Source organism: Microbacterium sp. (assembly GCF_044340635.1).
Lineage (GTDB): Bacteria > Actinomycetota > Actinomycetes > Actinomycetales > Microbacteriaceae > Microbacterium.
This window is the reverse complement of record NZ_JBIITF010000017.1, coordinates 1-54,826: the sequence shown is the minus strand read 5'-3', so window position 1 is coordinate 54,826 and position 54,826 is coordinate 1. Positions and strand designations below refer to the sequence as shown.

Annotated in this window: 63 protein-coding genes (1 of these 63 cut by a window edge); 19 read left to right on the top strand and 44 right to left on the bottom strand. The window is 67.1% G+C overall.

Features of this window, described 5'->3' with window-relative positions:
* Nucleotides 1–891, top strand: the 3' portion of a protein-coding gene (locus ACIQ0W_RS13610; protein WP_396643249.1) for a hypothetical protein. The gene continues 300 nt to the left of window position 1, outside the view; the window shows 891 of its 1,191 coding nt (coding positions 301–1,191); its start codon lies beyond the left edge, outside the window; its stop codon occupies nt 889–891.
* Here ACIQ0W_RS13610 and ACIQ0W_RS13605 read toward each other — a convergent pair.
* The 3 genes from ACIQ0W_RS13605 to ACIQ0W_RS13595 form a co-directional block, all read right to left on the bottom strand.
* Nucleotides 832–1,008 (bottom strand): hypothetical protein, encoded by a 177-nt coding sequence (locus ACIQ0W_RS13605; RefSeq protein ID WP_396643269.1) that lies wholly within the window; start codon nt 1,006–1,008, stop codon nt 832–834. The two genes, ACIQ0W_RS13610 and ACIQ0W_RS13605, sit on opposite strands and share 60 nt — an antisense overlap.
* Before the next feature lie 352 nt (nt 1,009–1,360).
* Nucleotides 1,361–2,254, bottom strand: coding sequence for a glycosyltransferase family 2 protein (locus tag ACIQ0W_RS13600; protein WP_396643248.1), 894 nt, complete (start codon nt 2,252–2,254; stop codon nt 1,361–1,363).
* Between the two features lie 25 nt (nt 2,255–2,279).
* Nucleotides 2,280–2,807: a serine O-acetyltransferase gene (locus ACIQ0W_RS13595; protein ID WP_396643247.1), complete on the bottom strand. Its 528-nt coding sequence runs from the start codon at nt 2,805–2,807 to the stop codon at nt 2,280–2,282.
* Nucleotides 2,808–3,332: 525 nt separating this feature from the next.
* Between ACIQ0W_RS13595 and ACIQ0W_RS13590 the strand changes: the two genes are divergently transcribed.
* From ACIQ0W_RS13590 to ACIQ0W_RS13580, 3 genes are all read left to right on the top strand, one after another.
* A complete protein-coding gene (locus ACIQ0W_RS13590; protein ID WP_396643246.1) occupies nt 3,333–5,093 on the top strand; it encodes a DUF4012 domain-containing protein in 1,761 nt (586 codons plus the stop codon).
* A 102-nt stretch (nt 5,094–5,195) separates the two neighbouring features.
* Nucleotides 5,196–5,780 carry a hypothetical protein gene (locus tag ACIQ0W_RS13585; protein WP_396643245.1) on the top strand — a complete coding sequence of 195 codons (585 nt, stop codon included), beginning with the start codon at nt 5,196–5,198 and terminating at the stop codon, nt 5,778–5,780.
* 108 nt (nt 5,781–5,888) lie between these two features.
* Nucleotides 5,889–7,199, top strand: a complete 1,311-nt coding sequence (locus ACIQ0W_RS13580; protein ID WP_396643244.1) for a UDP-glucose dehydrogenase family protein — start codon at nt 5,889–5,891, stop codon at nt 7,197–7,199.
* Here the strand turns inward: ACIQ0W_RS13580 and ACIQ0W_RS13575 are convergent.
* The gene (locus ACIQ0W_RS13575) at nt 7,178–7,654 is read right to left on the bottom strand and encodes a VanZ family protein (RefSeq protein ID WP_396643243.1); all 477 of its coding nucleotides are present in this window, start codon (nt 7,652–7,654) and stop codon (nt 7,178–7,180) included. The two genes, ACIQ0W_RS13580 and ACIQ0W_RS13575, sit on opposite strands and share 22 nt — an antisense overlap.
* A 671-nt stretch (nt 7,655–8,325) precedes the next feature.
* On the opposite strand from ACIQ0W_RS13575, the gene ACIQ0W_RS13570 reads away from it, so the two are divergent.
* From ACIQ0W_RS13570 to ACIQ0W_RS13560, 3 genes are all read left to right on the top strand, one after another.
* Nucleotides 8,326–9,636, top strand: a complete 1,311-nt coding sequence (locus ACIQ0W_RS13570) for a DUF222 domain-containing protein (protein WP_396643242.1) — start codon at nt 8,326–8,328, stop codon at nt 9,634–9,636.
* A gap of 223 nt (nt 9,637–9,859) precedes the next feature.
* Nucleotides 9,860–10,264, top strand: coding sequence for a VOC family protein (locus ACIQ0W_RS13565; protein ID WP_396643241.1), 405 nt, complete (start codon nt 9,860–9,862; stop codon nt 10,262–10,264).
* The gene (locus ACIQ0W_RS13560; protein ID WP_396643240.1) at nt 10,261–10,560 is read left to right on the top strand and encodes a winged helix-turn-helix transcriptional regulator; all 300 of its coding nucleotides are present in this window, start codon (nt 10,261–10,263) and stop codon (nt 10,558–10,560) included. Before ACIQ0W_RS13565 ends, ACIQ0W_RS13560 begins: the two co-directional genes overlap by 4 nt.
* Nucleotides 10,561–10,753: 193 nt before the next feature.
* On the opposite strand, the gene ACIQ0W_RS13555 is transcribed toward ACIQ0W_RS13560, so the two are convergent.
* Nucleotides 10,754–11,527: an endonuclease/exonuclease/phosphatase family protein gene (locus ACIQ0W_RS13555; RefSeq protein ID WP_396643239.1), complete on the bottom strand. Its 774-nt coding sequence runs from the start codon at nt 11,525–11,527 to the stop codon at nt 10,754–10,756.
* A gap of 106 nt (nt 11,528–11,633) precedes the next feature.
* The gene (gene truA, locus ACIQ0W_RS13550) at nt 11,634–12,503 is read right to left on the bottom strand and encodes a tRNA pseudouridine(38-40) synthase TruA (RefSeq protein WP_396643238.1); all 870 of its coding nucleotides are present in this window, start codon (nt 12,501–12,503) and stop codon (nt 11,634–11,636) included.
* 194 nt (nt 12,504–12,697) lie between these two features.
* On the opposite strand from truA, the gene ACIQ0W_RS13545 reads away from it, so the two are divergent.
* The 3 genes from ACIQ0W_RS13545 (at nt 12,698) to ACIQ0W_RS13535 (ending at nt 17,061) form a co-directional block, all read left to right on the top strand.
* Nucleotides 12,698–14,818, top strand: coding sequence for an acyltransferase family protein (locus tag ACIQ0W_RS13545; RefSeq protein WP_396643237.1), 2,121 nt, complete (start codon nt 12,698–12,700; stop codon nt 14,816–14,818).
* Nucleotides 14,819–14,827: 9 nt separating this feature from the next.
* Complete coding sequence (locus tag ACIQ0W_RS13540; RefSeq protein ID WP_396643236.1) at nt 14,828–15,838, top strand: glycoside hydrolase family 6 protein; 1,011 nt, start codon at nt 14,828–14,830, stop codon at nt 15,836–15,838.
* 137 nt (nt 15,839–15,975) lie between these two features.
* A complete protein-coding gene (locus ACIQ0W_RS13535; RefSeq protein WP_396643235.1) occupies nt 15,976–17,061 on the top strand; it encodes a response regulator transcription factor in 1,086 nt (361 codons plus the stop codon).
* A gap of 46 nt (nt 17,062–17,107) precedes the next feature.
* On the opposite strand, the gene ACIQ0W_RS13530 is transcribed toward ACIQ0W_RS13535, so the two are convergent.
* Nucleotides 17,108–18,592, bottom strand: a complete 1,485-nt coding sequence (locus tag ACIQ0W_RS13530; RefSeq protein WP_396643234.1) for a glycosyltransferase family 2 protein — start codon at nt 18,590–18,592, stop codon at nt 17,108–17,110.
* 214 nt (nt 18,593–18,806) lie between these two features.
* Nucleotides 18,807–19,412, bottom strand: coding sequence for a hypothetical protein (locus ACIQ0W_RS13525; protein ID WP_396643233.1), 606 nt, complete (start codon nt 19,410–19,412; stop codon nt 18,807–18,809).
* 163 nt (nt 19,413–19,575) lie between these two features.
* Here ACIQ0W_RS13525 and ACIQ0W_RS13520 point away from each other — a divergent pair, with 163 nt between their 5' ends.
* Both ACIQ0W_RS13520 and ACIQ0W_RS13515 read left to right on the top strand, forming a co-directional pair.
* Nucleotides 19,576–20,166, top strand: coding sequence for a low molecular weight phosphatase family protein (locus tag ACIQ0W_RS13520; protein ID WP_396643232.1), 591 nt, complete (start codon nt 19,576–19,578; stop codon nt 20,164–20,166).
* 223 nt (nt 20,167–20,389) lie between these two features.
* Nucleotides 20,390–21,607, top strand: a complete 1,218-nt coding sequence (locus tag ACIQ0W_RS13515; RefSeq protein WP_396643231.1) for a hypothetical protein — start codon at nt 20,390–20,392, stop codon at nt 21,605–21,607.
* A 68-nt stretch (nt 21,608–21,675) separates the two neighbouring features.
* Here the strand turns inward: ACIQ0W_RS13515 and ACIQ0W_RS13510 are convergent, their stop codons facing one another.
* The gene (locus ACIQ0W_RS13510; protein ID WP_396643230.1) at nt 21,676–21,879 is read right to left on the bottom strand and encodes a hypothetical protein; all 204 of its coding nucleotides are present in this window, start codon (nt 21,877–21,879) and stop codon (nt 21,676–21,678) included.
* 50 nt (nt 21,880–21,929) lie between these two features.
* Nucleotides 21,930–23,822 (bottom strand): DUF4012 domain-containing protein, encoded by a 1,893-nt coding sequence (locus tag ACIQ0W_RS13505; RefSeq protein ID WP_396643229.1) that lies wholly within the window; start codon nt 23,820–23,822, stop codon nt 21,930–21,932.
* 213 nt (nt 23,823–24,035) lie between these two features.
* Here ACIQ0W_RS13505 and ACIQ0W_RS13500 point away from each other — a divergent pair, with 213 nt between their 5' ends.
* Entirely contained in the window at nt 24,036–25,631 is a 1,596-nt protein-coding gene (locus ACIQ0W_RS13500) for a DUF4038 domain-containing protein (RefSeq protein WP_396643228.1), read from the top strand.
* 28 nt (nt 25,632–25,659) lie between these two features.
* Here ACIQ0W_RS13500 and ACIQ0W_RS13495 read toward each other — a convergent pair whose 3' ends face one another.
* Genes ACIQ0W_RS13495 through ACIQ0W_RS13485 form a run of 3 tightly spaced genes read right to left on the bottom strand, consistent with a single transcriptional unit; the run spans nt 25,660 to nt 29,010 of the window.
* Nucleotides 25,660–26,769 (bottom strand): glycosyltransferase, encoded by a 1,110-nt coding sequence (locus ACIQ0W_RS13495; protein ID WP_396643227.1) that lies wholly within the window; start codon nt 26,767–26,769, stop codon nt 25,660–25,662.
* Nucleotides 26,770–26,782: 13 nt separating this feature from the next.
* On the bottom strand, nt 26,783–27,865 hold the full coding sequence (locus tag ACIQ0W_RS13490; protein ID WP_396643226.1) for a hypothetical protein: 1,083 nt from the start codon (nt 27,863–27,865) through the stop codon (nt 26,783–26,785).
* A complete protein-coding gene (locus ACIQ0W_RS13485; protein ID WP_396643225.1) occupies nt 27,862–29,010 on the bottom strand; it encodes a glycosyltransferase in 1,149 nt (382 codons plus the stop codon). Before ACIQ0W_RS13485 ends, ACIQ0W_RS13490 begins: the two co-directional genes overlap by 4 nt.
* A gap of 311 nt (nt 29,011–29,321) precedes the next feature.
* Between ACIQ0W_RS13485 and ACIQ0W_RS13480 the strand changes: the two genes are divergently transcribed.
* The 6 genes from ACIQ0W_RS13480 (at nt 29,322) to ACIQ0W_RS13455 (ending at nt 36,234) form a co-directional block, all read left to right on the top strand.
* Nucleotides 29,322–30,890 (top strand): polysaccharide biosynthesis tyrosine autokinase, encoded by a 1,569-nt coding sequence (locus ACIQ0W_RS13480; RefSeq protein ID WP_396643224.1) that lies wholly within the window; start codon nt 29,322–29,324, stop codon nt 30,888–30,890.
* 63 nt (nt 30,891–30,953) lie between these two features.
* The gene (locus ACIQ0W_RS13475) at nt 30,954–32,432 is read left to right on the top strand and encodes a sugar transferase (RefSeq protein ID WP_396643222.1); all 1,479 of its coding nucleotides are present in this window, start codon (nt 30,954–30,956) and stop codon (nt 32,430–32,432) included.
* A gap of 85 nt (nt 32,433–32,517) precedes the next feature.
* Nucleotides 32,518–33,339 (top strand): sugar phosphate nucleotidyltransferase, encoded by an 822-nt coding sequence (locus tag ACIQ0W_RS13470; protein WP_396643221.1) that lies wholly within the window; start codon nt 32,518–32,520, stop codon nt 33,337–33,339.
* Entirely contained in the window at nt 33,330–34,367 is a 1,038-nt protein-coding gene (locus ACIQ0W_RS13465; protein WP_396643220.1) for an NAD-dependent epimerase/dehydratase family protein, read from the top strand. The genes ACIQ0W_RS13470 and ACIQ0W_RS13465 overlap by 10 nt, the downstream gene beginning before the upstream one ends.
* Nucleotides 34,364–34,936 (top strand): dTDP-4-dehydrorhamnose 3,5-epimerase family protein, encoded by a 573-nt coding sequence (locus tag ACIQ0W_RS13460; RefSeq protein ID WP_396643219.1) that lies wholly within the window; start codon nt 34,364–34,366, stop codon nt 34,934–34,936. The genes ACIQ0W_RS13465 and ACIQ0W_RS13460 overlap by 4 nt, the downstream gene beginning before the upstream one ends.
* Nucleotides 34,933–36,234: an NAD(P)H-dependent oxidoreductase gene (locus tag ACIQ0W_RS13455; RefSeq protein ID WP_396643218.1), complete on the top strand. Its 1,302-nt coding sequence runs from the start codon at nt 34,933–34,935 to the stop codon at nt 36,232–36,234. The genes ACIQ0W_RS13460 and ACIQ0W_RS13455 overlap by 4 nt, the downstream gene beginning before the upstream one ends.
* Nucleotides 36,235–36,279: 45 nt before the next feature.
* On the opposite strand, the gene ACIQ0W_RS13450 is transcribed toward ACIQ0W_RS13455, so the two are convergent.
* From ACIQ0W_RS13450 to rpsJ, 31 genes are all read right to left on the bottom strand, one after another.
* A complete protein-coding gene (locus tag ACIQ0W_RS13450; protein ID WP_396643217.1) occupies nt 36,280–37,380 on the bottom strand; it encodes a hypothetical protein in 1,101 nt (366 codons plus the stop codon).
* Between the two features lie 237 nt (nt 37,381–37,617).
* The gene (rplQ, locus tag ACIQ0W_RS13445) at nt 37,618–38,184 is read right to left on the bottom strand and encodes a 50S ribosomal protein L17 (RefSeq protein ID WP_396643216.1); all 567 of its coding nucleotides are present in this window, start codon (nt 38,182–38,184) and stop codon (nt 37,618–37,620) included.
* Between the two features lie 40 nt (nt 38,185–38,224).
* Complete coding sequence (locus tag ACIQ0W_RS13440) at nt 38,225–39,214, bottom strand: DNA-directed RNA polymerase subunit alpha (protein ID WP_100809913.1); 990 nt, start codon at nt 39,212–39,214, stop codon at nt 38,225–38,227.
* A 176-nt stretch (nt 39,215–39,390) separates the two neighbouring features.
* Nucleotides 39,391–39,789 carry a 30S ribosomal protein S11 gene (rpsK, locus tag ACIQ0W_RS13435; protein WP_036299990.1) on the bottom strand — a complete coding sequence of 133 codons (399 nt, stop codon included), beginning with the start codon at nt 39,787–39,789 and terminating at the stop codon, nt 39,391–39,393.
* A 47-nt stretch (nt 39,790–39,836) separates the two neighbouring features.
* A complete protein-coding gene (rpsM, locus tag ACIQ0W_RS13430) occupies nt 39,837–40,217 on the bottom strand; it encodes a 30S ribosomal protein S13 (RefSeq protein ID WP_396643215.1) in 381 nt (126 codons plus the stop codon).
* Nucleotides 40,218–40,380: 163 nt separating this feature from the next.
* Nucleotides 40,381–40,497: a 50S ribosomal protein L36 gene (rpmJ, locus tag ACIQ0W_RS13425; protein ID WP_036299987.1), complete on the bottom strand. Its 117-nt coding sequence runs from the start codon at nt 40,495–40,497 to the stop codon at nt 40,381–40,383.
* 68 nt (nt 40,498–40,565) lie between these two features.
* On the bottom strand, nt 40,566–40,787 hold the full coding sequence (gene infA / locus ACIQ0W_RS13420) for a translation initiation factor IF-1 (protein ID WP_017201569.1): 222 nt from the start codon (nt 40,785–40,787) through the stop codon (nt 40,566–40,568).
* Between the two features lie 174 nt (nt 40,788–40,961).
* Complete coding sequence (locus ACIQ0W_RS13415; RefSeq protein WP_396643214.1) at nt 40,962–41,642, bottom strand: DsbA family protein; 681 nt, start codon at nt 41,640–41,642, stop codon at nt 40,962–40,964.
* 20 nt (nt 41,643–41,662) lie between these two features.
* Nucleotides 41,663–42,493 carry a type I methionyl aminopeptidase gene (gene map, locus ACIQ0W_RS13410; RefSeq protein ID WP_396643213.1) on the bottom strand — a complete coding sequence of 277 codons (831 nt, stop codon included), beginning with the start codon at nt 42,491–42,493 and terminating at the stop codon, nt 41,663–41,665.
* Nucleotides 42,494–42,514: 21 nt separating this feature from the next.
* Nucleotides 42,515–43,138, bottom strand: a complete 624-nt coding sequence (locus ACIQ0W_RS13405; RefSeq protein WP_396643212.1) for an adenylate kinase — start codon at nt 43,136–43,138, stop codon at nt 42,515–42,517.
* Nucleotides 43,135–44,457 carry a preprotein translocase subunit SecY gene (gene secY, locus ACIQ0W_RS13400; protein WP_396643211.1) on the bottom strand — a complete coding sequence of 441 codons (1,323 nt, stop codon included), beginning with the start codon at nt 44,455–44,457 and terminating at the stop codon, nt 43,135–43,137. The genes ACIQ0W_RS13405 and secY overlap by 4 nt, the downstream gene beginning before the upstream one ends.
* Before the next feature lie 180 nt (nt 44,458–44,637).
* Nucleotides 44,638–45,300, bottom strand: a complete 663-nt coding sequence (gene rplO / locus ACIQ0W_RS13395) for a 50S ribosomal protein L15 (protein ID WP_396643210.1) — start codon at nt 45,298–45,300, stop codon at nt 44,638–44,640.
* Nucleotides 45,300–45,485, bottom strand: a complete 186-nt coding sequence (gene rpmD, locus ACIQ0W_RS13390) for a 50S ribosomal protein L30 (RefSeq protein WP_036299980.1) — start codon at nt 45,483–45,485, stop codon at nt 45,300–45,302. The genes rplO and rpmD overlap by 1 nt, the downstream gene beginning before the upstream one ends.
* Nucleotides 45,485–46,198 carry a 30S ribosomal protein S5 gene (gene rpsE, locus ACIQ0W_RS13385; RefSeq protein ID WP_396643209.1) on the bottom strand — a complete coding sequence of 238 codons (714 nt, stop codon included), beginning with the start codon at nt 46,196–46,198 and terminating at the stop codon, nt 45,485–45,487. Before rpsE ends, rpmD begins: the two co-directional genes overlap by 1 nt.
* On the bottom strand, nt 46,195–46,554 hold the full coding sequence (rplR, locus tag ACIQ0W_RS13380; RefSeq protein WP_036299976.1) for a 50S ribosomal protein L18: 360 nt from the start codon (nt 46,552–46,554) through the stop codon (nt 46,195–46,197). Before rplR ends, rpsE begins: the two co-directional genes overlap by 4 nt.
* Nucleotides 46,555–46,556: 2 nt before the next feature.
* Nucleotides 46,557–47,093, bottom strand: coding sequence for a 50S ribosomal protein L6 (rplF, locus tag ACIQ0W_RS13375; protein WP_396643208.1), 537 nt, complete (start codon nt 47,091–47,093; stop codon nt 46,557–46,559).
* A gap of 6 nt (nt 47,094–47,099) precedes the next feature.
* Nucleotides 47,100–47,498, bottom strand: a complete 399-nt coding sequence (gene rpsH, locus ACIQ0W_RS13370) for a 30S ribosomal protein S8 (protein WP_036299974.1) — start codon at nt 47,496–47,498, stop codon at nt 47,100–47,102.
* Between the two features lie 74 nt (nt 47,499–47,572).
* A complete protein-coding gene (gene rplE, locus ACIQ0W_RS13365) occupies nt 47,573–48,154 on the bottom strand; it encodes a 50S ribosomal protein L5 (protein ID WP_396643207.1) in 582 nt (193 codons plus the stop codon).
* The gene (gene rplX / locus ACIQ0W_RS13360) at nt 48,154–48,513 is read right to left on the bottom strand and encodes a 50S ribosomal protein L24 (RefSeq protein WP_396643206.1); all 360 of its coding nucleotides are present in this window, start codon (nt 48,511–48,513) and stop codon (nt 48,154–48,156) included. Before rplX ends, rplE begins: the two co-directional genes overlap by 1 nt.
* A gap of 2 nt (nt 48,514–48,515) precedes the next feature.
* Nucleotides 48,516–48,884, bottom strand: coding sequence for a 50S ribosomal protein L14 (gene rplN, locus ACIQ0W_RS13355; RefSeq protein ID WP_036299968.1), 369 nt, complete (start codon nt 48,882–48,884; stop codon nt 48,516–48,518).
* Nucleotides 48,881–49,147 carry a 30S ribosomal protein S17 gene (gene rpsQ, locus ACIQ0W_RS13350; RefSeq protein ID WP_036300008.1) on the bottom strand — a complete coding sequence of 89 codons (267 nt, stop codon included), beginning with the start codon at nt 49,145–49,147 and terminating at the stop codon, nt 48,881–48,883. The genes rplN and rpsQ overlap by 4 nt, the downstream gene beginning before the upstream one ends.
* Nucleotides 49,148–49,341: 194 nt before the next feature.
* On the bottom strand, nt 49,342–49,656 hold the full coding sequence (gene rpmC, locus ACIQ0W_RS13345) for a 50S ribosomal protein L29 (protein ID WP_396643205.1): 315 nt from the start codon (nt 49,654–49,656) through the stop codon (nt 49,342–49,344).
* Nucleotides 49,656–50,075 carry a 50S ribosomal protein L16 gene (rplP, locus tag ACIQ0W_RS13340; RefSeq protein ID WP_036299964.1) on the bottom strand — a complete coding sequence of 140 codons (420 nt, stop codon included), beginning with the start codon at nt 50,073–50,075 and terminating at the stop codon, nt 49,656–49,658. The genes rpmC and rplP overlap by 1 nt, the downstream gene beginning before the upstream one ends.
* Entirely contained in the window at nt 50,075–50,836 is a 762-nt protein-coding gene (rpsC, locus tag ACIQ0W_RS13335) for a 30S ribosomal protein S3 (RefSeq protein ID WP_036299961.1), read from the bottom strand. The genes rplP and rpsC overlap by 1 nt, the downstream gene beginning before the upstream one ends.
* Nucleotides 50,836–51,234: a 50S ribosomal protein L22 gene (gene rplV, locus ACIQ0W_RS13330; protein WP_396643204.1), complete on the bottom strand. Its 399-nt coding sequence runs from the start codon at nt 51,232–51,234 to the stop codon at nt 50,836–50,838. Before rplV ends, rpsC begins: the two co-directional genes overlap by 1 nt.
* 22 nt (nt 51,235–51,256) lie before the next feature.
* On the bottom strand, nt 51,257–51,538 hold the full coding sequence (rpsS, locus tag ACIQ0W_RS13325; RefSeq protein ID WP_100809903.1) for a 30S ribosomal protein S19: 282 nt from the start codon (nt 51,536–51,538) through the stop codon (nt 51,257–51,259).
* A 13-nt stretch (nt 51,539–51,551) separates the two neighbouring features.
* Complete coding sequence (rplB, locus tag ACIQ0W_RS13320) at nt 51,552–52,391, bottom strand: 50S ribosomal protein L2 (RefSeq protein WP_036299955.1); 840 nt, start codon at nt 52,389–52,391, stop codon at nt 51,552–51,554.
* A gap of 24 nt (nt 52,392–52,415) precedes the next feature.
* On the bottom strand, nt 52,416–52,715 hold the full coding sequence (gene rplW, locus ACIQ0W_RS13315) for a 50S ribosomal protein L23 (protein ID WP_396643203.1): 300 nt from the start codon (nt 52,713–52,715) through the stop codon (nt 52,416–52,418).
* A complete protein-coding gene (gene rplD / locus ACIQ0W_RS13310) occupies nt 52,712–53,374 on the bottom strand; it encodes a 50S ribosomal protein L4 (protein WP_396643202.1) in 663 nt (220 codons plus the stop codon). The genes rplW and rplD overlap by 4 nt, the downstream gene beginning before the upstream one ends.
* A 5-nt stretch (nt 53,375–53,379) precedes the next feature.
* Entirely contained in the window at nt 53,380–54,039 is a 660-nt protein-coding gene (rplC, locus tag ACIQ0W_RS13305) for a 50S ribosomal protein L3 (RefSeq protein WP_100809900.1), read from the bottom strand.
* An 8-nt stretch (nt 54,040–54,047) separates the two neighbouring features.
* The gene (gene rpsJ / locus ACIQ0W_RS13300) at nt 54,048–54,356 is read right to left on the bottom strand and encodes a 30S ribosomal protein S10 (protein ID WP_036299948.1); all 309 of its coding nucleotides are present in this window, start codon (nt 54,354–54,356) and stop codon (nt 54,048–54,050) included.
* Nucleotides 54,357–54,826: the final 470 nt, after the last annotated feature.

Below are 54,826 nucleotides of genomic sequence, written 5' to 3'. Positions count from 1 at the left end.
GATCTATTGGCCGCCGTCCTGCCGCTCGCACTTCTCAACGGCTCCGACCCAGTTCGGTACGTACGAATGTCGCGGAGCGGGCATCTGTCGTGGCTGGCCTTGCCGGGGCTGGATCTCGCCAGAGCGGGAATCGCGGTAACGTTCTGGTGCCTCGCTGTGCTGGACGCACCTTCCGCGATACTTGTTCTGGCTGCCACGTCAGCGGGCGCGCTGGGCTTCCTCGCTCGCTGGCGCAGCGCATCTCTTGTCGGGGTAGTCCAGTATGTGCGTTCTCGCGGGCGCTTCGAGGCTTTGATGGGAGCGCAATTCGTCGTCGCGATCGTGATCGGCCAACTGCTTCCGATCCTCGCCCTCGCGGCTTTCGGGCCGGCCGCGTTCGGACAACTTCGCCTCGCCCAGACGTACGTTTCACCAGCAAACACAGTCGCTGGCGCTCTTCAACCGACATTGATTGGCTCGCTTTCGCGAGCGTCGGCACAGAAAGCTAGCGGTCTGGCAAAGTCCATGGGACTAATGATCGGCGTGGGTCTCGCGGCCCTGGTGGGTGCACTCACGTTCGCCATGTTGATGTCACGAGCAGAGATCTCAAGCTCCTTCCAACCGCTGCTCGTCCCGGTCGCGATCAGTGCATTGGCGGCGATCCTGGGACAACCTGGTGGTGCGTTGATACGCGTCCGCCGCCAGGGTGGCATCAGCTTCATCGGGCAGGTGATCGGCGCAGTCGTCGGCCTGATCGCTTGCGTAGCGGCAGCCGCAATTTCGCTTCAGGCGTTTGCATGGGGGCTCACGATTTACTCAAGTGCGACGGTACTGTCGACCTATCTACTCCTTCTAGCTAGTTCTTTCCGAAATCGCCCGGGCAGGCGACCCAACGACGGTGGAACCGTCTGACACGTCCCGCAACACGAGGCTCTGAGCCCCGATGCGCGCACCATTTCCCACGGATATGGCGCCCAGGAGTACCGCGTGGGCACCGACAAGCACGTCATCGCCGAGGACGGGGTACATGCCGTGGTCTGGGCCATGCAAAACATCACGTCGACCCAACACCACCCCGCTCATAAGGGTTGCATTCTTCCCAATTTCTGTGCTGGCACCGATGACAACGCCCACTGGGTGTTGCAGCAAAAGCCCAGCGCCGATGCGAGCGCGGGGATCAATATCGGCTCCGTGCAAAAGGTGATTCACCCGGCCTACGCACCTCCCCAAGACCGGCGACAATCTGTATGCCCCCGAGGCAATCCGATGCAGGAACGCCGCAGCGAATGGTGGATGGAGGAGCGCCGACTTGACAATGTGAAAACACGAACTCTTCTGGTTGGAACTCCGCTCGAAATCCTTCCGGACTACGGTGAGGAACTCACCCACGCTCATAAGAAGTCCGCTCCCGATGGGCCGCATAGAGGCGTGAACGCAGGTGGACTACGGCTGCCGATTCCACGTTCCCGTTAGCGTCCAGCACCCGAATAGCCGAAGCCGCGTACGGTCGCTTCCTATACCAAACCGTCGAGACAAGCTTCGCAACCTTGTGCGTCACGTCAGCCAACCGCCTCACGGGTTTCTTGCCATAAATTCCCAACTGGTGCTTGCGCCGGACGATCTGGTGTTCGCTACTGTCACGAGCGTCGCCAGTCCTTCGTTCGGCTGAAACCTGTGCATCGTGTATGCGCATGCCAGCTATCAGAATTGGCAGATGAACGATCTTTCGACCGGATCGCATGATGCCTAAGTAGAGATCCCAATCCATGATGTACCTCAGGCGAACGTCCCACGGGGCAGGCGGAAGCGCCGAGCGTCGAAAGACGGTAGCAGTCGACGCGATCACACAGCCGCGGGACGCCAGTATGGGGAACCAGGTTGGATAGCCGAACAAGGGCTTGATGAAGACGCCGTGCTCGTCAACCAAGACCGTGTCCCCATGAACGACATCAACCTCGGGGTGCTCGTCAAGATAGGCAATCGCCGCATCTAAACCTCCAGGAATGTAGAAATCATCCGCATTCAGCCAGGCGATGTACTCACCATCCGCCATTTCTAGGGCATGATTCAGTGCGTCGCTCTGCCCCTTATCCGGCTCACTACGCCACTTCACAGACGACGAATTCGCAGAAAGCAACTCCACTGTTCCATCTGTTGACGCACCGTCCGATATAACGTGTTCGCGAACGACGGCGTGTCCGTCGCGAACGGAGCGCATCGCCGCGTCGAGGAAACGCGCGTAGTTGAAGGATGGCGTAATAACGGAAAGCTTCACGAAACCTCTCTCAGTTCAGCCTGCTTTATGTTCCGACGGGACTGACAATGCGGGCTGGCACGCCGACAGCGACAGCGCCAGCAGGAACATCCGAGAGTACTACCGCACCAGCCCCGATCCTGGCCCCCGTGCCCACAGAGATTCCCCCCAGGATTACAGCAGACGCGCCAACTTCCACGCCATCACCAATCGACGGGCACGCACCGTCGGCAACCAAAGCCCCGATCGTCACGCCCTGGCGCAAGATCACGTCGTCACCGATGATCGACCCATCATTGATCACGAGCCCGTAGCCGTGGTAAATGGTTAGGCGCTGGCCCACTCTGGTCTTCCATGGGATTTCGATACCCAGACACCACTCGGAGACGAATCTGTAGAGCACTCCGATCGGGATTGCGAACGCTCTCGGACGCCGATCTCGGGGTTCGCGTGCTCGCTGGGCCATCCGGAAGAGGACCATCAGCAACTGCACGCGCGGGTTTCTCCGGTTCACGGTCATATCGGCGAAGACCGGGGACTTCGTCGACATACCCATCGTGGCGTCGTGCATCATGCTTCCCTCGCCCCCGTAAGGCACTCAACTAGCCAACGATATGCCGCCAGCTACAGCGCCTAGTCTTCGCATCGAATATCGACGGTGGAACTGACGTGGAACGGTGATGGTCCGCATCTGACTCCTGTTAGCTGCTGCGTGTCTCGCGCCTATGCAAGTCTGGCTGAAGCACGGGCAGGATTCCAACACCATAGCTAGCCCAGCGTCGCTACATCGGCGAGACCAGCTGGCAGGCGCGACGGGCCACGCGACACCCGAGAAGTCCCGGCGTGCACTTACGCCAGCGCGTGCGGGGAATGGCCCCGGCTCCCGCACGGACCGTACTCGACCTGGGCGCGATGGCATCCTGACGGTCGATGTGTGGCGTGCATACTGCCGCGCGGCCGGTGGACACCATCGGCTGACCCCGGTGCGGGTTCGGAGAGATTCAGAATCATTGCCCCGACCGCGAAGGCCATGTTCGTCCCAGGCGCCACCGCCCCTTAAGCGCGGCTGGCGCGGATTAGCAACACGTAGGGTATTCGCGTGAGCTCTCCCGCCAGGCGCCCTTCGCGCGTCGTAGGTCGTGCGTTCATGGTGTCACTCGCGGTCGTTGCCGTCGCGGGACTTGCCGCAGCCGCATGGATAGGTGTCAGAGCCCTCGCCGCGGAGGGCGAACTTCGTAGCGCGCAGGCGTCGGTCTCGGAGCTTCGTCAGATTCTCGCGACGGACCCGGCCGGCGCGGCAGACTCCCTCGAGGCCCTCGCCCAAACCACTTCCCGAGCGCGCGCCCTGACCAGCGACATCATTTGGCAGGCAGCAGAATCGTTGCCCTGGGTTGGGCCCCAGCTTGCCGCGGTGTCAACCGTCACGCGTTCGCTCGACAACGTCGTTCAAGACTCTCTTCCGCTGGTCGAATCTGCCGGTGTCGCGAACATGACTCGATTCACCCCCGTCGACGGCGCGGTCGACACCGCCGCCCTCACGAACCTGCAGGCACCGGCGATCGCGGCCGCGAGCTCGGCACAGGATGCTGCCCGCGCCGTGGACGGGATCGATCGCAACGCACTCCTAACTCCGCTGGTGGCGCCCGTGGAAGAAGCGGCCGGCGCGCTCGAGCAGATGTCTGGCCTCACCGATGCGTTCGCTCGGACAAGCCAGATCCTGCCCGCGGTTCTAGGCGCTGACGGCCCCCGCAGCTACCTGATCATGATGCAGAACAACGCGGAATGGCGCTCACTCGGGGGTATCCCTGGTGCGGCAATGGTGCTGAAGACCGACGCCGGACGCATGGAAATCGTCGAACAAGTCACGGCGGGCGATCTGACAAATCGGGCGGTCGCCGACATTCCTCTAGACCCCGAGGTCGAAAGCCTCTTCGGGGTACGACCCGGGCGATGGTTCCAGAACACGACACAGGTCCCCGACTTCGCCGTGGCCGGCCCGCTGGCGGCTGGCTTCTGGGAGAGGGCGACCGGCGAAGCCGTCGACGGAGTAATCAGCGTCGATCCTGTCGTCCTGTCCTACGTTCTGGGAGCAACGGGCCCCATCACGCTGTCGACCGGTGACACCCTCGATTCGGGCAACGCGGTTTCGTTCCTCGTCAACGAGGTCTACCTGAAGTATCCGATCGCCGAAACGGACGCTATTTTTGCGGAAGCCGCCGCGTCCGTCTTCCAGGCACTCGTTTCGGGCGGAGCAGATCCAGCGCGCATCTTGCCCGCACTAGTGCAGGGAATCGAAGAACGACGCGTTCTGCTGTGGAGTGCCGATCCCGCTGAGCAAGACCTGCTTGCCGGCACGCCGATCGCCGGTGGCCTGCCGATCAGTGATGAAGAAACGGCGCAGTTCGGCGTCTACGTCAACGAGGGCGGCGGAGCAAAGATCGACTACTACCTGGCGTTGGGAGCCGATGCGCAGAGATGCGCCGATGGGCGCGTGAACCTGCGGGTGACGATCCATAGCGATGCACCGCAAGACGTCGAGGACTACCCCGCATACATTCATGCGGACGGCAATTTCGGCGTGGATCCGCGCCTTGCGCGCACGATCTCATATGTCTACCTGCCTGCGGGCGCGACGGTCGTGTCGGCAGAACCGACTGTCGGCGGGCTGGGCGGACAGCGCGATCACGGCGGGCTGCGAGTGGTCACATGGGAGTCAGATCTCGCTCCGGGTGAGACCGCCACCCTCGATGTGATCGTCGATCTGCCCGGCACACAAGGTCTCGATGTGGTCACAACGCCGACAATTAACACGTTGGACATACCCAGCGTTAGCGATTTCTGTGACCTTGCTGAATACTAGACGTACGGCTGGGGCCAAGGATCGTCATCGGGGAGGGGTGACGGTCAGCGTGTTCCATTGCGCGCTTGGCTGAGGCAGACACAACCGAACGGAGTCCAGCGCATGATCTCACGCACGAAGAAGGTGCTCTCAGCCCTCGCATTGGCGGGCGCCCTCGCAATGGGCGTGGCTGCACCGGCCTACGCCGAAAACTATCCCCCGGTCACCCCGGCACCCGAGGCGAACATCGTCATCACGGGTACCGTCACGCCGGGCGCGACCATCACCGTCACGTTCCCCGCGGCAGTCTTCGCGAACGCCGAGACCGTGACCTTCATCCTGACCGGAGAGAGCGCCTCGGGCGCATCGCTGGCCAACATGGTGAAGTTCGCCGTTGAGACCGCCAACCTCGGCAGCCGTACCGCCGCGGCCGACGGATCCGTCAACGCTCGCGTCGTTCTGCCGAGCAACGCATCGGGCACCTACACGCTGACCGGAACCTCTGCCTCGCAGCCCGGTGGCGTCTCAGCTGCAATCCGCGTCTCCGCTGCTGGCGGCGACAGCGGTGGCGATGCCATCGCTGAGACCGGCACCGACAGCACTCTCCTGCTGACCGCATGGATCGGTGGCGGCGTGCTCGTGCTCGCCGGTGGCTCGATCCTGGTCGCCCGTACGGTGCGTCGCAACCGCGAAGGCGTCCACAGCTAATATCACGTTGTACTCGAAAGGCCTCGTGCACTCAGTGCCGGGGCCTTTCGTTTGCCCGGCCCCTAAGTTTGAGATAACTCGTTCGTCCCTTCCTTCGCAAGGAGAAGCATGCGCCTGTCAGTCATCGGCTGCGGATACCTCGGAGCCGTTCACGCGGCAGCCATGGCATCCATCGGTCACGAAGTCATCGGCATTGATGTCGACGCGGCCAAGATCGAATCGCTCTCGCGCGGCGAGGCCCCCTTCTTCGAACCCGGACTCACCGAGATCCTCGTCGCGGGAATCGCATCCGGGAATCTGAGGTTCACGACCGATATCTCCGAGGCTCACGGCGCGGCCGTGCACTTCGTGGGCGTCGGGACACCGCAGCGCAAGGATGGCTACGCGGCCGACATGACCTACGTCGACGCGGCCTTCGACGCTCTGCTGCCCCACCTCTCCCCCGGTGACGTCGTCGCCGGAAAGTCGACGGTGCCCGTGGGAACCGCTGCTCGCCTCGCCGAGGTCGTGTCGCCGAGCGGTGCCACCCTCGTGTGGAACCCGGAGTTCCTGCGCGAGGGATGGGCCGTGCAAGACACGGTTGACCCCGACCGCCTGGTCGTCGGCGTTCCGACGGACGACTCGGGCTCGCGCGCTGCCGATGTTCTGCGCGAGGTGTACCACCCGGCCGTCGCCAAGGGCACACCCTTTCTCGTGACCGACTACGCCACCGCAGAACTGGTCAAGGTCGCCGCCAACGCGTTCTTGGCCACCAAGATCTCGTTCATCAACGCCATGGCCGAGATCGCAGAGGTCACCGGAGCTGACGTGACGCAGCTCGCCGACGCGATCGGGCATGACGTGCGTATCGGGCGCCGCTTCTTGGGCGCCGGCATCGGGTTCGGTGGAGGTTGCCTGCCCAAAGACATCCGTGCATTCTCGGCTCGAGCCGAAGAACTCGGGCGCGGTGAGTCCGTCGCCTTCTTGCGCGAGATCGACGCCATCAACATGCGTCGCCGCGATCGAGCCGTCGACCTCGTCGTCGCGGCGCTCGACGGCTCGGTGTTCAAGAAGAACGTGACCGTGCTGGGTGCCGCCTTCAAGCCGCACAGCGACGACGTGCGCGACTCCCCCGCTCTGGACGTCGCCGTGCGCCTGCGCGGACTCGGCGCATGGGTCACCGTGACCGACCCGGAGGCGATCGCAAACGCCGAGCGGCTGCATCCGCAACTCAACTTCGTCGCCGACCGCGATGAAGCCCTGCGCGGCGCCGACGCGGTGGTGGTCGTAACCGAGTGGGACGAGTACCGACGCGAGCTCGCGCCGGCGCATGCCTCATCCTTGGTCGCCGGAAAGGTGATCGTCGACGGGCGCAACTGCCTCGACGCCGCCGCCTGGCGCGCCGACGGGTGGACCTATTACGGGATGGGCCGACCCTGACGCCTTTTGGCGACGTGCGCGGCGAGGTGCACGATGAGGACGCCGAGCGCGGCACCTGACGTGTTGGCCAGGACATCCATGGCGCTCGATGTGCGATCTGTCGCGAGCGTCTGAAGCAGCTCGGCGGTGAGTGATGTCGCGGCGGCCGCGGCGATGATGAGCCAGAAGCGCGTTGTCGGGAACAGGATGCTGAGTAGCGCGCCGAAGGGGACGAACAACGCAATGTTCGCCGTGAACTCGATGCGCGGGTAGGTGAGCCACGGCACGGCGCGCGTGATGGCCCGGAGGAACTCACTGGCCGGGTCGTCGACGTGCGTCGGCCACAGCGCGATCGTGGCTAGAGCTAGGCCGTAGACGACCAGGGCTATCCAGGTGGTGCGGGTGACCCAGGCGGGCCTGGCCTGTCCGGCCGGCGCCGACGAAGGCGTCGGTGCGGGGGTCGGCGCGGGCTGCATGGGTCTCCGGGTCTGGGTTGGGTTTGGCTGGGTTGGTCGGGCTGGATCTGGACGGGTCTGGGGACTGGGTCGGGACTGATCTGGACGGGGCGGGGCTGGGCGGGGCGGGACTGGGCGAATCGAGAGCGGGTCGAACGCCGGTGCAGCCCGAATATTCGTTGGAGACTACCGGATGGGGGCTGTGCGATAGCCCTCGACGGTGGTGCCGGGGTTGCGGCCGTGCGGCGTCGCGGGGGCACTGCTCCTGGGGCGGTGCTGGCTGTGGTGCGCTCTGGAGGCTGCCGCGGGATCGCGAGCGATCCCTTGCCGTCGAGGGCGGTGGGTTGCGTTGGTGGACGGTGGTGCGGTTGTTGTCGATGCGGTGGGCGGGTCGAGTTGGGCGGTGCGGGCTGTTGTCGACGCGAGAGGGCGGGTCGGTTTGGGAGGGCGCGGTTCGGTGAGGTGGTTCAGCCGGTGCGGTTTGGCGCGAGGTGGTTTGGTGCGACTGGCGGTGGGTGGGTGCGCTGCGAGACGGTTTGCTTCGTGCAGCGCGCCGCGGACCGTGTGGGGCAGGCGTATGGCCTTTCCGAGGCATCCTCTCGCTTCTTTATTCGTCTTTTTGTTCTAATGAGTTATCCACAGACCCGTGATATCGCGGGCCCAATGTCGGCGCTCACTCGTACTATTAGTACATGCATTCGAACCAGCAACGGGCGCAGGTGGACGACATCGACGTCGTCTCTGCCGACCTTGCCGATGAGTACGATGCTGCTTTGGCCATGATCGCCGCCGGCGAAGCACAAGCGCTGCGAGTGTTGGCGCGAGCCGCAGACGTTGCGTTCGATCGGGCGGAAGCGCTACCTCGAGCGAGCGCCCGTGAGTCCGAACTGCCGCTGCGCGCCATCGCAGCCGAGCTCGCCGTGCGTGCGAACCAGTCCGACCGGACAGTCCAGCGCAAGATGGACGAGGCCCACACCATCACGACCAAGTTCGCGGCGACGCTCGAGGCGTTGTCGGAAGGCCGCGTGGCGATGGGCCATGTGCGCGTGATCCTCGACCACGGGTCGAAGATCGAAGATCCGTCCGTCCGTGCGGCCTTCGAAGCCGAGGCGATCGTGAGGGCCGAGTCCACCACGGCAGGTCGGCTGAATGCGTCCTTGGCGCGTTTGGTCGAAGAGGTGCAGCCCCGCACGTTCGCCGATCGGCACAAGGCCGCCCGCGAGGGGCGGGGAGTGTGGGTACGCGACGAGGCTGACGGAATGGCCGAGTTGGTTCTTCGCGGTCCCGCGGTGCCGGTGCACGGCATGCACGACATGCTCACGCAGATGGCACGCAAGGTCACCGACACGGCCTCGGCTGCGGCCGCCGACGGGGCTGAGCCCGACCCGCGAACGATGAGTCAGATTCGGGCCGACCTGCTGGCAGAGATCGTGCTGACCCATCGCATCGACCCGGCTACGGGCGAGGGGGTGTCGGACGGGTACGGCGGACTCGCGTCGATCCGTGCCGTTGTGAACGTGACGGTTCCCGCCCTCGCGTTGGCCGGCGTCACCGCAGACCCGGCAGAACTCGTCGGACGAGCCCCGGTCGACATCGATACGGCCCGTATCTTGGCCCTCTCGGCACCCGGGTGGGAACGAGTGCTCGCTGACCCCATCACCGGAGGGGTGTTGGCGGTTGATCGCTACACGAGATCTGCCGATTTGACCCGATACCTGCGGGTTCGAGACCCACACTGCCGATTCCCGGGGTGTCGAATGCCCGCGCATCGATGCGATGTCGATCACGGGCGGGACTATGCCCTCGGGGGCGAGACGTCGCACTGCAATCTCGCGTGTTTCTGCCGAAGGCACCACGTATTGAAGGGCGAGACGCCGTGGATGGTCAGGCATCTGCCCGGCGGAGTGCTCGAGTGGACGTCACCCGGCGGCAAGGTCTATATCGACATACCGCCACCGGTCTTGGTGGGATTCGTGCCTGATCTGGAGCCGCCACCGTTCTGAGTGGTGTGCGTCGGCGGGGTGCAGTGCGGTGGGGTGTGCGTCGGTGGGGTGCAGTGCGGCGCGTCGGGGTGTGCGTCGGCGGGGTGCGGTGCGGTGCAGTGGGGTGCGCGGGTGCGTGTTCGGACACTCCGACAGTTGGTCATGGGCACAGCCACGAACACCCGATCGCGGGAACGTTTGGTTGGGTCTTGACGTCTCACTTGTATTTTGCAAGTATGCCCGCATGAGCCTCTTCATCACCTGCCCGGTCGAGAGCGTCGACCGGGCCACCGCCTTCTACTCGGCCCTCGGCTGGACTCTGAACGCCGAGATGTCGGATCACAACGTCTCGTGCTTCGCGATCGCGCCCGAACAGTACGTCATGCTCGGCAGTCGCGAGATGTATGCGAGCGTCGGAGGCACCGAAGACCTGATTGGTACACCCGACACGCCATCGAAGGTCACGGTCTCGTTCGACCTCGCGAGCCGCGAGGAGGTCGACAAGCTTGTCGAGCGCGCGGGAGCCGCGGGCGGACGGATCGGCGACACCGACGACTACCCCTTCATGTACCAACGCCAGTTCGACGACCCCGACGGCTACCACTACTCACCGTTCTGGATGAAGCCGGACACCGATCCGAGCACGTGAGCGACCTTTCCGCAGCCCTCGAGATCGTCGGCGCGCGGTGGGCCCTGCTCATCGTGGAGCGACTACTCGACGGGCCACAGCGATATGGCGATCTGCAGCGCGACCTCGGAGTGCCGACGAACATCCTGGCGACCCGCCTGCGCGAACTCGAGGCGGCCGGCGTTCTATCCCGCCTGCCCCTGCGGCACAATACGCGCGCATACGCACTGACCGATCGGGGCCTCGCCCTGCGCGACGCGATCGTGGCGCTCGGGAATTGGGGGTCCGACGAGGTCTCGATGCGGCGCGGATCGTGATCCAGGCGGAACCATCCGACCGGCGCGCGCCCTTAGCTACTGCGACTTCTCGTCCTAGGTGGAGCCCGGTGCCGTGAACGACTCGATCGAGCTGATGCTCTCACCGAAGTCGAACGGGCCACCCACCCGTGCGGCGGAAGAGAGAAGCACGCGCGGCATGCGGCGGTTCATGACGCGAGTGGCGTCAGAAAATTCAGGCGCTTGCCGCGGGCGCGAGGGGCTCGTCGGGCGTCGGGGTGCCCGGCATGGCGTCCAGGGTCGCGCCGTGCGGCGTTTCGGTGATCGTTTCCGTCATCGCGGCTATCGCTTTGGCCGTCACGAGGATCGGCTTGTGGTCGGAGAGGCCCTGCGGGAGGGTCTGCACCTTGTCGATCTCGAAGCCGACCGAAGTGGCGAAGTCGTAATGACCACGGAAGAAGCGATAGCGCGTGTAGGTGCGGGCGTCACTGAGGTTCAGCTCGTAGCCCTGGTCGCGGATCCGCTGGCCGAGGTTCTCTTTGAAGACGGGGTAGTTGTAGTCGCCCACCATGAGGGTCGGCAGGCCCGGGCCGAGTGCGTCGAGTTCATCCAGAGCGGTGCGGATCTGGTGGCGACGCAGCGAGTTCAGGGCGGTCAACGGTGCTGCGTGAAAGGACGCGACGATCATCTCGTGGCCGGCGTCGATGTCGTGCAGACGAACGCCGAGCAGGCGCTCTTCGGCGGGCTTCAGCACACGGTCGTGCAGCGACTTCTTGAGGCTCATCGCCCGCACGGCCTCGGCGCGGTAGGTGTTCGCGCGGAAGTACACCGCGAGTCCCAGGCGGTTCCGGCTCGTCGCATCCGCGAGCTTGAGGCCATGGATGGTGTCGGGGATGTCGGTCGAGTCGCACTCCTGGAGGCAGAGCACATCCGGGTCGTAGCGCTCGGCGAGCGCCGCGAGCTCGGTGGCCGCACGGTGCTTCCGCAAGTTATAAGAAATGACCTTCATACCGCCAACCAGGATAGGGGCGGGACGTTACCGACGGGTGACGCCTTGACCGACGCTCTGGGGTTCTTTGACAACTCCCAGGTGGACAGGTGCGCTCGTCACTCCGTCACTCCTCGTCGCGGCGAGCGCGGGTGGCGTCGGCGCGCGACGCGAGCTGATCGTCGGCGGGGTAGCCCACCTCCATCAGGGTGAGACCGCGGGCCGCGAGCACCGGAAAGGCGCTGGTGCGCTCGTGGGCATCGCGGAGGATCGCGACGTCCTCGACGCTCAGGCGGCCGCGTCCCACCGCGACGCAGGCGCCGACCAGGGCGCGCACCATGCTGTGGCAGAACGCATCCGCGCGGACATTCGCGATCAGCACGCCGTTCTCGTCGCGCCGCCAATCGAACTCGAGCAGCGTCCGGATGGTCGTCGCTCCCTCGCGGGGGCGGCAGTAGGCGGCGAAATCGTGCAGTCCGATCAGTGACCGGGCCGCGGCATCCATCGCCGCCACATCGAGACGGGCGTTGACGTTCGTCGTACGGGCACGCTCGAGCGGGTCGTAGCCCGCCGTCGAATCAGCGACCCGGTACGCGTAACGACGCCACACGGCCGAGAAGCGGGCATCGAAACCCTCCGGCGCCTCGCGGATGCTCCGCACCGTGAGGTCCGGGTATTTGCCGAGCACGCCACGCACGCGCTGCGCCAGCAGATCGAGCGGTGAGCCGGACTTCGGACGCGACCGACCCAGGGCATCGAGCAGCTGCGCGTCGAGATCGAGATGCGCGACCTGGCCGGACGCGTGCACACCGGCATCCGTGCGGCCCGCGACGACGAGGCGAGGGGTGGGCGCACCTGTCGGGCTGGTCGTGTACGCGGTGCCGAGCACCAGGGCCAGGGCATCCTCGAGTGTCCCCTGAACCGTGCGGAGCCTCGTCTGCCGGGCCCAGCCATGAAAATGGGTTCCGTCGTAGGCGATGTCGAGGCGGATCCGCACCCGATCAGCCTATTGCCGCGCCGTTCGGTGAGAGAGCGGATGGATCGGCCGGGCGATCCGCCTCGCCGTGTCGGCGACCCCGGCGTAAACTTGGCAAGCGTCGGCACCGCCCCCCTCGACCGCCCCGCTCTCACCACCGGGGCGCCCGTCACACTCCCCCGGACCCCGTGTGATGCGCCGACCACCCCGCACCCATGACTCGCGATATCTCCCCCGCTCCCGGCCACGCCCCGGCCCCCGCTCACGTTCCCGCCCCCGCCTTCACCCCTGGCCCCGGCGGCGCACGCTATGCGGGCCTCGATGGACTGCGCGCGATCGCGGTGGCACTCGTGGTGGTTTATCACCTGTTCCCCGCGTGGTGGCTGCCGCAGGGGTTCATCGGCGTCGACGTCTTCTTCGTCATCAGCGGGTTCCTGATCACCTCGTTGCTGCTGCACGAGGCCGCGGCATCCGACTCCCTGGGTCGGGGGCGACGGATCTCGCTGGTCGGGTTCTGGCGACGCCGCGCCCGCCGCCTGCTGCCGGCTCTCGTGACCCTCATCGTGGTGTGCGGGCTCTGGGCGTGGACGATCGGCGGCGACGTCCTCGTCGGCTTCGGACGACAGGTGCTCGGCGCCCTGACCTTCAGCTTCAACTGGATCTCGATCTCGGCGGGCAGCGGATACTTCGACGCGGGCACTCCCGAGCTGTTCCGCAACCTCTGGTCCCTCGCGGTCGAAGAGCAGTTCTACGTGCTCTGGCCCCTGCTCTTCCCGCTCCTGCTGCTGATCCCCTCCCGTGTCGTCCGCGCGGGAGTCGCCGTCGTCGCCGCGGCGGGCTCGGCCCTCTGGATGGCCGTGCTCGTGTCCAACGCCCTGGCCGGCTCCTCCAGCGGCGCCGGCGTGACGCGGGCGTACTTCGGCACCGACTCGCACGGCTTCGGCATCCTGCTCGGCGTCGCCCTCGCGTTCGTCGCGGGGCAGGCGCTTCGCGCACCGACCGCCTGGATGCTGCGCGCCGGCGTGCGCCGTGGCGTCACCGCCCTCGGCGCACTCGCCGTCGTGGGGATCGTCGCGGTCGCCACCGTGTCGCCCGCGCCCGACACGGCGACATTCCCGGGCGCCCTTCTCGTCGCGTGCCTGCTGACGGTGGTCGCGATCACCGCGGGAGCATGGCCGGGGTCCGTCCTGGGACGCGCACTCGACCTTGCGCCGCTCCGCTTCGTCGGGGTGCGCTCGTACGGCATCTACCTGTGGCACTGGCCCGTGCTCGTCCTTCTCATGGCGGGCCTCTCGATCGCCCCCGGCACCGAGGTGCCGCTCGCGGTGGGGGTCTGGGCGCTCGCCATCACGCTCCTCGCCGCGACCGTCTCGTACCGGTTCATCGAGACCCCCGTCCGGCGGAACGGGTTCCGCGCCTCGTTCACGGCACTCCGCGCGCGCCTGTCCGGAGCACCGGCGGGTCGCTTCGCCGCGCTCGCGGCCGTGACCGCGTTCGTGATCGCCGCCGGCGCCACGACCAGCGCGATCGCGATTGCGCCGGAGGAGACGTCGGGCGCGACTGCGGTCGAAGCGGGACAGCAGGCTCTCGACTCGGCAGACGCGCCGTCAGCGTCACGATCAGCGTCGCCGTCACCGACGTCGTCACCCACCGCGGCCCCGGTCGAGCCGCCGCTCGCCGTGCAGACGGGCGATGAGCCCGTGCCCGGCCCGCGACCGACCCCCGTGACCGGCGACCAGGTCAGCGCCATCGGCGACTCCGTGATGCTCGCGTCGGCACCCGGACTGATGGAGCGCCTGCCGGGAATCCAGATCGACGCATCCGTCTCGCGTTCCCTGAACGCCGGTGTCGGCATCACCGAAGCCCAGGCCGCCGCGGGCCAGCTTCGGCCCTACGTCGTGGTCGCGCTCGGCACGAACGGTCCGATCAGCGCCGAAGCGCTCGCCCGCCTCGAACGGGCGATCGGGCCCGACCGGCACCTCGTGCTCGTGAACGCCTTCGCACCGCGCGACTGGATCGCCGGGGTCAATTCCGAGCTCGCGACCTTCGATGCCGCCCAGGCCAACGTGGTCGTCGCCGACTGGGCGGGTGCCGCCGCGGCACACCAGGACCTGCTCGCGGGCGACCGCATCCACCCCGGCCCCACGGGCGGGCGGCTGTTCGCCGAGACCGTGGCGACGGCGGTGCAGGGCGTGGAGGATGCCCGGGCCCAGGCCGCGTTCGACAGGTCGGTCCGCGCCTCGGCGCTCGCGTCGCGCCTGGTCGACGGTGCGGGCGATACCGACGGCGATGCCGGCGGAGGCCGTGGTGTCTCGGCGGACCTGCCGGAGCGATAGATTCGAGCGGTGAAGTCCTCTCGCCGACGCCGCTCGATCGTCGTGACACTCGTCGTGGTCCTCGCCCTCATCATCGCCGGCGGGGCCGCCTGGGCGCTGCTACGGGGCGGTGACGTCGCGGCCGAAGAAGAACACATCCGCGTGGCGGTCTTCACCGACACCGTGGCCGCCCGAGAGGCCGCGCGCACCCCCGAGGGTTCCCCGGAGCAGGCCGCCGCGGCATACCTCGCGGAGCAGCCCACCGCGTTCTGGCTGGTGCCCGAACGCGACCCGATCGGTGCGGTCGGGCCCCGCGTCACCTCGCTCGCTCAGGAAGCGTCCGACCAGGGCGCCACCTCCACGATCGTCGTCTACGGCCTGCCGGGTCGCGACTGCGGCAACTTCTCGGCGGGTGGACTCTCCGAAGCCGACTACGCGACGTGGACAGCAGAGATCGGCGCAGCGGTCGAGGCATCCGGCATCCAGACGATCATCATGCTCGAACCGGACTCGATCGCGCTCGCCCAGGAATGCGGCAACCTCGCCGAACGGGCACCGCAGCTGCAGGGCGCCGTCACGAACCTGGCGGCCGAGAACGCCGACATCTATATCGACGGCGGCCACTCGACCTGGCACTCCCCCGACGTCATGGCGGGATTCATCCGCGAGATGGGCGTCATCGACCAGGTCCGAGGATTCGCGACGAACGTCTCGAATTACAACACCGATGCGGACGAGGTCGCCTACGCACGCCGGCTGTCGGGGCTGCTCGGCGGTGCGCACGCCGTCATCGATTCCGCACGCAACGGCGTCGGATCGACCGGCGAGTGGTGCAACCCGCCCGACCGGCGCGTGGGATCCGCCCCGGGCACCGTGCACGACGACGTCGTGGATACGAACCTGTGGATCAAGGTGCCGGGCGAGAGCGACGGCACGTGCAACGGCGGACCGGAGGCGGGTGCCTGGTGGCCGCAATCCGCGATCGTCCTGACCACCGATGTGATCGCCGCGTGGCAAGAGCAACAGCAAGATGACCAATAAGGCGACGAGTCGCCCGCTCGATTGATCCGACAACACCCGAGCGCCGCGCGGGCGGCGAAGAACAGAACCCCGCGTATGCGAGAATTCGACAGGATCCGCACGTCCACAATCCGCGTGCCAGCAGAGGGAGCGACCGCATGGCCGATGCCGATGAGCTGCGCACCGCCGTCATCGTCGAGGACGACCCCGACGTTCGACACCTGATCGCCAGCGTCTTCGAGTCGGCCGGATTCTCCGTCGTCTCCGTAGGCAACGGCCTCGACGGCGTCCGGGCCGCCCTGGCCTACCGGCCCCTCATCACCACGCTCGACGTCAGCATGCCCGGGATCGACGGATTCGAGGCGGCCCGCCGCATCCGCGCGGGCGGTAGCCCGACCTTCATCATAATGGTCAGCGCGATGGCGGAGGAGTCCGACGTCATCCAGGGGCTCGGCGCCGGCGCAGACGACTACATCGTCAAGCCGTTCCGGCCCCGCGAGTTCCGGGCACGCATCGACGCCTTCCTGCGACGTCCAGCGCGTACCGAAGCTCCGGGCGCCCCCGCGCCGCGCCAGCAAGAGAGCGCCGGGCCGTCCTTCCCGCGCATCAACACCACGAGCATCCCGGTTCAGGCGCCCGCTTCGCAGCCGTCCGTCCAGCAGGCACCCCCCGCCGATCCCCCCATCTACCGCGGGCCGGGTGCGCGTGCATTCGAGCAGGCGCCGCCCCCGCGTCAGCCCCGTCAGCCCCCCGCGCAGCAGTGGGAGAGGTACGACGAGCCCGTCCAGGCGATGCGCGTGGTGCCGCCCGAAGACTACGACGATCTGGACGAAGAGTACGACGAGGTCATCGAAGGCGAGATCGACGGGCCCAGCTCCGCGGTCGAACGCCGCGACCCGCACATCGGATGGATGCACCACCGCGACCTGTTCCTCGACCCCGAGACGCGCCGGGTCGAGATCGGCAATCAGCCGGTCGACCTCACCCAGACCGAGTTCGAACTGCTGTTGACGATCATGTCGTCACGCCGCCGCATCCGCAGCAAGGCGGACCTGACGCTGGTGCTGCGCGGTGAGTCCTACGTCACGTCGTACTACGTCGGCGACGCAGACAAGCGCGCCGTGCAAGCTCACGTCGACAGCCTGCGCCGCAAGCTCGGCGAGATGAGCTCGCCGGTCCCCCGCTATCTCGAAGCCGTGCGGGACGTCGGGTATCGCATGACCCCCGACACCGAAGGCGCGTAGCAGCGCTACGGCTGCCGTTCCTCCCGCGCGGGTGCGCGGGAGACGATCAGACCTTGAAGCCGTGCTGACGGCGCAGCAGGCGCATGAACATGCTCAGGGTCTGGATGACGGTGATGACACCCAGCACCGGCCAGCCGACCGCGAGGATGCCCGACTGCAGCTCGATCGGGATCAGATGCCACGCGACGACGATCGCCGCGACGATCCCGATCGCCAGAAACAGCGGCGTCCAGTGTCCGATGCCCGCGCCGCGCTCGGCCTTGGCCTGCATGGCCCAGTTGTCGACCTTCTTGCGTGAGAGGAAGCGCGTCCACGAGCGGAGGAAGTGGGCGATGCGGATCCACATGTACAGCTCAGCCGGCACGATGAGCCCGGCGAACAGCACATCATGTCGATCCTTGTTCTTCATGGACAGCGCCATGCGCAGGTTGAGCGCCACCGACATGGCGATGGGAATCAGCCAGAGGGGCGAGAAGATGAACGCGTTGATCGAGAGCGAACCGGCGAGCAGCGTGACGAAGCCGACGCGCACGAACAGGTTCACGAGCATGCTGAACTGCTCGAGCCAGCGCACGCGCAGGTTCGGGTGGAACGGCTGGCCCTTCGTGTCACCGCGCTGACCCGGCCACATGAGCTCGATCGCGCCGTAGTTCCACTTGACCTGCTGGGCGTCGAGACCGCGGAGGGTGGTCATGCCGCCCACGTCGGCGCGGGCGTACGGGCTGATCTTGGTGAGGTATCCGGCGCTCTTGATCTGCAGCGACAGCAGCGAGTCCTCGACCTCGCTGTCCTTCACCCAGGGTGTGGACTGGTGGTTCTCGCGCATGACATCGCGCAGAGCCTTAGTGGAGAAGATCGAGAACTGCCCTCCCAGCACCGCCATATTGCGGCCGCGAAGGAGGTTGTGCAGGTTGAAGGCCGCGAACTGCGAACGCTGGCCGGTGATGAGGAAGCGCGCGAAACCCTTGAACGGGTTGTCGTCGATCGAGTAGATCGCCGAGATACCGCCGATGCGGGTGTCGCTCGTGATCTCGGTCTCGAGGAACTCCACGGCGCGGCGGTCGGCGACCGTGTCGCCGTCGACGCCGAGCAGGAAGTCGTAGCCCTCGACGAGCGCGAAGCCGTAGTTGAGGGCACCGACCTTCTTGTCGGGGTTCTTGCCGATGTCGTGGACGAAGACCTCGGTGAACTGCTCGCCGAGCTCCGTCGTGATCTCGTGCGGGCCCGCGAACTCCGAGGCGATCGCGACCGTCTTGTCGTTGGAGTTGTTCACGACGAGGTGGATCACATCCGGCACGCGCGACTGCTCGAGGAGCCCCCGCAGCACGTCGGCGATCGATTCCTCTTCGTTGTACGCCGGGATGATGCATCCGATGGTCGCCCGCTGCGTGCTCAGGTCCTGCAGCGACGCCGCGAAGTCCTGCGGGAACGCGCTCTCGGGCTCGATGATCTCGGGCTCGGGCTCGGGCCGAGAGGCGGAAGGCCGCGAATACGGCATGACCTTCTGGCCGACGGACGGGGAAATCGACATAAGGACCTCGTGTTTCGGCGGGGAAGCCGGGGGAGAAATACGGGGGGTGCTGTTCGATTATGGGCGCAGCCACTCAGGGGGACCTCAGGACGGGCTTGGCGGCGCCCCAGGATCTACCTAAGAGAGAAATGACGGCAGGATGAGAGTGCTCTCACCTGCGAATGCTACTACGCGGGAGTCCAATTCTGGACGGTGTTCATCAAAGTGGCGTCTTTCACGGGGCCGGTTGGCCTGCTATCGCGACGGTGAGGGTGTCGGAGGCGCTCTGTTTGGCGTACTCGGTGGACGTGGGTGTCGTCTGCACGAGGAAGTCGTAGGTGAACTGCAGGGTGACGAGCGTGGCCTCGGCGGGCACCGGCCCGACGTTGAAGGTCTGCGAGTAGCTGTACGGGTCGAGAACGAGGTACCCGGGCGCCACCGTGGACTGATCGGTCTGGGGTGAGAGCGGGTCGAGGGCCGAGTCCAGCGTCCCCGGAACGGCGACCATCGTCGCGCGCTGGAGGTACACCTTCTGCCCGTCATTGGGCGTGACGGTGGTGATCAGGCTGATGCTCACCGGTTTGACGGCACCGGCAGTCCAATCGGCCATGTTGAGCGTGGACCAGTAGTTGATCGACACGCTCACAGGGCCCGCAGAGAGAGCGCGCGCGGTCGATCCGCTCGAGAGGTCGTTGGGCACCGGAGCCGGAACGGTGGTGCTCGATGGCGAAGGCGACGCCCCGGGCGTCGCCCACGGGAGGGCGTCGCAGCCGCTGAGCGTGGCTGCCAGGAGGAGCGCCGCGGAAACGGTCGCCCAGGTACGGCGCTTAGACAAGCTCACTCCTACCTTGACCCGACAATCGCTGAGGCGCGTCCATCTTTGCATAGTCCACCCGTCCCATCCCGCCGCGCGGCCGCGTCAGCCGATGTGGATCGCAGCGCGGGTATCCTCGCTGCATGCCTCCACACGCGCAATGCTCGCGCGCGGCCGCTCGGTGCGCCGCGTGAGCGGCATCCTTTTCGTGTGCACCGGAAACATCTGCCGCTCCCCCATCGCGCAGTACGTGCTCGGTACCCGGCTGGCCGATCTCGACGGCGTCGAGCTGCGAAGTGCGGGCACCCATCCTCCCGTCGGACGTCCGATGACGCCCGAGGCCGTGATCCTCGCGCGGGAGTTCGGGGCCCGAGGCGGGCACTCCGAAAACCACCGCGCAACCTTTCTGACGACTGCCCAGATCGAAACGAGCGACCTCGTCCTGACCGCGAAGCGGCGCCACCGCCGTTTCGCGGTCGAGCTCGCCCCCCGGCGCCTGCGGCAGACGTTCACCGTGCGGGAGTTCGCCCGGATAGCGGGGTCCATGCCCGAAGCGGCACTGTCGGCGGCCGCGGTGGGGCCATCTCCGCACGAGCGGCTGCAGGGTCTCGTCGCCGCGATCGCGGCGCACCGTGCTGTCGCTCCCCCACCGCCGGCTCCGGAGGACGACGACGTCGTCGACCCCTACGGCAAGGACGATGAGACCTATCGGCTCTGTGCACGCCAGCTGATGCCGGCCCTGGACGTCGTGGAACGGGTCGTCCGCCTTGCGCACCTCTAGCGGGCGAAGAGGGCTCATGCAAGACACCGGCGCCGATTTGAGTCGGGATGGACTTTCGGTCAGGGTGGAGATCCGTGGTGCCCGCTCTCCCGTGCGGCCCGACCGCAACGGCGACACGGAGGTGGGCACGTGGAAGACGTCGTGGCACGCGCGGACCTGAGAGGTTGATCGTGCGCTCGTATCCCGCAGATCCGCGGATGCAGGGGCCCGTCCCCTGATGTCCGTGCGCCGCATCCTCTACCTGGTCTCGTTTCTGCTGATCCCCGCGATCAGTGCGGTGACCCCGCTGATCGCCATACCCGCCATCACCAGCACGGCGGGTGTGCGTGGATGGGAGGCCTACGCACTGGGGCTGTCGGTCGGCACCGCCGCCTGCGTGATCGTGGAGTTGGGCTGGCCGCTCACCGGGCCCCAGCGCGTGGCCACCGAGGCCCCGCAGGAGCGCTGGGCGACCCTCGTGTCGTCTGTGCGAACACGTCTGCTGATACTGCTCGTACTCGGGCCCGCCGCGGTCCTCGTCGCCATCGCACTGACGCGTATCACCGGCGCGGCATACACCATCACCGCGGCGCTCATGGCTCTGGCAAGCGCCGCGACAGGCCTGTCGGGAAACTGGTACTTCACCGGCGTCGGCCGGCCCCTGCGGATCCTCACCTCCGATGCACTCCCCCGCGCTGCGCTGGTCACGGCGGGCTCGGTGGCGGTCGTCTACGGGGCGCCGCTACAGGTGATCCCCGGGGCCTTCCTCGTCGCTGTCCTGTTCAGCCCGCTGGCGAGCCTGTTCCTCGCCCGTCATGAGCGCGTGGGCAAGGCACGGTTCACGCTCCGCGACGATCTCCGGGTGATGCGTGGGCAGATGCCCGCCATGAGCGGCAGGTCCATCGCCGCGCTCTATGTCGCGCTTCCCATCACGCTCGTCGGCATCTTCGCCCCGGCCGCTCTCGCTGCCTTCGCCGCGGCAGAACGGCTCATGCGGATGGGGCTCACCGTGCTGCAGGCCGTGCCGAACGCGCTACAGAACTGGCTCGGCTCCGCCCAGACCGAGGCCGAGGTGCGCCGACGTGTCGGCGCCGTCATCAAGCTCAACCTCGCCCTCGGCGTCGTCTCGGCCGTCGGATTCGCCCTCCTGGCCCCGTGGGTCTCGACGATCCTCTTCACCGGCGCGGTCACCATCGACCCCCTGCTCGCCGCCGCAGCGGGGGGCGTCATCGCCCTCGTTTCGCTCAACCGTGCCCTCGGCCCGCTCGGGCTCGTCCGCTACGACCTGGTACACGCGGTCACGGTCTCAGCCGTAGCGGCCGCGATCGTGGGCGTTCCCGCGATCTGCATCTTCGCCGTGCTCTGGGGCGCGGTGGGCGCGACGATCGGCGAGATCGTCGCCGAGGCCACGGCGGCCGTGGTGCAGACCGCGTACCTCGTGCGAGCGATGCGCCGCACCTGACTGTGTATGTGCGTGCGTGCGGGGTGTGCGTGCGGGCGGGACTGCAGCCGGATGAAGAGCGCCGTGTCTCAGGGATCGACGGCCGGAGCCACATCACCCGGGTCGGCGACCGACGGCCCAGCGACCCAGGCACCAACGGATGCCGTGAGGCTGCCGTAGAGCAGCGCGTCCTCGTCGCCGCGGCGCACGACACGCCCGACCACCAGGGCGACGACGAGCGCGAGTATCACCCAGGCTGCCACGACCGCAATGGTGATCCACGCGATAGGCACGGCCACCATCCTCGGTTTCCCGCGGTCCGAAGTGGACGCGCGAGCCCACCTTATCCACCGATGCCGCAGGTTTCTCGTAACATTCCTGAGGATTTTCTCACCTCGGTCGCGGCCGCCGGCGTGGCATCGAGGACGGGGGCGGCCTCGGGGCCGCCCGCCGACGCGAAGACGACGGTTCGGACCGCGTCCTCCCCGGGCGCCAGATCGGCGATCCAGGCGACGCGCGGGCGGCCGCTCTCATCGACCACCACGGTGTCCGGCGCGCCGCCGGTCCAGGAACTCACCGTCGACCCGACGGGACCCACCGCCACGATCTGGGTCGAGATCACGCCCTCGGGGACATTGATCCCGCCGCCGGTGATGTACCAGGGCAGCCCGGGCACGATCGCGGGATCGACGGTGTTCGTGAGACGTGCACGCACCTGGTCGAGGCGGCTCGCGTCGTCGCAGACCGCCCACACCACGTCGGCCGACGCCTCGAGGTAGTAGTCCATCTTGGCGCTGGTGCGATCGTTCAGGTACAGGCCGAGAGCGGAGCGCGGCTCATCGTCCGGACCCGTCGTCCCCGTGGTCCCGGTGGTTGCCAGAGCATCGAGCGCCTCCTGCACGGGCTCGACCGCACTCCATCCGAGCACCCTCCCCTCCTGAGCGGCACGAACGAGCGCACCACCGACGGCGACGGGATCGAGCTCGCCGCCCAGAGCCGCATCGAGGACGCGGGCCGCGACATCGGCGAAGAACACATCCTGGTCACGGGGTTCCGGGTAGCGGATGTATGCCTCGTTCATCAGCAGATCCGAGGCGTTCGCGCCGCTCAGGATCTCGCCGTCCGCGATCGTCACGGGCCCGATCGCGTCCAGCAGGTACCCGAGGGCGACGACATCCACCGCGACCACCCCGCTCGGCGTGAACCCGTGGTGCAGCTGGGTGAGGGCGCCGGCGAACAGGGCGGCGCGCGAGAAGTCCTCGGTGGCCGTGGTGTCCTGAATCAGGCGCGCGGGGCGATCCCCGTAGAGGGCCAGCTCTGTATCGGTGAGGGCGAGAACGGGCTGACGGGGCGCCGGTGAGTAGTCCCGCGTCGAATAGATGTCGCCCCGCGAGATGACGCCGCCGTCGACCCGGAAGGCGGCCGCGGCGCCCGGAAGCCCACCCGACGCGCGCAGTTCGGCCGGGGTGAGGAACATCACCAGGTAGTCGCGGGGACCCTCAGACCCGAGCAGGACGGATGCCTCGGCGGCGAGCGCCCGAGCGGGCCCGAATGCGGCCGCAGCGGCGGTAGCGAGGTCGGAGAGTCTGGTCGCGGCCTCGGCCGTCGCGGGAAGAACGCCGTCGAGGTCGGTGTCGTCGAGTTCCGCCAGACGCGCCGCCGAAGCGTCCACGAGCACCCCCGCCTCGTCGAGGGCCGCCACCAGGCGGGCCAGCGACGCCAGATCGACGGTCTGCGCGCGAACGAGTGTGTCGCGCTCCGCGGCCAGCGTGTCGACGAGCCCCATGGCGGCCCCGGCGAGCAGGGCATCCGTCTCCTGTGCCAGCACGCGAAGGGCGCGCAGGTTGTCGCCGAGCAGCGGGATCGCCTCGGCCGCCATCCAGACGGGGTCGCCCACGAGAGCCTCCGCGCGCCGCGCCTCGGCGGCGAGTTCCGGAACCCGGGGGGCGAGCGAAGCCAGGGTGGCCCACGCGGCGCCGTCGGCGTCCGCCTCCGCGTCCTCCCCGCCGTCGGCGTCCGCCTCCGCGTCCTCCCCCTTCGCATCGTCGGAGAGGGCGTCCACGGACTGCTCGATGCCGCTCAGCGCACCGGCGGTCAGAGCGGCACGGATGCCGACCCAGGCGGTCGCGCCCAGAACGAGTACGGCGACGACGACCAGCAACAGCGGAAGCGGACGGCGCCAGCGCGGGCGCACAACACTCGCGGCATCCGTGTTCCCCGACGCATCCAGACTCATGCCATCCCCCGACCCCCGAGCGGTCCCCCGCTCACCCCACCCGCGACGCCCCCAGAGCGGCCCGGTGCACCCCGGAGACGCGGTTCGGCGTTTCCCAGGTGTGAACTAACTGTAACGCTTGGTGAGACTCTGTACCCGGCACCCGTAGCCTGCTTAGCATGGGGAGTGCGGTCACCCTGGGGGACGACCGCGAATCGACGAGGGGGGTCCTTTATGGTGTCGGGAAGCAACTGGAGCGGATCGGTGACGCCGCCGGCCGACGACGGCGGGGACCTAGCCGCGAGCGGGCAGCGCAAGAGCGTCGACGCCGGCGCGAAGGGTCCGCTGATCAACCCGGGCAGCGCCATCCGACGCAGGCACGGGGTCAGCCGCCGCGAGGTGATGCGCATGGGCCTGCTCGGTTTGGGTGGACTCGCCGTCGGCGGGCTGGGTGGCTTCGCCCTGGGCCGGTCCACGGCGCCCATGGTCGAGGCGCCGCATCCGATCGTCGCGCCCGTCAGCACGACGCCACTCGCCGCGCCGAGCTTTCCGATCACGGTCGCGCCCGACGCGCGCACGTTCGTCGACGCCGCGGGTCAGCCGTACTTCTATCTGGCCGACACACCCTGGAACGCGATCAGCCGCATGACGCGCGAATCGTTCACGACACTGGCGACGGCACGGCGCGACAGCGGGTTCACCGGGTTGCAGATCTCCGTGCTGGACTTCGACACCCGGGCAGAGAACGCGTACGGTCACGCCCCGTTCGGCGCACGCGGGGCTCTCGATGACCCGGTGCTGGCCGAAGCGGGCGGCGAGGATTACTGGACACACGTCGCCTGGTGCATCGACACCTGTGCCGAGATGGGGCTGCTCGCCTGCCTGATTCCGTCGTGGTACGGCGGATGGGGCGACTCGTGGCGTGGTTACCTGACGGAAGAGAACGCCGCGGCCTACGGGGCTTTCCTCGCCGAGAGGTTCGGCGACCGGACCAACGTCTGGTGGCTGCTGGGCGGGGACAACGAACCCATCGCCGAGAACAACGCCGCGTCCGGCGTACCGGGCAACCTCGACCGCGGGCCGGTGATCGCAGAGACGATCGCGATGGGCCGCGCGCTCCGTGCCGGGGCGAGCACGACACAGCTGATGTCCTACCACACGGCCCGACGGATGACCGTCGAGGAGTACTTCGGCGGCGAGGAGTGGTACGACATCTCGGCCGCCTACAGCGCCGAGGATTCCGCGCCCTTCGTCGCGGCGGAGTACGCCCGAGCCACGGTGCGTCCCGTCGTCCTGTGGGAGTCGTACTACGAAGACCGCGACACGGAGCCGTTCCTCGATCGCCGCGAGGTGCGCGCCCAGGCGTACCAGGCTCTCATGGCGGGAGCCGCGGGCATCGTGTACGGCCATTCGCTCGTCTTCTCCGTGGCAGACGGATGGATCGAAGCCCTCGCCTCGGAATCGTCCAGCGACATGGGGGTTCTCTCGGCGATCATCGCGGAGTATGCCAGCGAACCCCTGACGCCGGTCTCCGAGGCGGCGGGCACGCTCGGGCTCTTCCCCGACGGCTACGGCACCCCCGGCACCACGTCCTTCGTGGGGGCGGTGACGCTCCCGGGCGGACGCGGCGCGCTGGCCTACTTCACTGAGCCTCGATCCACCGTCGCGATCGACACGACCGCGCTCGATCCGAGCGCCGGATTCTCGATCAGCTGGATCAATCCCGAATCCGGCGAGGAGTTCTTCGTCGCCGATGGGCGCGCGGGCGACGACGTGACGATCGGGTGGCCGTCGACGTGGAGCGATGCCCTGCTCGTCCTGCGCGCCTGAGCGCGGAGTCTCCGGCCGGCGGGTCGCGTCAGCCCGCGGCCGGAGCCGGCGCGGGAGACTTCTCCGCGAGGCGCGCGTAGAGCTCCAGTGACGCCACGCCCAGATCCGCGTCCGAGAGGCGCGTGCGTTGGACCTCGTGCGCCCGGTCGCGCATCTTCTCACGCGCGACGCGATCGCCGATCAGCAGACCGACGGCGGCGACCAACTCGGGGATGTCTTGGCACAGCATCCCCGTCTCGCCGTCCACGATCACATCGCGGTTCCCGACGATGTCGGTGGCCACCGAGGGCAATCCCATCGCCTGCGCCTCCATCAGCGAGATGGGCATCCCCTCCCAGCGGGTCGGGAAGAGGAACACGTCGGATGCCCGAAGCTGCGCGACCACGTCGTGGTGCGCCAGCCAGCCCGTGATGCGGACCGGGGCGTCTCCGATCCACTGCTCACGTTCCTCCGCGCTGCCGTCGCCGATCCAGACGAACTCGGCACGGTCACCGAGCGAGCGGGCGATTTCGGCGAAACGGTCGGGCGCCTTCTGCCGCATGAGCCGCCCCGAAGAGACAACCACGGGGCGATCCGTGCCGCTGCCGTCGGCCCGCGGCAGGTGGTCGACGGGGATGCCGTTTCGCAGCACCGCGCACTTCTCGGCGCCGAGCCGGTCGCGTGCCACCTCGGCCTCGGAGTCGGAGACCAGCACGAGACCGTCGCAGCGAGGCTTCAGCAGTCGCTCCATCAGAAGCGCGGCGCGGTTGCTCATGGCCGACGACTCGCCACGCAGAAAGGCCCAGCCGTGCGGCGAGTAGGCGATGACGCCCGCTCGCCGGCGGACGGCCGGGGAGAGCCGGCCGGCCAACCCGGCGAACGTCGAGTGCAGGTGCACGACGTCGACGCCCCCGCGCGTGTGCGTCTGGAGCGCCCGGGCGAGGTCGGGGATCGTCGCGGCACGACCGCGATAGGCCACCTCCACGCGACGCACGTCGGGACGGAATCGTGTGACGAGCTCGGCATCATTCGGGACGGTTGGCTTGCGCGAGTACACGACCGTGACGTCCTGCCCCAGGTCGGCCTGTTTGTTGGCAAGGGCCGCGACGGCGGCGAGCACTCCCCCGACGAGCGTCTCGGTCGCGTGGATGATCTTCATGTCGACGACCTCCTCAGAGCTCGACGCGCCAGCGACGCGCTGTGGCGGCGAAGAGCGCCAGGAACATCGGCAACTGTGGCGTGATGTGCCGCAGGTACGACCCGTAGTCGGGTTCGAAAGCCGTCTGCACTATCAGGAACGCGAGCAGGAAGGCGAGCGGCAGCACCCCCGCGTTGCGGTGCCCGACGACGAAGCGGGTCCGGGTCACGACCAGTGCCCAGCATCCGGCCATGAAAACGCCGGCCGCCAGCTGGACGATGTCACCGGAGAAGACCATCCAGACGGGAAAGGCGATCCACGCCATCATCAGCACGGCGTTCAGCCATTGGGTGGGCAGCGCCGAACCCGCGATCAGATCATCGAGCTGCGTCGAGCGGTCGTAGTCCAGCGAATTGTTGATGTCGGTGCGGAAGAACGTCAAGGGGCTCCCGAGCACCACGTCGAACACCACGACCAGCACCGCGAAGCCGACCAGGATGACAGGAAGGAGCAGCCACGCCGATTTCAGCCAGGGAATGAGGAACCGGAACGCGAGGTAGAGCACGACCACGAGGAACCAGTACGGCCGCACGTATGCGGCGTAGAGGAGCGCGAGTGCCACCCACGCGATCTCGAGCTTCCACGAGCGGCGTGCGAGCAGGAGCAGGATCGCCAGCGGCAGGACGAAGAATTCCTTGGAGTACTGCGACAGATAGACGCCGCCGAGGACCAGCGAGCCGGCGGTCAGACCGATCGCGGCGAACGACATCATGGGGATGCGCTTCCACCCCGTCGCGATGACGACCGCGACGGCGAAGACCAGGTATGACAGGACCGGGAAAGCATCCGGTATGGCCCCCAGGCCCGTGACCTGATACAGCCATCCCGTCGTCCCGTAAGAACTCGGGCCGTCCGATTGCAGCTCCCCCGAGATGAAGCGCTTGATGATGAACTCATCGAGGAAGAGCTTCGGGGGGAGGAACGAGTGGCTCCGCCACGCGATGATGGCCCCGGCGACGAGGGCGGCGCAGACCACCCAGTACTTGACAGCATCGAGGGGCGCGCCGCTGCGTACCTCGCGGTGGTAGCGCCGGGTGCGGTCGGTCAGCAGGCTCATGCGGCGCTGCTCCCCGGCCCGGCCGCCAGCGATTCGGCGGCGGGCGCCTCCTCCGCGGAAACGGACGCGGTTGCCGGGCTCGCTCCGGCGACGCCGAGCACGATGCGGGTGAGTTCATCCGCCCGGGCGGCCCAGTCGTAGCGCGCGGCGCCCGCGTGACCCCGCCGCGCGATCTCTCCGCGAAGCACGGGATCGGCGTGCAGGCGTGCGACCGCGTCGGCGAGAGCGCCGGGATCGTCGGGCGGAATGAGGACCGAGCCCCCGATGTCGACCGCGAGTTCGGTCTGACCCGGGACACGCGTGACGATGCTCGGGGTACCGGCGGCGGCGGACTCGATGATCTTGAACGGCGACACGCCCGTGGCGCTCGCCGCGACGTCGTGGCGCGTCGCGAGGGTGATCTCGGCGCGGGCAGCGGCGGCCGCGACATCGGCCTTGCTGCGTCGGCCCAGGTAGGTGACGCGCGGGTCCGTCGATGCGCGCACCGCGTCCGCCATCTGGCCGTCGCCGATCACGTGCAACCCGAGGTCCGCGGGCCAGCGCGGATCGGCGAGAGCGTCGAGGATCGTGTCGATGCCCTGCCAGCTCGCCATGTTTCCGAAGAAGAGGACATGTGCGGGCTCGTCCGGCCCCTCCTCAGCGGCACGCTCGCGCTCCTCATCGAACACGGCGACGTCCGCTCCGTTCGGGATGACCGTGACCCGTTCCCGACCGTCCGCGCGAATTGTGCCCACCCACTCCGCCAACCCGACGCTCGGGGTCACGACATGCGTCGCGGTGCGAATCGATGCCAGGCACAGGCGCGTGAGCCACTCCGCTCTGCGGGTCCACGGGTTCGAGTCGTGCATGTCGGCGAGGTTGCCCTGCACGAACAGCACGAGCGGCAGACCCCGACGGGTCCAGCGCCCGGACACGAGCGCGATGAAAGGGCTCCAGCGCGCGAGCAGGACGCCGCGGGCGGGCACGAGTCTCGCGCGCGTCACGACGGACGCGATCCGCGCGATCTTCTGCATGAAGCCCGGCATCCAGGTCGGACCGCCGCCCTCGTGCGTCACAGGACGCACCAGGAAGCGCGGATCGGCCAGCCTCTGCACGGTGCCGCGCAGCTGCGCGCCGGCGGCGGTCGAGTCCGACGTGAGTTCCACCCACACCAAAGTCAGCGGAATAACATCCGCCTCGGCCCCGCTCCGAATCGTCCCCAACGATCGCATAGCTCATCCCCCGTCATGAGTTTGCGTAGGGGGCCCATGCTAGCCGCGATTCACCCCCGTTCCACAAGGGGCGAGGGGAAAAAGAATGTTACGGCAGCAACAATTTCCGGTTTCCGGGGTAGTGGGCTTCGATTCCAGCGGCTATACATGAGTAATAGCGACGTGTTCCGCTTCATGCGGAACGAGCAACTGCGGGGGGCTCTGTCTACGTCGCGAAGACGATTCAACTGTTCTGGGGGAACAACGTGGGGACACGGGATTATGCGCGGATCTTCCGCCGTTCTTGGCTTCTGATCGCGCTGGTAACGGTGCTGGGCATCGTGAGCGGGTGGGCTTTGGCCGCCAGCACAACACCGACGTACTCGGCCACGAGCGCGGCCTTCGTGGCGAGCGAGACCGGCGGCTCGCTCAACGACCTGACGCAGGGCAACGCCTTCACCGAGCGCCGCGTCAACACCTACGCGAACCTGGTGACCGAGCCGATCGTCACGGAATCGGTCATCGAGGACTTCAACCTCGACATGAGCCCGAGCGCATTCGCGAGCAAGGTCTCGGTCTCGATTCCCGTCGACACGACGATGCTCGAGGTGACCGTGACAGACACGTCGCCGAGCGTCGCGTCGAGCATCGCGAACGCGCTCATCACCAGCCTCTCGACGGTCGTCGCGAATATCGAGACCACCGCCGTCACGGGGGCGCAGCTGGATGCGAACGGCAATCCGATCCTCGACGCCTCGGGAAACCCCGCCGCGGCAACGCCCCCGGTGAAGATCACCCAGGTGCGGTTCGCAGAGGTTCCGAGCTCGCCCATCAGCCCGAACCTGCCCCTCAACCTCGTCATCGGCCTCATCGCCGGTCTCGCTCTCGGCGTGCTCGCCGCGATCCTCCGCGACCTCATCGACACGCGGATCCGCTCGGTGGAGGATGTCGAGGCCGTCACGTCCGCGCCGATCGTGGGCGCGATTCCGCAGGCCACGAAGCGGGGCGGAGCCCTCATCGCAGAAGATGACCCGGGAAGCCCCGCCGCGGAATCATTCCGCATCCTGCGAACGAACCTGCAGTTCCTCGACATCGCCGGGCCGGCGACCTTCGTCATCACCTCGCCGGGCAGCGGCGAGGGCAAGTCGACGGTGGCCACAAACCTCGCGACGTCCATCGCCGCGAACGGCGTGCGCGTACTGATCGTCGAGGCCGATCTCCGACGGCCCGGGGTGCATCGTAACTTCGGTATCGAGGGCGGCGCCGGGCTCACCGACATCCTGATCGGTCGCGTCGAGCTGGCGGATGTGGTCCAGTCGGGCGGCTCCCCGAACCTCAGCATCCTGGCCGCCGGCCGCATCCCGCCCAACCCGAGCGAGCTGCTCGGGTCGCAGCAGATGCGCGAGCTCATGAAGCAGCTGGAGGAGCGCTACGACGTCGTCCTCTACGACACGCCGCCGGTGCTGCCGGTGCCGGACGCGGCGATCCTCTCGCGCAGTGTCGGGGGCGTGCTGCTGGTCGCCGCCAGCGACCGCACGCGTCGGGACGCGATCCGGGGCGCCGTGGCGTCGCTGCAGAAGGTGAACGCGCACATCTCGGGCATCATCGTCAATCGCCTGGTGGGCCGCGGTACGTCGGCCTACCTCGCGGAGGGATACCAGTCCCACAAGTCGCCGGCACACACGTCCGGCGATGACGACTTCCAGAACATGCTCCGGACGCCCGGGGGCGCGGCGGTCCAGGCTGACGATGAGCTGCCGGAGCGCAGCGTGCAGCGCACGCGCAAGAAAGACGGCGGTCCGCGCGGCGCTCGCGGGAGCGACATCCGGCCGTGAGAGGCCGCCTTCGGGCGAGACGGAAGCACTGGGGAACGGTCTGGGGAGGGGTCTGGGGAGATCATGGTCACCGAAACACTTGCGCACGTCGGGGTACGGCCCCGTGCGGCGCTCGACTGGTACGCGAGCTACCGCCGAGCGGTCTGGCTGTCTGACACGCTCATCGTCACCGGAGTCGTGTTCTTGACGCAGTACATCTGGTTCACGCTCACGGGTGAGCCGGTCTCGCGACCGGTCGACGACATCGGACCGGTCACCTATACCTGGCTTTCGGTTACCCTGATCGTCGCCTGGCTCGGGTCGCTGGCGATCTCGGGATCGCGCAGTTCGCGTTTCGTCGGGCTCGGCACCGGGGAGTATCGCAAGGTCATCGCCGCAGCGGTCTATCTCTTCGCCACACTGGCGATCGTCTCGTACCTGACGTCGACGCCGGTCTCGCGCGGATATCTGCTCGTGGCGTTCCCGCTGGGAACCGTGCTGCTCCTGATCAGCCGTGCTCTGTGGCGGCGTCGGTTGTGGGCCTCCCGGCGTTCGGGCGGGGCCATGGCACGGGTCCTCGTCATCGGCGACGACCAGGAGAGTGCGCGCATCATCGCCGAGCTGAGTCGCACCCCCGAGGCGGGCTACCGCGTCGTCGGGGTGAGCGGCCCCGGCACACGTTCCGATTTCACGGCGGCGGGCGTCAACGTCCCGTTCCTCGGACCCGTCGAAGACGTCGACAGGATGTTGGCGATGACCGGTGCGGACACCGTGATCGTCGCGAGCGATGCCGCGCTCAGCGTCGAGAAGGTGCGCGCGATCAGCTGGCAGCTCGAGGCAGGTCGGCAGCACCTCGTGATGGTGCCGAAGTTGACCGACATCGGCGGGCCGCGCATGCACATGCGTCCGGTGGCCGGGCTCCCCCTCGTACACGTCGAAACGCCCCGGTACACGGGCCGTCAGCGGTTCGTCAAACGCGCCTTCGACGTCGCGGGGTCGGGAGCGCTGCTCGTCGTCTTGGCCCCGGTCTTCCTCGTGCTCGCCCTCCTGGTCAAAGCCTCCAGCAGCGGTCCGGTGTTCTATCGCCAGGAACGGATCGGGCAAGAGGGCAGACCATTCGGAATGTTCAAGTTCCGCTCGATGATCCCCAATGCCGATGACATGTTGCAAAAGCTCCTCGACGAGCAGGGCGCCGGAGACAAGCCCCTCTTCAAGATCGAGAACGATCCGCGCATCACTCCCATCGGACGCATCCTGCGGAAGCACTCGCTCGACGAGTTCCCGCAGCTGATCAACGTCTTCAAGGGCGACATGAGCCTGGTCGGACCGCGCCCGCAGCGCAAGGAGGAGGTCGCGTTCTACGACTCCGCCGCCGAGCGCCGCCTGATCGTCAAACCGGGCATGAGCGGCCTCTGGCAGGTCAGCGGACGATCCGCCCTCAGCTGGGACGAGGCCCTGCGCCTCGACCTCTACTACGTCGAGAACTGGACGCTTCTCGGAGACGTGAGCATCCTTTTCCGCACCTTCAAGGCCGTGCTGGCACCGGGAGAGACAGCGCACTGAGCACGGCTGCCGTTCACAACTCAACATCTCCATACAAGGTCGTCGCCTGGGGGCTCCGACCACCTTCAGAGAGGAAATAAACGTCATGTCTGACGTCAACTCCGTCGTGCCCGACCGGGCCGACATCCCCGTGGTCATCCTGTGCGGGGGCATGGGTACACGGATCCGCGAGGCGAGCGAGAAGCTCCCGAAGCCGCTCATCGAGATCGGCGGCAAGCCGATCCTCTGGCACATCATGAAGATCTATGCCGCCAACGGCTTCCGTCGGTTCGTGCTGCCGCTCGGCTACAAGGGCGATCAGATCCGCGACTTCTTCCTCACCTACGGCGACCAGGGTCGCGACGTCACGGTGAATCTCGCCGGCGACCGCTCGCCCCAGTGGTACGGCGAACGCAAGACCGAGGACTGGGAGGTCACTCTGGTCGAGACGGGCATCGAGACCGGGACCGGCGCGCGCATCAAGCGCGTGGCGGATTACCTCGATCAGCCGTACTTCCTGCAGACGTACGGCGACGGCATCGGCACGGTCGACATCGGCGCCCTCTACGAGCAGCACGTCGCCAGCGGCCTGGTCTCCACGGTCACCGGGGTTCACCCGACGAGCCGCTTTGGCGAGATGCACGTCTCGGGCCAGCGCGTCAGCGAGTTCAACGAGAAGCCGACGATGGCCGACGGCTGGGTCTCGGGCGGGTTCTTCGCCCACAAGCGTGAGATGGTCGATCGCTACCTGGACGACGACCCCGACCTGCTGCTCGAGAAGAAGCCGATGCAGACGCTCGCCACCGACGGCGAGCTCGGCGTCTTCACACACGAGGGATTCTGGATGGGTATGGACACCTACCGCGACTGGGTGGAGCTCAACGGGCTCTGGGACAAGGGCGAAGCAGCCTGGAAGGTGTGGGCCTGAACATGAAGGTTCTCGTCACCGGAACCGAGGGATATCTCGGCTCCGTCCTCGCACCCGAGCTCATCCGCGACGGGCACGAGCTGCTCGCCGTCGACACGGGCTTCTACAAGGCAGGGTGGCTCTACAACGGGGTGGATGCCACCCCCCGAACGCTCGCGAAGGACATCCGCGATGTCCAGCCCGAGGATCTCGAGGGCATCGAGGCGGTCGTGCACATGGCCGAGCTGTCGAACGACCCCCTGGGGCAGTTCAATCCGGGTCTCACCCAGGCCATCAACCACACGGGGTCCGTGCGGCTCGCCACGCTGGCCAAGCAGGCCGGGGTCGAGCGGTTCATCTACATGTCCTCGTGCAGCGTCTACGGTGTCGCCGAGGGTGTCGTCGATGAGACGTCGCCCGTGGATCCGCAGACGGTGTACGCGGAGTGCAAGGCGATGGTCGAGCGCGACGTGCTTCCGATGGCCGACGCGGGATTCTCGCCGACGTTCCTGCGCAACGCGACGGCCTTCGGGGCGTCTCCGCGCATGAGGTTCGACATCGTGCTCAACAACCTCGCGGGCCTCGCGTGGACGACCAAGAAGATCGTGATGACGAGCGACGGCACGCCGTGGCGTCCTCTCGTTCACGCCCTCGACATCGCCAAGGCGATCCGTATGTCGCTGCTCTCGCCTCGCGAGGCCGTTCATGGCCAGATCTTCAACGTCGGGTCCGACGAGCAGAACTACCAGGTACGTGAGGTCGCCGAGGTCATCGGCGACGTCTTCCCCGGCTGCGAGGTGTCTTTCGGTCCCGCCGGCGGTGACAACCGCAGCTACAAGGTCAACTTCGACAAGATCCGCGAGGTGCTCCCCGGTTACGAGTGCGACTGGAATGCGCGGAAGGGAGCCGAGCAGCTGCTGTCCGTCTTCTCCTCCATCGACCTCGACGAGGAAGCCTTCACCGGGCGCGGCTTCACCCGTCTGAAGCAGCTGGAGTACCTGATCCGCACGGGACAGGTCGACGATGAACTCTTCTGGAGGAAGCCGTGATCTTTCGCACCACGCCCATCGACGGCGTCGCCATCATCGACCTCGAGGAGCGCGGCGACGATCGTGGATTCTTCGCACGGTCGTTCGATCGGGCGGAGTTCGAGGCCGCCGGTCTCAACCCGCACATCGAGCAGGCGAACGTGTCCTTCAACTACCGTGCCGGCACGCTGCGGGGCATGCACTTCCAGATCTCGCCGAGCCCCGAGACGAAGCTCATCCGCTGCACCCGCGGGGCGATCGTCGACACGATCGTCGACATGCGATGGGGGTCTCCGACTCGACTCCAGCACGTGTCGGTCGAGCTGAGCGCCGACAACCGTCGCGCTCTCTACGTGCCCGCCTATTTCGCGCACGGGTATCAGACTCTCGTCGACGACACCGAGGTGACGTACATGGTGAGCGGCAAGTATGCACCGGGTGAAGAGCGGGGCCTCCGTCACGACGATCCGGCCCTGGGCTTGTCGTGGCCGCTTCCGATCAGCGACATCTCCGCCAAGGACGCCTCCTGGCCCCTCGTCGCCGACTGGTCGGAACAGGACCTGGCTGCGGTTTCGGGGGCGATCGCGTGATCCTCATCGACAAGGCGCTCCAGGCACGCGAGGACGAAGCGCGGCCCATCGGCGTCGGGCTCATCGGCGCGGGATTCATGGGCCGCGGGCTGATCAACCAGATCGTGAACAGCGTCCCGGGCATGCGCATCACCGTGGTCGTCAATCGCACGCTCGAGAAGGCTGAGAAGGCGCTGCGTGAAGCCGGGATCACGGACATCCGCGTCGTCGACGACGCCGCGGGCGTGGACGCAGCCGCGGCCGCGGGAGCGGTCGCGATCACGACCGATCACCGCGCGGCGGCGGGTGCGTCAGCCGTCGACGCCCTCGTCGAGGCGACCGGCGCCGTCGAGTACGGCTGCCACGTCGTGGTCGAGGGCATCGCCCAGGGCAAGGACATCGTGCTGCTGAACGCCGAGGTCGACGGAACCGTCGGACCCATCCTCAGCAAGCGGGCGAAAGCCGCGGGAATCGTGCTCAGCGGCGCCGACGGCGACCAGCCGGGCGTCCAGATGAACCTCGTGCGCTTCGTGCGAGGACTGGGCCTCAAGCCCCTGGTGTGCGGCAACATCAAGGGTCTGCAGGACGAGTACCGCACGCCCACCACGCAGGCGGCGTTCGCCGCGAAGTGGGGCCAGGACACGTACATGGTCACGAGCTTCGCCGATGGCACGAAGGTGTCGTTCGAGCAGGCGATCGTGGCCAACGCGACGGGCATGACGGTCGAGAAGCGCGGAATGCGCGGCGCGGATCACGCCGGACACGTCGATGAGCTCACCACGGCGTTCGACGTCGAAGAGCTCGAGCGTGTCGGCGGTGTCGTCGACTACGTCGTCGGCGCGAAGCCCGGTCCGGGGGTCTACGTCCTCGCCACGCACGACGACCCGAAGCAGCGGCATTACCTCAACCTGTACAAGCTCGGCGAGGGACCCCTCTACAGCTTCTACACGCCGTACCACCTCTGCCACTTCGAGGTGCCGAACACGATCGCGCGCGCCGTCCTGTTCCGGGACGCGGCGCTCGAGCCGCTCGGCGCACCGACCGTGGAGGTCATCACGGTCGCGAAGACCGATCTGCCCGCGGGCACGGTCATCGACGGCCTCGGCGGCTATCACAGCTACGGCGTCGCCGAGCGGGCCGACGTGACGGCGAGCGAGCGTCTGCTGCCCATCGGCATCGCCGAGGGCTGCCGGACGCTGCGCGACATCGCGAAGGACGAGGTCCTGACCTACGGCGACGTCGAGCTTCCCGCGGGACGCCTGGTGGATCAGCTCCGCACGGAGCAGGCCGCCGAGCTTCCGGTGATGCAGCCCGCCTGAGCCGACCTCAGGGGTCGTACCGCCCGCCCTCGCTCGACGTGTTCCTCACGCCGACCGGGGGCGGGCGTGCGTCGACTCGAGGAGTCCCGTCACGGCCGAAGCCGAGACGCCGGTCGCGAAACGCGCCACGAAGACCTCGCGCATCGCCGCACCGAGGGCCACGGGGTCGGCGGCGCGGATGCTGTCGGCGACGGCATCCGCATCACTCCAGTCCGGGACGGGGATGTAGGCGCCCGCGCAGTACTCCTCGATCACGGGCGTCGGTGTCGCCACGAGCGCGACACCGAACGCCGCCGCCTCGATGATCTTCGACGGCAGCTGATTGCGCGCCGCACTCGAGTCCGGGTTCTGCGGCACGAGGGTGAAATCGATATCGGCGTAAACGTCGCGAAGAGTCGCCTCGGGCCCGATAGCGTGCCAGATGGCACCGCCTGTGGAGGGCCGGAACGAGCCGGAGAAGCTCGAGAACTCGATCTCCGGCATCGCGCGAACGAGATCGAGGATGCGGTCGGCACCCTTGTGAGGGCGGACGGTGCCGAGGTAACCGAGCCGCAGCGCCCCGGGCCGCCGCGAGGTGCGCGGCTCCGTGAGCCAGGACGAGGGGCGCGCATGCGCGACGATCGCAGAGGATCGCGCCGGAAGCCCGCGCGTGGCGTATGCGCCGCGCAGCGTATCGCTCGAGAACGTGTACGCGTCCGCCGCCTCGGCGGTGCGGCGCTGCGCTCGCGCCACCTGCACCGGCGACTTGCGGTGGAGCACGTTGAGGTGCACGGCCGTTTTCAACGAGTTGCGCACCTGCTCCTGCATCAGGCTCACGTCGTCGTCGTCGAAGTCGGCCAGCACCGTGACGCCGCCGACCTTCTTCATGGCGCGAGCGAGGCGGTCGAGCGGTGCGATGCCCTTCGATATCCAAACCAGCACGGGCTGGTCCTGGGCGGCGCGTCGGACGCGGTCGACGACCACGCCGAGATCGTTCGCCGGGAAGCGGTGGATGGGCAGGTCGAAGTGCCGTGCCCCCGTCCATGCGGGACCGTCGTCGACCGCCCAGAGCTCCACATCGCCGAACTCGGCGGCGACCAGGCTCAGGCTGATGGCGCGGCCGAGCGAGTTCGTCACCGCGGACTCGGCCAGCGTGATGGTCAGCATTCGGCTCCCCCAGAACCCCGGTGTCGATCCACAATAATCACCACGCGTGAACGTCGCGTGACGAGGCGCACGACGCGATCCCTCCCCGAGCGTCGGCCATGCGTACCGGCTTCGTCAGGATAGCGCCCCGGGGCGATCCGGTCCAGACGGACGGACACCGAGTGACGACTCGGGCCGCACACACGAGGCCCGCGCCCCGAAGGGGCACGGGCCTCGTGTGTGATCATATCTTTCGGGCTACTTCGCCTCGGCATCCTCGGCGGCTGCCTCAGCGGCGCCCTCGGGAGCCTCGGCGTCGATGTCCGACACCTCGACGTCGGCGTCTTCGACGGCGACCGGAGTCTCGTCGGCGACGGGCTCGTCAGCACCGGGCTCGTCGACCGGGGCAGGAGTTGCAGCGGGGGCCGCGGCATCCGACTTCTTCGACGACTTGACCTTCGGCGTGACCGGCTCGAGCACGAGCTCGATGACGGCCATGGGGGCGTTGTCGCCCTTGCGGTTGCCGATCTTGACGATGCGCGTGTAGCCACCCTCGCGCTCCGCAACCAGCGGGGCGATCTCGGTGAACAGCACGTGCACGACCTCGCGGTCGCCGATGATGCCCAGCACGCGACGACGCGCGTGCAGGTCACCGCGCTTGGCGAACGTGATCAGGCGCTCAGCGAGCGGACGCAGGCGCTTGGCCTTGGTCTCAGTCGTCTGAATCGACTTGTGCGTGAAGAGGGCCGCGGCGAGGTTCGCAAGCAGCAGGCGCTCGTGGGCGGGACCGCCGCCGAGGCGGGGACCCTTCGTGGGCTTAGGCATCAGTCTTTACTCCAGGATGAATCGGTTCGGGGGCCGCGGCTTAGACGGTCTCGTCGTCGTAGCCGCCGTAGAAGTGCGCGCCGTCAAAGCCGGGCACGGAATCCTTCAGCGACAGACCGAGCGAGATGAGCTTGTCGCGCACCTCGTCGACCGACTTCTGACCGAAGTTGCGAATGTTCATCAGCTGGGTCTCGGAGAGAGCAACGAGCTCGCTGACGGTGTTGATGCCCTCGCGCTTGAGGCAGTTGTACGAACGGACGGACAGATCGAGGTCTTCGATCGGCATCGACAGCTCGTTCGAGAGGACGGTCTCGACCGGCGCGGGGCCGATCTCGATACCCTCGGCCTCGACGTTCAGCTCGCGGGCGAGACCGAACAGCTCGGTCAGCGTGCGACCGGCCGAGGCGACCGCGTCACGCGGGGCGATCGAGGACTTGGTCTCGACGTCCAGCACGAGCTTGTCGAAGTCGGTGCGCTCACCGGCACGCGTCGCGTCGACGCGGTAGCTGACCTTGAGCACCGGCGAGTAGATCGAGTCGATCGGGACCTGACCGGCCTCGGCGTACTCGTTGCGGTTCTGCGTCGCCGAGACGTAGCCACGGCCACGCTCGATCGTCAGCTCGAGCTCGAACTTGGCGGTGTCGTTGAGCGTCGCGATGACGAGCTCGGGGTTGTGGATCTCGACGCCCGCGGGAGCGGAGATGTCGGCGGCCGTGACCTGACCGGCACCCGTCTTGCGCAGGTAAGCCGTGATCGGCTCATCGCGCTCGGACGAAACGACGAGCTGCTTGATGTTCAGGATGATCTCGGTGACATCTTCCTTGACACCGGGGATCGTGGTGAACTCGTGGAGGACACCATCGATGCGGATGCTCGTGACGGCTGCACCGGGGATCGACGAGAGCAGGCTGCGACGAAGCGCGTTACCGATCGTGTATCCGAATCCGGGCTCGAGCGGCTCGATGATGAAGCGGCTGCGGAACTCCGCGATCTTTTCCTCGGTCAGAGTGGGACGCTGTGCGATGAGCACTGTGTGTTCCTTTCGGCTAAGTGCCCGCTATATGACACTTGCATGGGTGAGGTTGTTGAGTTTTTCTCGGGCGGATGACGGGGCACCGCGCATGGCGCAGGTCCAGGCATCCGCGAAGTCAGTGAGACGGCGCGACGACCGATAGCCGGAGCGCACGAGGCGCCCCGGCTACGGGATCAGACGCGGCGGCGCTTGGGGGGACGGCAGCCGTTGTGTGCCTGCGGCGTGACGTCCTGGATCGAACCGACCTCGAGGCCGGCGGCCGTCAGCGAGCGGATCGCCGTCTCACGACCGGAACCCGGTCCCTTGACGAAGACGTCGACCTTCTTGACGCCGTGCTCCTGAGCCTGGCGAGCGGCCGACTCGGCGGCCATACCGGCCGCGTACGGAGTCGACTTGCGCGAGCCCTTGAAGCCCACGCCGCCCGACGAGGCCCAGCTGATGACAGCGCCCGAGGGGTCGGTGATCGAAACGATCGTGTTGTTGAACGTCGACTTGATGTGGGCGTGACCCAGCGCGATGTTCTTCTTCTCTTTGCGCCGCGGCTTGCGTACGGCGGTCTTGGCCTGTGCCATTGCGTTGTTCTCCTAAACCTGGGAGCCGGTGCCTGAGCCCGCGAGGACTACTTACGGCCCGCCTTCTTCTTGCCGGCGACGGTGCGCTTGGGGCCCTTGCGCGTACGGGCGTTGGTCTTGGTGCGCTGTCCGTGGACGGGCAGGCCACGACGGTGGCGGATCCCCTGGTAGGACCCGATCTCGACCTTGCGGCGGATGTCGGAGGCGACCTCGCGGCGAAGGTCACCCTCCACCTTGTACGTGGCCTCGATGTGGTCACGCAGCTGAACGAGCTGCTCGTCCGAGAGGTCCTTGACGCGGACGTCAGGGTCGATCTCGAGGGCGTTCAGGATCTCGACGGAACGGGTACGGCCGACGCCGTAGATGTAGGTCAGGGCGATGACCACGCGCTTATCGCGCGGGATGTCGACGCCAGCAAGACGTGCCATGCGGCTCTCCTAGGAGGTGTGTGGAGGTGTGGAGCAGAATCGGTGCCCGGGCCTCCGCCCGGGGTGTCCCCCCGCCCCGATTCCTCAGGGCGAGGTTCTGAAACTGCCGTATGTGTTCAGTTGTGTGCTGTGGTGCTGTTCGTGCAGAAAGAGCGGGAGCGTCTCAGCCCTGGCGCTGCTTGTGGCGCGGGTTGCTCTTGCAGATCACCATGACCACGCCGTGACGGCGGATGATCTTGCAGTGATCGCAGATGGGCTTGACGCTGGGATTGACCTTCATGATGTTTCCTGTTCGCTGTCTTCGTACCCGTGCATGCGAAACGCACGGGCCGTTACTTCTCGACCGGTCTAGCGGTAGCGGTAGACGATCCGACCGCGGGTGAGGTCGTAGGGGCTGAGCTCTACGACGACGCGGTCCTCCGGAATGATGCGGATGTAGTTCTGCCGCATCTTGCCCGAGATCGTGGCCAGGACCTTGTGTCCGTTGCTCAACTCAACGCGGAACATCGCGTTGGGAAGCGCCTCGGAGATCACGCCTTCGATCTCGATGACACCGTCTTTCTTGGCCATACACTCGCTAACGCTGGGCAGACCGGTCGGTCTGCGGTGGGTGGGATTTCGGTGCTTCGTCGTTGTCCCGGCGGAGTCGTGAGACACGCCGATAGACGGCGCAAAGCACCAAGGATCTATGGTATCCGACAGAGATGCCCGAGGCAAATGCTCGCGGCATCGATTTTGTACGCGTCAGCTCAGGCGATCGATGATGTCGACCTGCGGGTCACCCGTGAGGTCGATGCGCTCGCCGTTGAACGTGACCGTCGGCGTACCGCGCCCACCGTCCGCCGTCGTGGGCATCGCCTGCGTGCGCTCCCCCACGAAGCCGTCATAGGTGCGGTCCGTGATGCAGGATGCCGCGTCGGCAGCACCCGCGTCCGTCGCGATCGAGATGATCTCGTCGTCGCTCAGCCCGGGCGTTCCTTCGGACGGCTGGTTGGCGTACATCGCCGAGACGAACGGCGTGACGGCCTCGGGCGACGCGGTGGCGACGCAGTAGAGCGCGTTGGCCGCTCTGGTCGAGAACTGGGTCCCCTGCGACTGGTTGTCGAGAATCGCGACCGGGTGGTACTCGAGCGTGATCGAACCGTCCGCGACGAGTTCGTTCAGCGTCTCGGCGTAGATCTCCTCGAACTGGTTGCAGATGGGGCACATGAAGTCGATGTAGGTGGCCACGACATCCGGACCGTCCCCCACCGAGATCGCACCGGTCTCGGTGTTGACGATCGCAGCCTCGGGCGCCGGCCCGGGATCCGTCGCGGCATTGTTGATGATGACGACGACGACACCCGCGGCGACGACGACGGCGACCACCGCGACGCTCACCCAGATCGCGAACCAGTTCGTGCGCTTACCCGCTGCGGCCATCATTGCGTGCTCCTACGTCTGCCTCAGCCGATGGGCCGAGGTTCGATCCCGAACGCGGCCAGGCCCGCGGCCCCGCCGTCGGGTGCCGTGAGCACCCAGATTCCCCCATCATGCACGGCGACGCTATGTTCCCAATGTGAGCCGGCCGAGCCGTCCACCGTCGAGACGGTCCAGTCGTCGTCCTCGACGAGCGTCGCAGGGTCGCCGGCGACGACCATGGGCTCGATCGCGAGCACCAGACCCGGCCGCACCTCGGGTCCGGGGTCGGTCACCCGGTAGTTGAACACCGAGGGCGACTCGTGCATCTTGCGTCCGATGCCGTGTCCGACGTAGTCCGCCAGAATCCCGTACTCACCCTGCGCATCGACGTAGTCCTGGATCGCCGCGCCCACCTCGTTCAGATGCCGGGCCGACGCGAGCGCCGCGATCCCGGCCCAGAGCGATCCCTCGGTGACGCGCGAGAGCTCTTCGCGTGCGGCGACCACCTCGGGACGTGACGGATCCGGCAGCACGAGAGTGAAGGCGGAGTCGCCGTTCCATCCCTGGTACTCGGCACCCGCGTCGACCGAGAGGATGTCGCCCGCGGCGAGCACGCGCGCGCCCGGGATGCCGTGCACGACCTGCTCGTTGACCGACGTGCAGATCGTGTGCCGGTAGCCGCGCACCATCTGGAAGTTGGACTTCGCCCGCGCGGCCGTGATGACACGGGATGCCTCGGCATCCAACTCCAGCGTCGTCACGCCGGGTGCCACCAGCTCACGCACCGCCGCGAGGGCGCGCGCCGTGATCAGCCCGGGTTCGACCATCGCCCGCAACTGGGCGGGTGACTTGTAAATCGAGCGCCGCAAAGCCATGCGTGTCCTCACGGGGCGCGATCAGGCGCCGCGGCGGACGAGCCCGCGGGCCTCGAGCGCTGCGAAGATGCGGTCGGTGATCTCGTCGAGTGTCCCGACACCGTCGATCGCGTCGACGATGCCCCGCTCGCCGTAGACGTCGAGGATCGGGGCCGTCTCGTTCTCATAGATGTCGAGACGGTGGGCGATCACGTCGTCGGTGTCGTCCGAGCGACCCTCCTGCGCGGCACGGAGCCCGAGACGCGCGATGCTCTCGGCCCGGGGCACGCGCAGCTCGATCACGGCATCCAGGGACTCGTCACGGCTCGCGAGGAAGTCGTCGAGGTGCCCGACCTGGCCGAGATTGCGCGGGTAGCCATCGAGCAGGAATCCCGGCGCCGCATCCGGCTGCGCCAGACGATCGCGCACGATCTCGCTGGTCAGCTCGTCCGGCACGAGACGTCCCTGCTCGACGATCTGCTGCACGCGCTGGCCGAGCTCCGTGCCGTCCTTGATGTTCGCGCGGAAGACGTCGCCGGTCGAGACGACGGGGATGCCGTAGGCCTCCGCGATGCGGACGCCCTGCGTGCCCTTGCCGGAGCCCTGGGGTCCGACGATGAGCAGACGTGTTGCCGGCGGCTCGCCCTGAGCCTGTCGAAGGGTCATCGGAGCAGCCCTTCGTAGTGACGCTGCTGCAATTGCGCGTCGATCTGCTTCACCGTCTCGAGACCCACGCCGACGATGATCAGGATGGATGCTCCACCGAACGGGAAGTTCTGGTTCGCACCGACCGTTGCCAGCGCGATCAACGGGAGCAGGGCGATCAGACCGAGGTAGATCGAGCCCGGGAGCGTGATGCGCGTGAGCACGTAGTCGAGGTACTCGGCCGTCGGGCGACCGGCACGGATGCCGGGGATGAAGCCGCCGTAGCGCTTCATGTTGTCGGCAACCTCGACCGGGTTGAACGTGATGGCCACGTAGAAATACGTGAAGCCGATGATCAGGAAGAAGTACACCGCCATGTAGATCGGGCTATCGCCCGACGTGAGGTACTGCGAGATCCAGACGACCCACCCCGCCGGCTCCTCGCCCGCCGCGGGCTGGTTGAACTGGGCCAGCAGCGCCGGGATGTACAGCAGCGACGAGGCGAAGATGACGGGCACGACGCCGGCCATGTTGACCTTGATCGGGATGTACGTGTTGGTTCCGCCGTACGTCCGACGCCCGACCATCCGCTTCGCATACTGCACGGGGACGCGCCGCTGCGATTGTTCGACGAACACCACGAGCGCGACGACCACGATCCCGACGGCGAGGACGAGCAGGAAGGTCTCGAAGCCGCGGGCCTGCCAGATCGACCACATCGCGGAGGGGAACGTCGCGGCGATCGAGGTGAAGATCAGCAGCGACATGCCGTTGCCCACACCGCGTTCGGTGACGAGCTCGGCGAACCACATGATGAGGCCGGTACCGGCGGTCATCGTGATGATCATGAGCAGCTGGGCCCACCACGCGACGTTCGTCAGCAGGTTGTCACAGGCGGCGACACCCGTGTTGCCGAAGAGCTGCCCGCTGCGTGCGACCGTGACGAGCGTCGTCGACTGCAGGAGCGCCAGCGCGATGGTCAGGTAGCGCGTGTACTGCGTCAGACGCGCCTGACCCGCCTGACCCTCTTTGTAGAGGGTTTCGAAGTGCGGGATGACGACGCGCAGCAACTGCGTGATGATCGTCGCCGTGATGTACGGCATGACGCCCAGCGCGAAGATCGACAGCTGCAGCAGGGCACCGCCCGAGAACAGGTTGACGAGAGAGAGGAGTCCCTCCATGCCCTGGTTCTGCCCGATGCAGGACTGCACGTTCGCGAAGTCGACGAACGGCGTCGGCACGTGAGCACCGAGACGATAGAGCACGATGATGCCCAAGGTGAAGGCGATCTTCCGGCGCAGGTCGGGTGTCCGGAAGATGCGCGCAATAGCGCTGAACAAGAAGGATCCTCCTGAAGGGAAGGGAGATGCCCGCGGGCGGGCCAAACATTAGGTTAGCCCAGGCTGCCGCCGCGAGCGGCCCATGCCCGAGATCGGCGGCAACGGGTGAGATGTCCTCAGAACCGAAACAGGGGGCCGGAGGATGCCTCCGACCCCCTGTTTGGGAACAGTTCGTCCGTATTACTTGACGCTGCCGCCGGCGGCGACGATCTTCTGCTCGGCCGAGCCGGAGACCTTGTCGACGTGAACCTCGAGCTTCACTCCGATGTCGCCGTCGCCCAGGACCTTGACCTTCTCGTTCTTGCGAACGGCACCCTTGGCGACGAGGTCGGCGACGGTCACGTCGCCACCCGCCGGGTAGAGCTCCGCGAGCTTCTCGAGGTTGACGACCTGGTACTCGACGCGGAACGGGTTCTTGAACCCGCGCAGCTTCGGCGTGCGCATGTGCAGCGGCATCTGGCCACCCTCGAAGCCGACGCGCACGGTGTTGCGGGCCTTCGTGCCCTTCGTGCCACGACCGGCCGTCTTGCCCTTCGAGCCCTCACCGCGACCGACGCGGGTCTTGGCCTTGTTGGCACCGGGGACCGGACGCAGGTGGTGAACCTTCAGCACACCGGGGCGCGACGCCGGAGCGTCGTCCTTCGGGGCAGCCTTCTTGGCGGGAGCCTTGGTCGCCGCAGCCTTCGGGGCATCGGCGGAAGCCGAAGCCTTCGGAGCGGATGCCTTGGCCGCAGCCTTCTCGGCGGGCGCCTTCTTCGCGGCAGCAGCCTTGGGGGCCGCAGCCTTCTTGGGCGCTGCAGCCTTGGCTTCAGCGGCCTCGGCCGCGTTGTCCTTTTCAGCCATTAGTCGATCTCCTCAACCTTCACGAGGTGAGCAACCGTGTTGACATAACCACGGTTCTGGGCGTCATCCGGACGGACGACCGAGTCGCCGATCCGCTTGAGGCCGAGGCTACGCAGCGTGTCGCGCTGGTACTGCTTCTCACTCACCTTGGACTTGATCTGCGTGACCTTCAGTCGTGCAGCCATCATGCACCTGCCTTTGCTGCCGCAGCGGCGTCGGCCTCGGCACGAACCAGGCGCGCGGGGGCGACCTGGTCGAAGTCGAGACCACGACGTGCGGCGACGGCGCGGGGCTCCTCGAGCTGCTTCAGCGCGGCGACCGTCGCGTGCACGATGTTGATCGTGTTCGACGAGCCGAGCGACTTCGACAGGACATCGTGGATGCCGGCGCACTCGAGTACGGCGCGGACGGGACCGCCCGCGATAACACCGGTACCGGCGGCGGCGGGGCGGAGCAGGACGACGCCCGCTGCTGCCTCACCCTGCACGGGGTGCGGGATCGTCTTGTCGACGCGGGGCACACGGAAGAAGTTCCGCTTGGCCTCTTCGACACCCTTCGAGATGGCCAGGGGCACCTCGCGGGCCTTGCCGTAGCCGACACCGACGAGTCCGTTGCCGTCTCCGACGATCACGAGGGCGGTGAAGCTGAAGCGACGACCACCCTTCACGACCTTCGAGACACGGTTGATGGTGACGACGCGCTCCAGGAACTGGCTCTTGTCGGCATCCCGCGAACCCCGGTCACGCTGGTTGGCGTTGCGCTCACGACCACCGCGACGGGGCTCGCGCTCGCGCTCGGCGGGCGCCTCGGTTGCAGCAGCCGTTTCAGGTGCAGCCGTCGCCTCGGGCGCGGCCTGCTCGGCAGTGGCTGCCACTTCGGTCTCCTTGTTGTCACTCACAGGTTCAGTCCCCCTTCGCGGGCGCCGTCGGCGATCGCAGCGACGCGGCCGGCGTAGCGGTTACCGCCACGGTCGAACACGACGTCCTCGATGCCGGCGGCCTTCGCACGCTCGGCGACGAGTTCGCCGACCTTGCGCGCCTTGGCGGTCTTGTCACCGTCGAACGAACGCAGGTCCGCTTCGAGGGTGGATGCCGACGCGACGGTGTGGCCCTTGGCGTCATCGACGACCTGGACGAACACGTGGCGTGCGGAGCGGGTCACGACGAGACGCGGGCGCAGCTCGGTGCCCACGACCTTCTTACGAAGGCGGGCATGACGACGCGAACGAGCGTCTGACTTCGACTTAAGAGCCATGGTTACTTACCACTCTTTCCGGCCTTGCGACGCACGACCTCGCCGGCGTAGCGCACACCCTTGCCCTTGTAGGGCTCGGGCTTGCGAATCTTGCGGATGTTGGCCGCGGCTTCGCCGACGGCCTGCTTGTCGATGCCGCTCACGGTGACCTTGTTGTTGCCCTCGACCGTGAACGTGATGCCCGCGGGGGGCTCGACCAGGACGGGGTGCGAGAAGCCGAGCGCGAACTCGACCGAGCCGCCCTTCTGTGCGACGCGGTAACCCGTGCCGACGACCTCGAGGCCCTTGGTGTAACCCGTGGTGACGCCGACGATGTTGTTGGCGATGAGGGTGCGCGTGAGTCCGTGCAGCGAACGCGATTCGCGCTCGTCGTCCGGACGCGACACGACGACCTGGTTCTCTTCGACGATGACCTCGATCGGACGAGCGATCGTCAGGCCGAGCTCACCCTTGGGTCCCTTGACCGAAACGTCCCGACCCGTCACCGTGACGGTGACGTCCGAGGGGATGTCGATGGGCAGTCTTCCAATACGTGACATCGAGGATCACCACACGTAGGCGAGGACTTCCCCACCCACGCCCTTCTGCTCAGCCTGACGGTCCGTGAGAAGACCGGAGGAGGTGGACAGGATGGCAACACCGAGACCACCGAGAACGCGGGGGATCTCGCTGGACTTCGCGTAAACGCGCAGGCCGGGCTTCGAAACGCGCTTGATGCCCGCAATGGAGCGCTCGCGGTTCGGGCCGTACTTCAGCGTCATGGTGAGCGTCTGGCCCACGCGGGCGTCCTCGATCTCCCACTCGGCGATGTAACCCTCACGCTTGAGGATCTCGGCGATGTGCGACTTGAGCTTGGAGCTCGGCAGGCTCACGGAATCGTGGTGCGCCGAGTTCGCGTTGCGCAGCCGGGTCAGCATGTCTGCGACCGGGTCTGTCATTGTCATGTGTTTGTTTCCTTCGTTCACCAGGTTTCGGATGCCTGTGCAAGGCAGACGACCTGTGGTGGTGGTGTGGAGTCTTACGCCTCGGCGCGGAACGGGAAGCCGAGGTGGCGCAGAAGTGCACGACCCTCGTCATCCGTCTTGGCGGTGGTGACGACGGTGATGTCGAAACCACGGACGCGGTCGATCCGGTCCTGGTCGATCTCGTGGAACACGGACTGCTCCTGAAGACCGAAGGTGTAGTTGCCGTTGCCGTCGAACTGCTTCGGCGACAGGCCGCGGAAGTCGCGGATGCGGGGCAGGGCGAGCGTCACGAGACGGTCGACGAACTCCCACGCACGATCGCCACGCAGCGTGACGTGGGCGCCGATGGGCTGTCCCTCGCGCAGCTTGAACTGCGCGATCGACTTGCGGGCCTTCGTGACGAGCGGCTTCTGCCCGGTGATGCGGGTGAGGTCGTCGACCGCACCGTCCATCACCTTGCTGTCACGAGCGGCTTCGCCGACACCGGTGTTCACGACGACCTTGACCAGACCGGGGATCTGGTTGACGTTCGCGTACCCGAACTCTTCCTGCAGCTTCTGCTGGATTTCGGCGCGGTACTTCTGCTTCAGGCGGGGCTGGATCTTGCCAGCCTCCACGGCAGTGGGGGTGCTCATCAGAGGTCCTTACCTGACTTCTTCGCGTAGCGGACGCGCACAGTGCGCTTCACGCCATCCTTCGTCCGCTCCTCGACGCGGTGACCGACACGGGTCGGCTTCTTCGTCTCGGGGTCGACGAGGGCGACGTTGGAGATGTGGATGGGGGCTTCGAGGGTCTCGATGCCGCCGGTCTTGGTGCCGCGCTGGGTCTGGCCGACGCGCGAGTGCTTGGTGACGTAGTTCACGCCCTGCACGATCACCCGGTTGCGCTCGGTCAGGACCTCGAGGACCTTGCCCTGCTTGCCGCGATCCCCGCCCTTGTCCTGCTTCTTGCCTGTGATGACCTGTACGAGATCACCCTTTTTGATGTTGGCCATGATCAGATCACCTCCGGTGCGAGCGAGACGATCTTCATGAACTTGCGGTCACGAAGCTCGCGGCCGACCGGTCCGAAGATGCGGGTGCCGCGGGGCTCCCCGTCTGCCTTCAGGATGACAGCGGCGTTCTCGTCGAACTTGATGTAGGAGCCGTCGGGACGACGGGTCTCCTTGACGGTACGGACGATGACCGCCTTGACGACATCGCCCTTCTTGACGTTTCCGCCGGGGATGGCGTCCTTGACGGTCGCCACGATCGTGTCGCCGAGGCCCGCATAGCGGCGCTTCGAGCCACCGAGCACACGGATCGTGAGCAGCTCCTTGGCGCCGGTGTTGTCGGCGACCTTGACTCGGGATTCCTGCTGAATCACTTGGCCTTCTCCAGAATCTCCACCAGGCGCCAGCGCTTGGTGGCGCTCAGCGGACGGGTCTCATTGATGACGACCAGGTCGCCGATTCCGGCGGAGTTCGCCTCGTCGTGCACCTTGACCTTCGACGTGCGGCGGATGACCTTGCCGTAAAGCGGGTGCTTCACGCGGTCTTCGACCTCGACGACGATCGTCTTGTCCATGCGGTCGCTCGTGACGTAGCCACGACGCGACTTGCGGTAACCGCGGGCCGCGGCGTCGCGCACGTCGTGTGCGGACGACTCGTGTCCCGATGCCTGAACGGCAGCCTGGGGCTCCGCGACCTCGGCCTTGGCGGCCTTCGGTGCGGCGGCCTTGGCGGGCGCCTTCTTGGCGGCAGGCTTTGCAGCTGCCTTCGGTGCGGCGGCCTTCGTCTCCTTGGCCTCGGCGGCCTTGGTCTCAGTTGCCTTCTCGGTGGCCATTACTCAGCCTCTCCTTCGGCGGTGTCCGAGGCATCCTCGGTCTTCTTCGCCTTCGTCTTCTTGGCCTTCGTCGCGACCTCCGCGGGAGCGGGCGTGGCACGGATGCCGAGCTCGCGCTCACGGATCACGGTGTAGAGCCGCGCGATGTCGCGCTTGACGGCGCGGATGCGACCGTGGCTCTCGAGCTGGCCGGTGGCCGACTGGAAGCGCAGGTTGAACAGCTCTTCCTTGGCCTTGCGCAGCTCCTCGACGAGGCGGTGGTCTTCCATCGTGTCGAGCTCAGACGGGCTGAGCTCCTTGGTACCGATAACCATTACGCGTCGCCTTCCTCGCGCTTGATGATGCGTGCCTTCAGGGGCAGCTTGTGGATGGCACGGGTCAGTGCCTCGCGAGCGAGTTCTTCGCTGACGCCGGCGACCTCGAAGAGGACGCGACCCGGCTTGACGTTGGCAACCCACCACTCCGGCGAACCCTTACCGGAACCCATGCGGGTTTCGGCAGGCTTCTTCGTGAGCGGACGGTCGGGGTAGATGTTGATCCACACCTTTCCACCGCGCTTGATGTGACGGGTCATCGCGATACGAGCGGACTCGATCTGACGGTTCGTCACGTAAGCCGGCGTGAGGGCTTGGATACCGTACTCACCGAACGAAACCTCGGTGCCTCCGGTGGCCGCACCCGAACGACCGGGGTGGTGCTGCTTGCGGTACTTGACCTTGCGGGGAATAAGCATCAGGCAGACGCTCCTTCTGCGACGGGGGCGTCGTTGCGCGGACCACGGCGACGGTCGCCGCCACGGTCATCGCGGCCACGGGGCGCCTTGGGTGCGTTGGCCTGCTCGCGAGCGAGCTCCTTGTTGGTGAGGTCGCCCTTGTAGATCCAGACCTTGACACCGATGCGGCCGAACGTCGTCTTGGCCTCGTAGAAGCCGTAGTCGATGTTGGCACGGAGCGTGTGCAGGGGTACGCGACCCTCGCGGTAGAACTCCGAACGGCTCATCTCCGCGCCGCCGAGGCGACCGGAGACCTGGATGCGGACGCCCTTGGCTCCGGCGCGCTGCGCGCCCTGGAGGCCCTTGCGCATCGCGCGGCGGAATGCCACGCGACCCGTGAGCTGCTCGGCGATGCCCTGGGCGACCAGCTGAGCGTCGGCCTCGGGGTTCTTGACCTCGAGGATGTTCAGCTGGATCTGCTTGCCCGTGAGCTTCTCGAGATCGGTACGGATGCGCTCGGCCTCAGCCCCACGGCGACCGATCACGATGCCCGGGCGGGCGGTGTGAATGTCGACGCGGACGCGGTCGCGGGTGCGCTCGATCTCGATGCGGCTCACGCCGGCGCGGTCGAGCGAGACCTGCAGGAGCTTACGGATCCGGATGTCCTCGGCGACGTAGTCGGCGTAACGCTGGCCGACCTTGGTCGAGTCCGAGAACCAACGGGACACGTGGTCCGTGGTGATCCCGAGGCGGAAGCCGTACGGGTTGACTTTCTGTCCCATTACTTGCTCGCCTTCTTGGTCTGGGCGGACGCCGGGGCGTCAGCAGCGACGGGCGTCGCGAGCACGACCGTGATGTGGCTCGTGCGCTTCTTGATCTGGAACGCGCGGCCCTGTGCACGGGGGCGGAAACGCTTGAGCGTCGTGCCCTCGTCGACATAGACGTTTGCGACGAACAGATCGCGGTCGTCGAGGAACTCGCCGTCCTTGTCTGCCTTGACCCGCGCATTGGCCATCGCCGAGGCGACGAGCTTCGATACGGGCTCCGACGCCGACTGCGGCGCGAACTTCAGGATCGCGAGGGCCTCTTCGGCCTGCTTTCCCTTGATGAGTGCGATGACACGACGAGCCTTCTGAGGGGTCACGCGGATGTGTCGCACACGTGCGATGGACTCCACCATTTCTCTCTCCTCTGTCGCCGCCCTAGCGGCGACGGCCCTTCTTGTCGTCCTTCTCGTGGCCGCGGAAGGTGCGGGTCGGGGCGAATTCGCCCAACTTGTGGCCGACCATGGTCTCGGTCACGAACACGGGAATGTGCTTGCGACCGTCGTGGACGGCAATCGTGTGGCCGAGCATGGCCGGCACGATCATCGACCGGCGTGACCAGGTCTTGATGACGTTCTTGGAACCCGAATCGTTCTGGACGACAACCTTGCGAAGCAGGTGCTCGTCGACGAAGGGGCCCTTCTTAAGACTGCGTGGCATCTTCTGTTCCTACCTACTTGCGCTTCTTGCCGGCCGTGCGGCGGCGGACGATGAGCTTGTCGCTCTCCTTGTTGGCGTGCCGGGTGCGGCCTTCGGCCTGACCCCACGGCGAAACCGGGTGACGTCCACCGGACGTCTTACCCTCGCCACCACCGTGCGGGTGGTCGACCGGGTTCATGGCGACACCACGGACGGTCGGGCGGATGCCCTTCCAGCGGTTGCGACCGGCCTTGCCCCAGTTGATGTTCGACTGCTCGGCGTTGCCGACCTCGCCGATGGTCGCGCGGCAGCGCGCATCGACGTTGCGGATCTCACCCGAGGGCAGACGCAGCTGGGCGTACGGGCCATCCTTCGCGACCAGACGCACGGAGACGCCGGCCGAGCGGGCCATCTTCGCGCCGCCGCCGGGGCGGAGCTCGATGGCGTGGATGACCGTACCGGTCGGGATGTTGCGGAGCGGCAGGTTGTTGCCGGGCTTGATGTCGGCGCCGGAACCCGACTCGACGATGTCACCCTGCGACAGCTTGTTCGGCGCGATGATGTAGCGCTTCTCGCCGTCCGCGTAGTGCAGCAGCGCGATGCGTGCCGTGCGGTTGGGGTCGTACTCGATGTGAGCGACCTTCGCGTCGATGCCGTCCTTGTCATGACGACGGAAGTCGATGACGCGGTACTGACGCTTGTGTCCACCACCGATGTGGCGCGTGGTGATACGGCCCTGGTTGTTGCGGCCACCCGTCTTGGAGAGCGGGCGCAGCAGCGACTTCTCCGGCGTCGAGCGCGTGATCTCGGCGAAGTCGGAGACCGACGAGCCGCGGCGACCGGGGGTCGTGGGCTTGTACTTGCGAATTGCCATGGTGTCTCGTCCCTATCCCGACCGTCAGCCGACTGCCGTGAAGATGTCGATGGTGCCCGACTTCAGCGTGACGATGGCGCGCTTGGTGTCCTTGCGGCGGCCGGTGCCGAAGCGGGTGCGGCGGGCCTTGCCCACGCGGTTGATCGTGTTGACCGAAGCGACCTTCACGCCGAAGATCTTCTCGACGGCCAGCTTGATCTCGGTCTTGTCGGCGCGGGGGTCCACGAGGAACGTGTACTTACCCTCGTCGATGAGCCCGTAGCTCTTCTCCGAGACGACCGGCTTCAGGATGACGTCGCGCGGGTCCTTGTTCAGGGCGCTCATGCCGAGACCTCCGTGGTGGAGACCGTCTTGGATGCGACGAACGCATCGAAGGCGGCCTTGGTGAAGACGATGTCGTCCGAGACGAGCACGTCGTACGCGTTGAGCTGGTCGAACGTCAGCACGTGGACATACGCGAGGTTGCGGATGCTCTTGATGCTGATCTCGTCGTCACGCTCGATGACGACGAGGACGTTCTTGGTCGGCGCGACCGAGGCGAGGTACGTCGCCGCGGCCTTCGTCGACGGGGCACCGGCGACGCCGAGCGACTCGACGACGTGCAGGCGGTTGCCGCGAGCACGGTCGCTGAGCGCTCCGCGGAGCGCGGCGGCGATCATCTTCTTGGGCGTGCGCTGCGAGTAGTCGCGCGGCTTCGGCCCGTGGACGATGCCACCACCGGTCATGTGGGGAGCCCGGATCGAGCCCTGACGGGCGTTACCCGTGCCCTTCTGCTTGAAGGGCTTGCGGCCGGCACCCGAGACCTCGCCACGACGCTTGGTCGAGTGCGTGCCCTGGCGAGCCGCCGCGCGCTGCGCGACGACGACCTGGTGGATGAGAGGAATGTTCGTCTTGACGTCGAAGACCTCGGCGGGCAGGTTCACGGAACCGGCCTTGTTGCCGTCGGTACCCCGCACGTCGAGCGCGAGAGTCGAGTCAGTCATTTGGCTCATGCCCCCTTCACTGCGTTGCGGACGTAGACGATGCGGCCACGAGCACCGGGGACGGCGCCCTTGACGAGCAGCAGACCCTTCTCGGCGTCGACGGCGTGCACCGTGAGGTTCATGACGGTCACGCGCTCGCCACCCATACGGCCGGCCATGCGCATGCCCTTGAAGACGCGGCTCGGGGTCGACGATGCGCCGATCGAACCGGGCTTGCGGTGGTTACGGTGCGAACCGTGCGATGCCGAGACGCCCTTGAAGTTGTGACGCTTCATGACACCGGCGAAGCCCTTGCCCTTGCTCGTGCCGACGACGTCGACGAGCTGGCCGGCCTCGAACGTGCCCTCCGCGGTGAGCTCCTGACCGAGTGAGTAGTCAGAGGCATCCGCGGTCCGGATCTCCGTGAGGTGACGACGGGGCGTAACGCCCGCGGCCTCGAAGTGAGCCGTCTGGGGCTTGTTCACCTTGCGCGGGTCGATCTGCCCGTAGGCGATCTGGACGGCGTTGTAGCCGTCCTTCTCCGGCGTGCGGATCTGGGTGACGACGTTGGGCGCGAGCTCGATCACCGTGACGGGGATGAGCTTGCCCTGCTCGTTCCATACCTGGGTCATGCCGAGCTTGGTGCCCAGCAGGCCCTTCGAAATCTTGTTGTTGATATCAGCCATGTCGAACCTCAGAGCTTGATCTCGATGTTGACATCGGCCGGGAGGTCGAGACGCATCAGCGAGTCGACGGCCTTGGGCGTCGGGTCGATGATGTCGATCAGACGCTTGTGGGTGCGCATCTCGAAGTGCTCGCGGCTGTCCTTGTACTTGTGGGGGGAACGGATCACGGGGATCACGTTCTTCTCCGTCGGAAGGGGCACGGGGCCCACGACGGTTGCGCCCGCACGGGTCACGGTGTCGACGATCTTCCGCGCCGACGTGTCGATGACCTCGTGGTCATACGACTTCAGGCGAATGCGGATCTTTTGTCCCGCCATTGTCTGCTCACTCTCTATATCGCGTCGTACGGTTCCCAGATTTCTCTGGGCGCATTGGACGCATGTGACGCTTTCGCGCCTCTGGCACTTTCTGCTGCACCGCTGTTCTGATGTCACACCGAATGCCTGGGCATCCGGATCACCGCCCCGCACGCACGCGTGCGAATCCCGCTTTCGCGGTCTGGGCTGTGGAGGTGTTCTGCTGCCCGCGGCCTAGTCCTGCGCTTCGCGCGGTCTATGCACTGCCTGGCAGTGATCCTGCGCGCGCCGTACGGCACGCCGGAATGTGGAACTGGACTAGTCTACGTGTCGCCCGGGCGTGTCGCAAACTCGGGCGTGTCGCCTACGGCGTGTCGCGCGGAGATGGCGGACCGATCGCACGACCATCAAGCCGTCCTCCGCGGGCCATGTCCCACTTTGTCGGGACACCCAGAGGGCTGAGCCGCCCTACTGGTTGCCGATGCATCTTC

Excerpts from the sequence above, each read along its gene's own strand:
- ACIQ0W_RS13605 (WP_396643269.1), bottom strand. The coding sequence starts at position 1,008 with ATGTACCCCGTCCTCGGCGATGACGTGCTTGTCGGTGCCCACGCGGTA.
- ACIQ0W_RS13595 (WP_396643247.1), bottom strand. The coding sequence starts at position 2,807 with ATGATGCACGACGCCACGATGGGTATGTCGACGAAGTCCCCGGTCTTC.
- ACIQ0W_RS13585 (WP_396643245.1), top strand. The coding sequence starts at position 5,196 with ATGATCTCACGCACGAAGAAGGTGCTCTCAGCCCTCGCATTGGCGGGC.
- ACIQ0W_RS13580 (WP_396643244.1), top strand. The coding sequence starts at position 5,889 with ATGCGCCTGTCAGTCATCGGCTGCGGATACCTCGGAGCCGTTCACGCG.
- ACIQ0W_RS13575 (WP_396643243.1), bottom strand. The coding sequence starts at position 7,654 with ATGCAGCCCGCGCCGACCCCCGCACCGACGCCTTCGTCGGCGCCGGCC.
- ACIQ0W_RS13570 (WP_396643242.1), top strand. The coding sequence starts at position 8,326 with ATGCATTCGAACCAGCAACGGGCGCAGGTGGACGACATCGACGTCGTC.
- ACIQ0W_RS13565 (WP_396643241.1), top strand. The coding sequence starts at position 9,860 with ATGAGCCTCTTCATCACCTGCCCGGTCGAGAGCGTCGACCGGGCCACC.
- ACIQ0W_RS13555 (WP_396643239.1), bottom strand. The coding sequence starts at position 11,527 with ATGAAGGTCATTTCTTATAACTTGCGGAAGCACCGTGCGGCCACCGAG.
- ACIQ0W_RS13545 (WP_396643237.1), top strand. The coding sequence starts at position 12,698 with ATGACTCGCGATATCTCCCCCGCTCCCGGCCACGCCCCGGCCCCCGCT.
- ACIQ0W_RS13535 (WP_396643235.1), top strand. The coding sequence starts at position 15,976 with ATGGCCGATGCCGATGAGCTGCGCACCGCCGTCATCGTCGAGGACGAC.
- ACIQ0W_RS13530 (WP_396643234.1), bottom strand. The coding sequence starts at position 18,592 with ATGTCGATTTCCCCGTCCGTCGGCCAGAAGGTCATGCCGTATTCGCGG.
- ACIQ0W_RS13505 (WP_396643229.1), bottom strand. The coding sequence starts at position 23,822 with ATGAGTCTGGATGCGTCGGGGAACACGGATGCCGCGAGTGTTGTGCGC.
- ACIQ0W_RS13500 (WP_396643228.1), top strand. The coding sequence starts at position 24,036 with ATGGTGTCGGGAAGCAACTGGAGCGGATCGGTGACGCCGCCGGCCGAC.
- ACIQ0W_RS13495 (WP_396643227.1), bottom strand. The coding sequence starts at position 26,769 with ATGAAGATCATCCACGCGACCGAGACGCTCGTCGGGGGAGTGCTCGCC.
- ACIQ0W_RS13490 (WP_396643226.1), bottom strand. The coding sequence starts at position 27,865 with ATGAGCCTGCTGACCGACCGCACCCGGCGCTACCACCGCGAGGTACGC.
- ACIQ0W_RS13475 (WP_396643222.1), top strand. The coding sequence starts at position 30,954 with ATGGTCACCGAAACACTTGCGCACGTCGGGGTACGGCCCCGTGCGGCG.
- ACIQ0W_RS13470 (WP_396643221.1), top strand. The coding sequence starts at position 32,518 with ATGTCTGACGTCAACTCCGTCGTGCCCGACCGGGCCGACATCCCCGTG.
- ACIQ0W_RS13450 (WP_396643217.1), bottom strand. The coding sequence starts at position 37,380 with ATGCTGACCATCACGCTGGCCGAGTCCGCGGTGACGAACTCGCTCGGC.
- rplQ (WP_396643216.1), bottom strand. The coding sequence starts at position 38,184 with ATGCCTAAGCCCACGAAGGGTCCCCGCCTCGGCGGCGGTCCCGCCCAC.
- rpsK (WP_036299990.1), bottom strand. The coding sequence starts at position 39,789 with ATGGCACAGGCCAAGACCGCCGTACGCAAGCCGCGGCGCAAAGAGAAG.
- rpsM (WP_396643215.1), bottom strand. The coding sequence starts at position 40,217 with ATGGCACGTCTTGCTGGCGTCGACATCCCGCGCGATAAGCGCGTGGTC.
- rpmJ (WP_036299987.1), bottom strand. The coding sequence starts at position 40,497 with ATGAAGGTCAATCCCAGCGTCAAGCCCATCTGCGATCACTGCAAGATC.
- infA (WP_017201569.1), bottom strand. The coding sequence starts at position 40,787 with ATGGCCAAGAAAGACGGTGTCATCGAGATCGAAGGCGTGATCTCCGAG.
- ACIQ0W_RS13415 (WP_396643214.1), bottom strand. The coding sequence starts at position 41,642 with ATGATGGCCGCAGCGGGTAAGCGCACGAACTGGTTCGCGATCTGGGTG.
- map (WP_396643213.1), bottom strand. The coding sequence starts at position 42,493 with ATGGCTTTGCGGCGCTCGATTTACAAGTCACCCGCCCAGTTGCGGGCG.
- ACIQ0W_RS13405 (WP_396643212.1), bottom strand. The coding sequence starts at position 43,138 with ATGACCCTTCGACAGGCTCAGGGCGAGCCGCCGGCAACACGTCTGCTC.
- rplO (WP_396643210.1), bottom strand. The coding sequence starts at position 45,300 with ATGGCTGAAAAGGACAACGCGGCCGAGGCCGCTGAAGCCAAGGCTGCA.
- rpmD (WP_036299980.1), bottom strand. The coding sequence starts at position 45,485 with ATGGCTGCACGACTGAAGGTCACGCAGATCAAGTCCAAGGTGAGTGAG.
- rplR (WP_036299976.1), bottom strand. The coding sequence starts at position 46,554 with ATGGCTCTTAAGTCGAAGTCAGACGCTCGTTCGCGTCGTCATGCCCGC.
- rplF (WP_396643208.1), bottom strand. The coding sequence starts at position 47,093 with ATGTCACGTATTGGAAGACTGCCCATCGACATCCCCTCGGACGTCACC.
- rpsH (WP_036299974.1), bottom strand. The coding sequence starts at position 47,498 with ATGACAATGACAGACCCGGTCGCAGACATGCTGACCCGGCTGCGCAAC.
- rplE (WP_396643207.1), bottom strand. The coding sequence starts at position 48,154 with ATGAGCACCCCCACTGCCGTGGAGGCTGGCAAGATCCAGCCCCGCCTG.
- rplX (WP_396643206.1), bottom strand. The coding sequence starts at position 48,513 with ATGGCCAACATCAAAAAGGGTGATCTCGTACAGGTCATCACAGGCAAG.
- rpmC (WP_396643205.1), bottom strand. The coding sequence starts at position 49,656 with ATGGTTATCGGTACCAAGGAGCTCAGCCCGTCTGAGCTCGACACGATG.
- rplP (WP_036299964.1), bottom strand. The coding sequence starts at position 50,075 with ATGCTTATTCCCCGCAAGGTCAAGTACCGCAAGCAGCACCACCCCGGT.
- rpsC (WP_036299961.1), bottom strand. The coding sequence starts at position 50,836 with ATGGGACAGAAAGTCAACCCGTACGGCTTCCGCCTCGGGATCACCACG.
- rplV (WP_396643204.1), bottom strand. The coding sequence starts at position 51,234 with ATGGTGGAGTCCATCGCACGTGTGCGACACATCCGCGTGACCCCTCAG.
- rpsS (WP_100809903.1), bottom strand. The coding sequence starts at position 51,538 with ATGCCACGCAGTCTTAAGAAGGGCCCCTTCGTCGACGAGCACCTGCTT.
- rplB (WP_036299955.1), bottom strand. The coding sequence starts at position 52,391 with ATGGCAATTCGCAAGTACAAGCCCACGACCCCCGGTCGCCGCGGCTCG.
- rplW (WP_396643203.1), bottom strand. The coding sequence starts at position 52,715 with ATGAGCGCCCTGAACAAGGACCCGCGCGACGTCATCCTGAAGCCGGTC.
- rplD (WP_396643202.1), bottom strand. The coding sequence starts at position 53,374 with ATGACTGACTCGACTCTCGCGCTCGACGTGCGGGGTACCGACGGCAAC.
- rplC (WP_100809900.1), bottom strand. The coding sequence starts at position 54,039 with ATGGCTGATATCAACAACAAGATTTCGAAGGGCCTGCTGGGCACCAAG.
- rpsJ (WP_036299948.1), bottom strand. The coding sequence starts at position 54,356 with ATGGCGGGACAAAAGATCCGCATTCGCCTGAAGTCGTATGACCACGAG.